This window comes from Streptomyces sp. NBC_01317, from assembly GCF_035961655.1.
Lineage (GTDB): Bacteria > Actinomycetota > Actinomycetes > Streptomycetales > Streptomycetaceae > Streptomyces.
The window spans coordinates 7,023,759-7,079,573 of record NZ_CP108393.1 but is presented as its reverse complement, the minus strand read 5'-3'; the positions used below and the strand labels follow the sequence as shown (position 1 = coordinate 7,079,573).

Sequence of the window (55,815 nt, the reverse complement as noted above, 5' to 3'; positions counted from 1 at the left end):
GGCGCTCCCGAACCCGTCCGGGTTGAACGCGCATTGGACGGCGCAGACGATGGCGGAGGAGTTCGGCCGGCTGCGGGCGGCGGCGGAGTCCCCCTCCCCGATTGCCCCGGACTGAACGCACGCGCCCGGTCCGCCCGTCACGGCGGGTCCGTTTCCGTGGTCGCCGCCAGGAGGCGGAAGGGCTGGTCCTCCGCCTCCCGCGTCACCCCGAGGACGAGCCAGCGGCGCTCCGTCCACCACACCCGCACGTACGCCACCGAGTCGCACAGCTCCCACCAGGGCTCCGGTATCTCCTCGCCCTCGCCGCCCCGGACCCGCAGGCTCCACAGGCTCACGTGGTGCGGGGCGCCGAAGCGGTGGGTCAGGATCTCCGCCAGCGCGCCGCCCTCCGCCTCGCACTGGTCCGCGCCGGAGGGTCCGTCCCCCCGGGACAACTCCGCCAGGTGATACCCCGGCCCGCTCGTCCCGACCCCGGAGGGACCGCGGGTCGCGGGGTACGCATGGGCGCGGAGCAGCTCGACCAGGGCGAGTTGCCGCGCGGTACTCATGGGTCCAGTAAACCCCCGGACACTGACATCTGGCTTCCTGTCAGGCCGCTTCGAGGCGTCGGGCGTCAGGCGTCCCGGCGTCTGACGGCGAGCCATCCGGCCAGTACGGCGGCGGCCGCCCACACCGCGGTCACGGCGAGCCCGGTCCAGGGGCCGATGGCCGCGTCCGGGTACTGGTGCAGGACGATCTGCCCGGCCCGGTCGGGCAGGAGGTCCGCGACGGCCGACTTCATGTCCCCGATCACGAACGACACGACGAGGATGAACGGGATGAGCAGGCTCATCACGAGGACACCGCTGCGGAGCAGGGCGGCGAGACCGGCCGCGAGCACCGCCATCAGCGCCAGGTAGATGCCACTGCCGACGGTGGCGCGCAGCGCGCCGGGATCGCCGAGGCCGATCGCGTACGACCCCATGCCCGTCTGCCCCGCGAAGAAGGTGGCGAAGCCGGTGACCAGTCCGACGGCCAGGGCCGCGCCGGCGACCGTCGCCATCTTGGCCGCGTAGAAGGCGGTACGGCGCGGCACGGCGGTCAGGGAGACGCGCAGCGCGCCGTTGTGGAACTCGGTGGAGAACGCCGTCGCCCCGAACGCGATCGCCGCGATCTGACCGAAATTGATCCCGTAGAAGGAGAAGAGGACGGGGTCGTGGTCGGGCCCGTCTGCCTCGCCCGTCCCGACACCGGCGCTGATGAGCGCCCCGATTCCCGCGCTGACGACGAGGATCGCCAGCAGCGAGCCGAACGTGCCGCGCACGGACCGGATTTTGATCCACTCGGAGCGCAGGATCGCGGTGGACGGCATGGTCAGACCTCCTGGCTGCTGGACGGGCCGTGCGGGCCCTGGGCGGCGAACTCCGCCTCGTCGGTGGTGAGATCGAGGTACGCCTGCTCCAGGGAGCCCCGGTCGTCGCTGAGTTCGAGCACGGGGACGCCTTCCTGGGAGGCGAGCCGTCCGATGTCCTCGGCGCGCGCGCCGTCGACGCTCCAGAGCCCGTCGTCGCCGTGCGCCGCGACGTGTCCCGCACGGGCCAGGGCCTCGCGCAGCCGCTCCGGTTCGGTGCTGCGGAACCGTACGCGCGGGGTGCTGCGGGAGGTGATGAACTCCTCCATCGGCAGGTCGGCGAGGAGCCGGCCCCGGCCGAGGATGACGAGGTGGTCGGCGGTGGCCGCCGTCTCCGCCATCAGATGGCTGGAGACGAGGACGGTCCTGCCCTCCTTCGCGAGGCGGCGGGTCAGCTCCCGGATCCAGATGATGCCTTCCGGGTCCAGGCCGTTGGCCGGTTCGTCCAGCAACAGGACGTCGGGATCGCCGAGGAGCGCGGCGGCGATGCCGAGACGCTGGCGCATGCCGAGCGAGAAGGTCCTGATCCGCTTGCGGGCGACGGCGGCGATGCCGGTCTCCTCCAGCACCTCGTCCACCCGGGCGGGCCGGATGCGGTTGCTCGCCGCGAGCACCCTGAGGTGGTCGCGGGCGGTACGGGCGCCGTGCGCGGCCTGCGCGTCGAGCAACGCGCCGACGTGGCGCAGGGGTTCGTTGAGGTCGGTGAAGCGGCGTCCCCCGACGGTGGCCGTGCCGGACGTGGGCCGGTCGAGGCCGAGGACGAGCCGCATGGTGGTCGATTTGCCGGCCCCGTTGGGGCCGAGGAAGCCGGTGACGTGGCCGGGCCGCACCTGGAAGGTGAGCCGGTCCACCGCGCGGGCCGTGCCGTACTCCTTGGTGAGTTCGTGGACATCGATGCTGGTCATGACTCCACTCTGGCCGCCACGGACGCGCCGGTCCTCCCCCGTGGGTGGAGAGCGTCTCCCCCGCGCGGGGGAACTCCCGGCGCCGGTGCGCTGGCACGATGACACGATGGTCCGATTCCTGCGTCCGCTGTCGCGGCCGGTGACGTACACCCGCTGGCTGCACCTGTTCGTACCGACAGGATTCTGGGCCGTCTGGCTGTTCGTCTTTCCCGAACATCCGGCCCTGCCCCTGCTGTTCCTCGTCCCGATCGGGCTGGTTCCGGCGGTGCGGCTGGCCGAGGGGCTCCAGGCGCAGTGGCTGCTGCTCCCGCACGACGGGAGCGTGCCCGCCGGGTCCGTGTCCCTCGCCTCGTCCACCACGTGGGGCGAGCGGTGGCGGACGGTGTTGTGGCTGGAGGTCCGCGCGCTGCTGTCGGGGGCGATCACGATCACGACGGTGTGGGGCCCGGCCCTCACGATCGAGTTGTTCCACGCCGGTGCGGAAGGCTCCTGGATGGGCCTGCCGTTCCTGTCGGAGGTCACGCCCCAGTGGTGGTTCGCGGTGCTCGCGCCGCTGCCGGCCGCCGGGTTCGTGGTGGGGATCGTGAAGCTCGGGAATCTGGGCGCGGCAGCCGCCCTCCGGCTGCTCGGCCCGTCCCCCGCACAGCGGTTGGCCGCCCTGGAGGAACGTACGGAACGACTCCTGGAACGCACCCGCATCGCCCGCGAGCTGCACGACTCGATCGGGCACGCGCTCACCGTCGCCGTGGTCCAGGCGGGGGCGGCCAGGGCGGCCGGGGACCCGGAGTTCACCGACCGCGCGCTCGGGGTGATCGAGGAGACCGGCCGGGCGGCGCTGGAGGATCTGGAGCGGGTCCTGCTCGTCCTGCGGGAGTCGGGCCGGCCGGCCTCGCAGCGGCCCACGCTGGTCGAGGCGGACCGGCTGCTGGAGTCGGCGCGGGCGTCGGGGGCGGTGGTGGAGGTCACGACGTCGGGGCCGCTGGAGCGGTTGCCGGGGCCGGTGTCCCGGGAGGGGTACCGCATCCTTCAGGAGGCGCTCACCAATGTGCTGCGGCACTCGGGCCCGGTGCCGGTGCGGATCCTCATCGAGGTGACGGACGACAGGCTCGGTATCGAGGTCGCGAACCCTCTCGCCGAGGACGCCTCCGCGTCCTCCCCGGGGAACGGGCTGCGGGGGATACGGGAGAGGGCGGCGCTGCTCGGCGGGGAGGCCAGGACCGGGGCGTACGACGGGGAGTGGCAGGTGAGCGCCCGGCTTCCGCTGAGCGGTCCCGGGGCGGGCTGAGGGGTCATGAAGCGCGGCCTGAGCGGATCGGGAAGGCGGGCTGCGTGGAGCGCGGTCGGGGGCCGATAACCTGACCGGATGCCCATCACTGTGCTGTTGGTCGACGACGAGCCGCTGGTACGCGCGGGCCTGCGCGCCGTCCTGGAGGCGCAGCCCGACATCACCGTGGTGGGGGAGGCGGCCGACGGCGCCGCCGTCGTCCCGCTGGTGCGCCGACTGCGGCCCGATGTGGTCGCGATGGACGTACGGATGCCGCTGCTCGACGGGATCGAGGCCACGCGGGCGGTGCTGCGTACCGTGCGGAACCCGCCCAAGATCGTCGTCGTCACGACCTTCGAGCAGGACGAGTACGTGTACCAGGCGCTCCGGGCGGGCGCCGACGGCTTCCTCCTCAAGCGGGCCCGTCCGGCGGAGATCGTGCACGCCGTGCGCCTGATCGCCGAGGGCGACTCACTGCTCTTCCCGGCCTCCGTACGGGCGCTCGCGGCCGAGTACGGCACCGCGGCCGCGCGCGGCAGCCTGGAGAGCGCGCGGCTCACCGACCGGGAGGCGGAGGTGCTGCGGCAGATGGCGCGGGGGCTGACGAACGCGGAGATCGCCGCGGGGCTGGTGGTGGGGACGGAGACGGTGAAGTCCCATGTGAGCGCGGTGCTGGCGAAGCTGGGGGCGCGGGACAGGACGCAGGCGGTGATCGCGGCGTACGAGTCGGGGTTTGTCGCGCCGGGCTGACACCTGCCCCGGCCGGCCGGTCCTCGCCGACCGGCCGGCCTCCGCTTCCCCGGATCAGCCCTCGGTCTTGGTCAGCCTTCCGTTCGGCGCAGCCGGATCACCGGTATGTCCCGTTCTGTATTCTTCTGGTAGCCCTCGTAGGGCGGGAAGACCTCCACCAGGCCGGGCCACACCCGGGCCTTCTCCTCCGGTGTCAGCGTCTCCGCGTACGCGTGGAAGCGCTCGGCGCCGACCCGGAGGCGTACCGCGGGCTGCGCTTGCAGGTTCAGGTACCAGAGCGGGTGCTCGTCGGCCCCGCCCTTGGACGCCACGAGCAAGTAGTCGTCGCCGTCCTGTCCGTAGATGAGCACGGTCCGGCGCCACTGTCCGCTGCGGCGGCCCCGGTAGTCGAGCAGGAGGCACGGCGCGCCCTGCAAGGTGGTGCCCCGGGTCCCTCCGGACTCCTCGTACTCCGCGGCCTGCTTCGCCACCCAGCCCGTGGGACTGATCACTGTCTCGTCGTCCGCCGCCATGCCGACTCCTAAGGTCCGGGTCCGGATCCACTGCTCCGGGTCTACTGCTCCGGTGCTCTGGATCTGATGAGGTGAACCTGTCCACACTAGGGCGCTCCGTCCGGCGGGAGGCCGCCGCCCCTCGCCGTGCAAGCGACCAGCGAGTAGCATCCGGCAGACGACGCACGAGCTGGGAGGACTTACCGTGGGGCGGCTGACCGGCGGAGACCCTTCGCTTCTGCGGCGGATCAACTCCGCGGTGGTACTGCATTCCCTGCGGGGCGCCGGATCCCTCACCCTCACCGACCTGACCCGGATCACCGGTCTGTCGCGGCCGACGGTCGAGGGCGTCGTGGAGGGCCTCATGGAGGCCGGTCTGGTGGTCGAGTCGGCGCCCGAGGAGGGCGAGACCCGCAAGCAGGGCCGCCCCGCCCGCAAGTTCCGGTTCCGCGCGGAGGCCGGGCATCTGCTGGGCATCGAGATCGGGCCGCACCGCGTGGCCGCGATCCTGTCGGGACTGGACGGCCGGATCATCGGGGCCGGGTCGCGGGAGGTCTCGGAGACCGCCGACGCCGACGAACGCCTGGAGCGCGTGCGGCTGGTGGTGGCGGACGTGCTGCGGCGCGCGGGGGTGGCGCGCAACTCGCTGCGGGCGGTGGGCGTCGGCAGTCCCGGCATCGTGGAGGCCGACGGGACCGTACGGCTCGGCACGGCGCTGCCCGGATGGACGGGACTGGCCCTCGGCGAGCGGCTGGGCCGCTCGTTCCGCTGTCCGGTGCTGGTGGAGAACGACGCCAACGCGGCCGCCGTCGCCGAGCAGTGGAAGGGCGCGGCGACCGACTCCGACGACATCGTCTTCGTACTGGCCGGGCTGAGTCCCGGGGCGGGTTCGCTGATCGGCGGGCGGCTGCACCGCGGGTTCGGCGGGGCGGCCGGGGAGATCGGCGCGCTGCACCTGCTGGGCCGTGACGTGACGCCGGAGAAGCTCCTGTCCACGACGGACGAGCCGCTGCACCCGCTGGACGAGCACGCGGTGGCCAAGGTGTTCGCCCTCGCCAAGGACGGCGATGTGGGCGCGCAGGAGGCCGTGGAGCGCTTCACCCGGCGTCTGGTGCACGACGTGGCGGCGCTGGTGCTGGCGCTCGATCCCGAGCTGGTGGTGATCGGCGGGTGGGCGGCCGGTCTCGACGGCGTCCTGGACCCGCTGCGGGACGAGCTGTCGCGCTTCTGTCTGCGGCCCCCGCGTGTGGCGCTCTCCCTGCTCGGCGAGGCGGCGGTCGCCACGGGGGCGCTGCGGCTGGCGCTCGACCATGTGGAGGAGCAACTGTTCGCGGTGGAGGGAACGGTGACGGCCCGCCGCTGAGCGACGGGCCGTCGTGTGCGCTGTCCGCGTGCGCGTCACTTCCGCGCGTACGATCGCGCCGCACGCGTGTGGCGTACGTGTCCCGTACGGACGTGCCGTACGGGACCGAAGGTGTACGCGTGTGCCTCGTGCCGCGTCCGTCAGGACGCGCGGCGCTCCTCCGGGTGTTCGCTGATCTCCAGGTCGCCGGAGTCCCCGAAGGTCAGCCGGCAGGTGTCCGCGCGGTACGTGGCCACCGAGACGGCCGCCGGACGGCCCTCCACGATGTAACGCGTCGTAACGACCAGCACGGGCGCGCCGGGCAGCCGGTCCAGCTCCTTGGCGTCGTCGGCACGCGCCGAGCCCAACTCCACCGCGCGGTCCTGGGAGTCGAGCGCCAGGCGCTGGAGCTCCCGCAGCACGGCCCGGGCGCGGACGGGTCCCGAAGCGCCGGCGATGGCCGACAGTTCGGGCACCGACGAGGCCGGTACGTAGAGCAGTTCGGCGGCGACGGACTGACCGTGCGTCACCCGGACGCGCCGGACGACGTGCACCTCGTCGTCCGTGGAACTCTCCAGCAGCCGGGCCACAGGACCCGGCGCGGCGGCGACCGCGCAGTCCATGAGCTGCCAGGCGTCCTTCGTGGCGCCCGGCCATTCGTGCTGGGCCGTGGAGACGTCCACGCCCACCCTCGGAGGTGCGACGGTCGTCCCGACCCCCCGGCGGCGCTGGAGCCTGCCTTCCAGCTCCAGCTGTTCGAGCGCCTGCCTCAGCGTCGCGCGCGCGACCCCGAACCGAGCGGCCAGATCTCGCTCGTTGGGCAGGATCTCCCCCACCGCGAAGTCCGAGTCGAGCGCTTCGCCGAGCACAGTCTTCAGGTGCCAGTACTTAGGCTCCGGCACTGTTTCCAGCTGCGTGGTCCCCACCCTGATCCTCCGCAATCGCCGTGTCCCCGGCGGTTTTCCGTGCCCTTGTTTATTAAAGGTTCCTGCACTAACTATTGACCATAGGACGAGTCAATCGGTTGGTCAAGACCAATCCTGCGCCGTAACTCAGCGGAACCGAAATCTACCGCAGGGTGTTCACACGACGTTCGTGCGCTGGTGAGGCGCCCGCAGCACTCGGCCCCGCGTCCGTGACGGACGCGGGGCCGGTGGTCGCTTCGCCCTCCGCAGAGGCAACCCGAACGGTCTCCGGGCTTATTCCGCGATCACTCCGGAGAGTTTGTCGGGGTTCCGCACGATGTAGACGCACGTGATCACGCCGTCGGCGACCTCCAACTGAAGGACGAGATCCAGCTTTCCGCCGGTGTGGGCCAGCACGGCGGGCGCTCCGTTGACCTCCGTGACCCGGAATTCGTACAGCCCGGCGTCCCCCGAGACGGCGGACAGGAATCGGCCAACCTTGTCGGCGCCCTCCACGATCCGCAGCGGCGCCTTCGCCTTCCCGCCGCTGTCGCCGACCAGCCTGACGTCCGGGGCGAGCAGCGTGAGCAGGGCGTCCAGATCGCCGCCGCCGGCCGCCGCGAGGAACTGTTCGGTGAGGGCCCGGCGTTCGGCCTGGTCGACGTCGAACCGGGGCCTGCGCTCGTCCACATGGCGCCGCGCGCGCCCCGCGAGCTGGCGGACCGCCGCCTCGCCCCGGTCGAGCACGGCGGCGATCTCCGCGTACGGGAAACCGAAGGCCTCCCTCAGGACGAACACCGCGCGTTCCAGCGGCGAGAGGGATTCGAGGACGACCAGCACCGCGAACGACACCGATTCGGCCAGCATCGCGCGCTCGGCGGAATCGGGGACGGCCGATCCGAGATCGGTGGTGACCGGCTCCGGCAACCAGGGGCCCACATAGGCCTCCCGGCGTACGTGCGCCTGTCGCAGCCGGTCGATCGCGAGGCGGGTGGTGATCCGTACGAGATAGGCGCGCGGCTCACGGACCTCGGCGCGGTCCTCGGCGGTCCAGCGCAGCCAGGCGTCCTGCACGACGTCCTCGGCGTCGGCGACCCGGCCCAGCATGCGGTAGGCCACCCCCGTCAACAGGGAGCGGTGCGCTTCGAATTGGTCGGTGCTCGTCATGTCGGCTGCCACGTCTCCCATCCCAGCCGACCGCCCGGCACCTGTCCAGGCGGCTCTCCCCGGGGAGGGAGGAGACGAGCAGGCCGCGGTGCGCCTCACACCCTCCGTACGGTGACTCCCGCCTCGGCCAGCGCCTCGGTCTCGTCCTCGGGCGCGGCCCGGTCGGTCACGACCACGTGCAGCGCGGCGGCCGGGGTGACGAAGGCGAGCGCGGTACGGGAGAACTTGGCCGCCTCGGCGACCGCGACCACCCGGCGGGACGAGGCGATCGCCGCGCGCTTGACCGCCGCGTCGTCCAGGTCGTACGCGGTCAGCCCGTCGGCGGCGGTGAGACCGCAGCAGCCGAGGACGGCGGTGTCGAAGCGCAGGGTGGCCAGGGACGCCAGGGTCAGCGGGCCGGTCAGCGCCAGTTCGCCGGGGCGCGGCCGGCCGCCGGGCAGCAACAGGGTCAGCCGGGGCGCGTCCGCGAGCGCGTTGGCCGCGTGCAGGGACAGCGGCATGACGGTCAGGCGGCGGCCGTGCAGGGCGCGGGCCACTTCCAGGCAGGTGGTGCCGCTGTCGACGACGACCGACTCACCGTCCGCGATCAGCCCGGCGACCTCGGCGGCGATGCGCGCCTTGGCCTCCTGGCCGTCCTGCGCCCGCAGCACGAACGGCGGCTCCTCCCCGCGCAGCAGCAGGCTCCTGGCGCCGCCCCGGTAGCGCTCCAGGACACCTTGCTCCGCCAGGACCTCCAGGTCGCGGCGGATGGTCATCTCCGAGGCGCCGGTGAGCCCTGCCAGCTCGGCGACGCTCGACCGGCCGGTCTCCCGTACGGCGTCGGTGATCTTCCTGAGTCGCTCCACACTCGTCACGGTTGAATCAAACACCGATCATGTTCGAAGAGCAAGTTTACGAACATGTGTGATGTTCTGTATGTTCGCGGTATGGAGAGATCACTGCGGGCCGGCCGGCTGGCCACTTTTGCGTACTTCGTCCTCGCCGGCTTCATCATGGGCATGTGGATCGTCCACATCCCGGTGATCGAGCACCGCACCGGCATCAGCCACGCCGTGCTCGGCTGGCTCCTCCTGCTGCTGGGCGCGGGCGCCTTCGGGGGCATGCAGCTCGCCGGCCCGCTCACCGACCGCTTCGGGGCCCGTACGGTCGTCCCGGCCAGTGCGGCGCTGTGCGCGGCCTCGCTGGTCCTGCCGGGCCTGGCCGTCGATGTCTGGACACTGGGCGGGGCGCTCCTGCTGCTCGGCGTCGGCAACGGGTGCCTGGACGTGAGCATGAACGCCCACGCCGTACAGGTCGAGCGCGGCTACGGGCGGCCCATCATGTCCGCCTTCCACGCCTGGTTCTCCATCGGTGGCGTACTCGCCGCGCTCATCGGCGCGTTCACCCTCGGCCGGGGGTGGAGCGCGGGCGCCACGCTGGCGGGAACGGCGCTGTTCTGCCTCGCGGCCGCGGGGGTGGCCGCCGGGGCGCTGCTGCGCCCGGACCCGCCGGCCGCTGTTGACGCATCCGCCGCCGAGGCCTCGACCGGCCCCGCCCGCAAGGCCCGGCGGGCGACGCCCTCGCGCATCTGGATCCTGGCGGTGCTCGCCTTCATGCTGATGCTCTGCGAGGGCGTGGCCAACGACTGGAGCGTGCTCCATGTGAAGGACGTCCTCGGAGCGCCCGCCTCCACCGCCGCACTCGCGTACGGCGCGTTCGCCACGGCCATGACCGCGGGCCGCCTGCTCACCGACCGGGTGGCGGCACGGGTGGGCGCGGTCGCCGTCCTGCGGTACGGGTCGGCGGTCGGCGCGGCCGGTCTGACCCTGGCCGCGTTCGCGCCCGACGTCCCCCTGGCGCTGCTCGGTTGGACCGTCGTCGGCGCCGGTCTGTCCGGCTGCGTCCCGCAGCTCTTCAGCGCGGCGGGGCACGCCGATCCGGACGCGGCCGGGGCCAACGTCTCGCGCGTGGCGGGCCTCGGCTACCTGGGGATGCTCGCCGGTCCCGCCGTGATCGGCCCGCTGACCCACGCGATCCCGCTGAACCTCACCTTCCTCCTCCCCGCGGCCTTCTGCGTGGTCGCCGGCTTCACCGCCCGGATCCTGAAGCCGGAGCCTTCACCCGAGCCCCGACTCGCGGCGGACAGCCGGGAGAAGAAGACCCCCACCTCCCGGCCCACGGCCGGCTGACCCCCTCTCGGCGGCACTCGACGACACCACCGGCCGGTTGTTCATCCGGGGTTCGCGCGGCGGCTGCCACCGGGCGTTAGGCATGGCACGGCAATCGGCACCCGTCTGCCCAGGAGGCGCATCGATGTCGTACCACCCGAACTCCCCCCAGTCCGCGGCCTCGCCCGGCCGCCGCGGCGTGCTGCGCGGCACGCTCGCCGCGTCGGCGGCGCTGGCCCTGCCCACCGCCGGCCTGGTGGCGGGCGCGGCGCCCGCGCAGGCGCGGTCCGGGCGGCCCCGCGCCGCCTGGGGCGTACAGATGGGCGATGTCACGTCGTCGTCCGGACTGGCGTGGGTCCGGTCCGACCGGCCGGCCCGGATGATCGTGGAGACCTCCGCCACCGAGTCGTTCCGGCGCGCCCGCACCTGGCACGGCCCGCTGCTCGGCCCGGGCTCCGACTTCACCGGTACGGTCCCCCTGCGCGGCCTCCCGGCCGGTGAGCAGGTGCACTACCGGGTGACCCTCGCCGACCCGGACGACTACCGCCGTACCGGCGAACCCGTGTACGGCACGTTCCGTACCGCGCCCGCGAGACGCCGGCAGGGTGTGCGCTTCCTGTGGTCGGGCGACATCGCCGGGCAGGGCTGGGGCATCAACCCGGACATCGGCGGCTACCGCGCGTACGACGAGATGCGGCGGCTGGACCCCGACTTCTTCCTGTGCAGCGGCGACACCATCTACGCCGACGGCCCGCTCGAACCGCAGGTGACGCTGCCGGACGGCCGGATCTGGCGGAACGTCACCACCGAGGAGAAGTCGAAGGTCGCGCAGTCGCTCGACGAGTACCGGGGCAACTTCCGCTACAACCTGCTGGACGCCAACGTGCGGCGCTTCAACTCCCAGGTGCCGACGATCGTCCAGTGGGACGACCACGAGGTGCGCAACAACTGGTACCCCGGTCAGATCCTGGACGACGTCCGCTACACGGAGAAGAACGTCGATCTGCTGGCGGCCCGTTCGGCGCGCGCGTTCCGTGAGTACTTCCCGGTGTCGACCCTCCACGAACGCGGGGCCGACCGCCGGGTGCACCGGGTGATCAGCCACGGTCCGCTGCTGGACGTGTTCGTCCTGGACATGCGTTCGTTCCGCAACGCCAACTCTCCCGACCGGCAGGCCGACGACACCACCGGCATCCTCGGCGCGGAGCAGTTGGAGTGGCTCAAGCGGGAGTTGTCGCGTTCGCGTGCGGAGTGGAAGGTGATCGCCGCCGACATGCCGCTCGGACTGGTCGTCCCGGACGGCGCCACCAACTTCGAGGCCGTCGCCCAGGGCGACCCGGGCGCTCCGCTCGGCCGTGAACTCCAGATCGCCGAGCTGCTGCGGTACATCAAGCACCGGCGGATCACGGGCACGCTGTGGCTCACGGCGGACGTCCACTACACCTCGGCGCAGCACTACGCGCCGGAGCGCGCGGCGTTCAAGGACTTCGCGCCGTTCTGGGAGTTCGTCTCGGGGCCGCTGGCGGCAGGCGGATTCCAGGCCAACGCGCTGGACGGTACGTTCGGGCCCGACCGGGTCTTCGTGCGCGCGCCCGACCGGGCGAACGTGTCGCCGATGGAGTCCCCGCAGTACTTCGGCGAGGTCGACATCGACGGTGGGAGCGGCGAGCTGACGGTCCGTCTGCGGGCGGAGGGCGGCACGGTCCTGTTCAGCAAGGTGCTCCGGCCGGGGAAGGTCGGGCAGGAGCGGTAGCCGGCACCGTTCTGCCGCGCGGTGATCAATCGCCCGTCCGGAATCGGGGAGTCCGCTCCGGCCCGGACGGGCGTCCGGGTGATGAGCCGGGCGTCGGCGGTCCCCACACAGGCCCCGGGGGGCGGTGTACACCCGTTCACCGGGGCCTGCACGTTCGCACATTTTCCATCGTTGAAAATGTGCGTGCACGACTGTTGTTATGTGTTTGGGGCTGTGGCTCAATGTTCGACTATGTGCTGCCGCATCCCGCAGGTGCGAGGCACTTCTGTCCCTTCGACGAGGACGACGCCTTGAGACAACAACCATTCCGCCCCCGAACACTGCTCCGAGCACTGGCGTGTACGGTCGCACTTCTGCTGCCCGTCGGCGCCACCCTGGTCCCGGCCGCCGCTGCCGCCCCCGCGCCCGGTGTCGCCCCGGCGACCGCCTCCGCGCCCGCTTTCGCCTCCGACGACCCGGCCACCGATGTGCACGGTCTGAAGGGCGAGTACTTCAGGATGTCCGCGCCGGGGGCTCGCGACTTCGCCGAGCTCGGTGGCGTGGCGCTCGACCCGCAGATCAACTTCCCCGGTCTCACCGGGACGTTCGAGTCCACGACCGGACGCACCGAGAACACCACAGCCCGCTGGACCGGACAGATAACGGCCCCCGCCACCGGTGACTACACCTTCTCCGCGATCGGCGACAACGGGTTCAGGCTCTTCATCGACGGCAGCGTCGTCATCGACCACTGGGTGCCCGACTGGGACGTCGAGCAGCACAGTGAGCCGGTCGCGCTGACCGCCGGCGAGCCGCACGAGTTCCGGCTTGAGATGTTCCAGGACATCGGCGGCGCCAACATGTTCCTCCGCTGGGCGAGCAAGGACCTCAACAAGCAGATCGTGCCGGAAGAGGCGTTCACCCCGCCGGCCGACTTCGAGGTCTACCCCGTCGCGCTGAGCGTCGCCGAGGACGGCACGCGGCTCCAGGCGACCTTCGACGGCACGGTCGAGAACATCGGCGGCGTCAAGGACCACCTCAAGATCGAGGCCGACACCTCGCCGATGCCGGTGAAGTCGGTGGCCAAGGCGTCCAACAACCGCAAGGCCCTGGTCGTCACGCTCGCGGCGCCGATCCAGAAGGGCCAGCAGGTCCGGGTCGCGTACGACGGTGAGGGCGGTCTCCGGGCGGGCGGCGACACCGTCCCCCCGATCAGCCGTACGGCCAAGAACCGGTCCACGCACCGGCTGACGACCACCTGGGGCGACAAGCTCGACCGCGACCACCCGCTGCCCGAGTACCCCCGGCCGCAGCAGGTGCGCGACCGGTGGATGAACCTCAACGGCCCGTGGGAGTTCGCCGGAGCCGCCGAGGGCGAGCAGCCGGTCTTCGGCAAGCGGCTCGGTGAACGCATCGTCGTACCGTTCCCCGTGGAGTCCCAGCTGTCGGGACTTGAGCGGCACGAAGACCACATGTTCTACCGGAAGCTTGTCACGGTGCCGAAGAACTGGTCCGTCGGCAAGGGGCCCGACGGCGGTCAGCGGCTGAAGCTCAACTTCGACGCGGTCGACTACCGGTCCACCGTGTGGGTCAACGGCCGGAAGGTCGCTGAACACACGGGCGGTTACACCGGATTCACCGCCGACATCACGGACGCGGTCAAGGGCAGCGGCCCGCAGGAGATCATCGTCGCGGTGACCGATGTGACGGGACCGAACCAGCCGAAGGGCAAGCAGTCCACGAACCCGGGCGGCATCGTCTACACCCCGTCCTCCGGAATCTGGCAGACCGTGTGGATGGAGCCGGTCGCGCCCGCCGCGGTGGACTCCCTGACGACCACCCCGGACATCGACAAGGGCACCCTCGCGCTGACCGTCAACTCCGCCGGCGCCTCGGCCGGCGCCCGGATCACCGCCGTCGCCCGCGACAAGAAGGGCAAGACCGTCGGCACGGTCACCGGACCGGCGAACCGCGCGCTGACCCTGCCGGTCAGGAACCAGCACCTCTGGTCGCCGGACGACCCGTACCTGTACGACCTCGAAGTGACCCTGGCGGACGGCCGGTCCAAGGACAGTGTCGACAGCTACTTCGGCATGCGTTCCCTCGCCGTCGAGAAGGTCGGCGGCTACCAGAAGCTCGTACTCAACGGGAAGCCGTTCTTCTCGCTGGCCATGCTGGACCAGGGCTTCTGGCCCGACGGTCTGTACACCCAGCCCAGTGACGCGGCGCTCACCTTCGACCTGAAGGCGCAGAAGGACCTCGGCTTCAACGCGGTGCGCAAGCACATCAAGGTGGAGTCGCCCCGCTGGTACTACCACGCGGACAAGCTCGGTCTGCTGGTGTGGCAGGACTTCGTCTCCAGCGACATCAGCACCGACCAGGGCAAGCAGGCCTTCCTCTCCCAGGGCAAGGAGATGATGAAGCAGCTCCACAACTCGCCCTCGATCGGCGGCTGGATCGTCTTCAACGAGGGCTGGGGCGAGTGGGACCGCGTCGAGACCGGAAAGATCACCGAGGCCGTCCAGGCCGACGACCCGTCCCGCGTCGTCAACGCCCACAGCGGTGTCAACTGCTGCTCGTCGAAGGGTGATTCGGGCAAGGGCGACATCATCGACCACCACGACTACCTCAACAACGACGCGCCGTTCCCCGATCACCGCGCCGCGATGGACGGTGAGCACGGGGGCTTCACGCTCCGTACCGCGGGACACATGTGGCCGGGCGCTCCGGCGGCGATCTACAGCGGCGTTGCGGACAAGGACGCTCTCACGGCGAAGTACGTCGACAACACCCGTACGTACTACCTCGCCGCGGCCGGGGCCGAACTGTCCGGTTCCGTCTACACCCAGGTCAGCGATCTGGAGAACGAGCTCAACGGGTTGTGGACGTACGACCGTCGGGAGATCAAGGTCGATCCGAAGAAGGTGCGGCAGATCAATCAGCAGGTCATCGCGGCCGGCGCGGCCGCTGGTGACCGCGACCAGCTGAAGGGCGGCGCCGCCTGGTCGCTGGACGAGAACAAGGGCACGACGGCCGCCGACAGCGGTCCCAACCGGGCACCCCTGACGCTCAACGCGGGCACCACCTGGACGCCGGGCGTCCAGGGCTCCGCGCTCAAGTTCAACGGCCAGGGGCAGTACGCCGAGACCCGCGGACCGGTGGTCGACACCACCCAGGACTACTCGGTGTCGGCCTGGGCCACGCTCGACGCGCTCCCGGGCAATTACGCCACTCTGGTCAGCCAGGACGGCCGGCGGACGGAGAATCCGTTCTATCTCCAGTACGGCCAGGGCGCGTTCGCGTTCAGTACGCCGGGCGGTCACCGGGCTCGGCTGGAGATGAAGCCCGAGACCGGTAAGTGGTACCACCTCGTCGGCGTACGGGAGGGCGACGACCTCAAGCTGTATGTCGACGGCACGCTCGCGGCGACCGCCCCGGCCGGCCCCGCCGACGTCAGCACCGGGCCGCTCTCCGTGGGCCGTGCCAAGTGGGGCGGCGCGAACGGTGACTTCTGGAACGGCTCCATCGACCAGGTGAAGGTGTACGACAGGGTGCTCACCGCGGCGGAGGTGAGCACGCTCCACGACGCCGAACAGCCGTAACGCGCGACGGCCCGGCGGCGACGGAGCAGTCGCCGCCGGGCCGCCCGCCGTGGCCCGCGCGGGGGTCGTGCCGGTTCAGAGCGCGGAGCCCACGGAGCCTCCCCCGCGCAGAAGGTGGCGTCGGCCTCGCCGGCGCGCCGGTGACGAGTTCTCCGCGCTTCACCGGCATGGGCGGGGGCTCGTGCTCCGCCGGCCGTGCGGGCTTCGGGTCGGGTCGGGGGAGACGGGAGGAGGGGGCCGCGGCGAACCGGTTCCCGGCCGGCCCGGTACTTCCGCGCGGGGCTAGGGCAGCTGTCGCCTGCCACGCTCCGGGGGCGCCAACTTCTTTATAACGTTGGAAACTTGACGTCCGCCAGTATGACAGCACGCCGCCCAACGGCTGTCCGGAGATGCCACGGAATCCGGCGCCGACCGTCCGGCCTGCCGGGGTGTCCGGCGCGACGCGCGCCGCCGACACATTTTGGAAACGCATCGACAACTCTCTTGCCGCCTGCGCCGCAGCGCCTATATAACGTTGTAAACCGAGCCGCCGACAGGCAGCGCAAGCTCTCACGGCCGCCATCAGTACAGCTCGCAGCCGGGTCGTGAGGAATGCGACGTCGTCAGCCACCGACGCGGCCGACGACCGTCCGGCCCCGCCCCGGTCCATGCCCTGCCCATGCCCCGACCGCACCCCGACCGGAGTGCCGTCACCCCGCCAAGGAGCGTCCTGCGCATGACTACCCAGCGCCGATCCCGCACTCTCGCCGTCACCTGCCTGCTCGCCGTCACCGCCACGCTGGCCGTCTCCGGCTGTTCCAAGTCGGAAACCACCGACAACGCGGGCGGTGACAGCAGCCAGGGAGCCCAGGCGGTCAAAACCCCCGAGGCCGCATCGGGCAGCGGCTGCTCACTGACGAGCTACGGCGCCCCCGAACTGGACCTCAAGAACGCCGTGGTCGGCTTCTCGCAGTCGGAAAAGGAAGCCAACCCCTTCCGTATCGCCGAGACCCAGTCCATCAAGGACGAGGCCGCCAAGGTCGGTGTCAAGAAGCTCCTCACCACCAACGCCCAGTCGCAGCTCTCCAAGCAGATCAGCGACATCCAGGACATGCTGTCCCAGGGCGCCCAGTTCCTCATCATCGCGCCGCTGAACTCCGACGGCCTGGAGCCGGCGCTCAAGGCGGCCGCGGCCAAGAAGGTGCCTGTCCTCACCATCGACCGCAAGCTCAACTCCACCGCCTGCAAGGACTATGTCGCCTTCCTCGGCTCCGACTTCGTGGAGCAGGGCAAGCGCGCGGCCGACGCGATGATCAAGACGACGGGCGGCAAGGGCAAGGTTGCCATCCTGCTCGGCGCGTCGGGCAACAACGTCACCACCGACCGCACCAAGGGCTTCGTCGACCAGCTCAAGGCGAAGGCACCCGGCCTGGAGATCGTCGCCCAGCAGACCGGTGAGTTCGCCCGCGACAAGGGCCAGCAGGTGATGGAGCAGCTCATCCAGTCCAAGCCCGACATCACCGCCGTCTACGCGGAGAACGACGAGATGGGCCTCGGCGCCGTCACCGCGCTGAAGGCGGCCGGCAAGAAGCCCGGCAAGGACGTCAAGATCGTCTCGGTCGACGGCACCCGCAACGCCGTTCAGGCCCTGGTCAACGGTGAGTACAACGCCGTCATCGAGTCGAACCCGCGCTTCGGGCCGCTGGCCTTCGCCACCGCCCAGAAGTTCTACGCCGGCGAGGAGATCCCGGAGAACGTGATCATCGCCGACCGCGAGTACGACGAGTCCAACGCCGAGGCCTCGCTCGGCGGGGCGTTCTGACCCCTTCGCCGCTCGGCGAAGCACTCCGACTCCTCCGGTTCACAGCCGCCGTGGCGACCACTCGCCACGGCGGCCCCGGGCCCATCCCCTTGGACCAGCGGAAGGCCAAGAAGACCCATGGCACCACCCGAAGCAGCACCTCAGGCGCCGGAGGAGACCGCCCCACCGGCGGCCGGCACCGTCCTCGAAGCCCGTTCGGTGACCAAGCGGTTCCCGGGCGTCGTCGCTCTCGACAACGTCTCCTTCTCCCTGCGCGCCGGGGAGACCCACGCGCTGGTGGGTGAGAACGGGGCCGGCAAGTCCACCCTGATCAAGGTGCTGACCGGCGTGTACAGGCCCGACGAGGGCGACGTACGGGTGGCCGGACAACAGGTGCGGTTCGCCCGGCCGTTCGAAGCGCAACAAGCGGGCATCTCCACGATCTACCAGGAGGTGAACCTCGTCCCGCTGATGAGCGTGGCGCGCAACATCTTCCTCGGCCGCGAGCCCAAGAACCGCTTCGGCCTCGTCGACTTCGGCCGGATGCACCGCGAGACCTCCGAACTGCTCGACGGCTTCGGTGTACGGGTCGACCCCCGCCGCCCCCTGCACACTCTGGGCATCGGCACCCGGCAGATGGTCGCGCTGGCCCGCGCCGTCTCCGTCAAAGCCCAGGTGGTCGTCATGGACGAACCCACCTCCTCCCTGGAACCGCGCGAGGTGGAGACCCTCTTCCGGGTCATCGAGAACCTGCGCGGCCAGGGCATCGCCGTGATCTACGTCAGCCACCGGATGGACGAGCTCTACCGGATCTGCGACCGGGTCACCGTTCTGCGCGACGGCCGCCACATCCACACCGGCGACCTCGCGGACCTGAACCGGATGCAGCTCGTGTCGATGATGCTCGGCCGCGACATGGCGGAGATCCGGCGCGGCGGCCTGACCAACCTCGCCACCGGGGGGCATGACGCGGCACGCACCCCCGTACTCACCGCGACCGGCCTCACCCGCCGTCACCAGCTTCAGGACGTCTCCCTGTCGCTGTACGGCGGAGAGGTGCTCGGCCTCGGCGGCCTGCTCGGCTCCGGACGCAGCGAGACGGCCAAGGCCCTGGCCGGCGCGCTGAGCCTGGACGGAGGCGAACTCACCGTCGGTGGCCGCACCCTGCGCAGGCTCACCCCGGCGGGCGCGATCCGCGCGGGCATCAGCCTGCTCCCCGAGGACCGCAAGGCCGAGGGAATCATCCCCGGCCTCTCCGTCCGCGAGAACATCGTGCTCGCCGCCATGCCCCGCCTCTCCCGCGCCGGAGTGGTCTCGCGGCGCAAGCAGGACCGCATCGTCGAGATCTTCATGAAGCGGCTGCGGATCAAGGCGGCAGGACCCGAACAGAAGGTCGGTGAACTCTCCGGCGGCAACCAGCAGAAGGTCCTGCTGGCCCGCTGGCTCTGCCTGGAACCCAAGGTCCTCCTGCTCGACGAACCGACGCGCGGCATCGACGTCGGCGCCAAGGCCGAGGTCCAGAGCCTCATCAACGAACTCGCGGGCGAGGGCCTGGCCGTCCTGCTCATCTCCTCCGACATCGAGGAACTCATCGAGGGCGCCGACCGGATCGTGGTGCTGCGCGGCGGAGCCGTCGCGGGCGAACTGTCCGGCGACAGCGTGGGCGAGAGCCACCTGCTCGAAGTCCTCGCCGACCACTCGCCGGACCCCGAAGGAAAGGCCCCGGCCGCACAGGAGGATCCGCGATGACCCAGGCAACGCTCACCCCCGCACGCCCCCTGGCCCGGCTGCGCGACCCCGGCTGGTACCAGGAGTACGGCGTGTACGCGGCCGTGGCCGTGCTGCTGCTCTTCAACGCCCTGTTCACCGAGCACTTCATGACCGCCGGCAATCTGCGCACGCAGCTCGTCCAGGTCGCCCCGATCGTCATCGTGGCGCTGGGCATGGCCCTGGTCATCGGCACCGAGGGCATCGACCTGTCGGTCGGCTCGACCATGGCACTCGCCGCCGCCCTGCTGCCGCTCTACCTCGGGTACGGACTCGTGCCCGCGCTCGCCGTGTCCCTGCTGGCCGGAGCGGTCGTCGGAGCCGTCAACGGCACCCTGGTCTCGCTGATCGGGCTACAACCCATCGTCGCCACGCTCGCCCTCTTCGTCGGCGGCCGGGGCATCGCCCTGGTCATGGCCGACGGCCAGCTGAAGCAGATCGTCAACCCCGACATCCTCGCGCTCGGCACCGACTCCTTCCTCGGTGTCCCGCTCGTCGTGCTGATCGCCGCGGTGCTCGCCGGCGCCGTCGCCTTCCTGGTGCGGCGCACCACCTTCGGCCGTCAGATCGTCGCCGTCGGAGGCAACCGGCCGGCCGCCGCGCTCGCCGGACTGCCCGTCAAGCGCGTACTGATCGGCGTGTACGTGCTCTGCGGGGTGCTGGCCGCCCTCGCGGGCATCCTCGCCACAGCCAGGCTCACCGCCAGCGACCCCTCCTCGCTCGGCACCCTCATGGAACTCTCCGCCATCACGGCGGTCGTCGTCGGCGGCACCCCGCTGAACGGCGGCTCCATCCGGGTCCTGGGCACCGTCGCGGGCGCCCTGCTGATGCAACTGCTGCGCGCCACCCTCGTCAAGCACGACCTGCCCGACTCCACCGCACAGATCGCCCAGGCGGCCATCATCATCGCCGCCGTCTACGTCGCCCGGGAGCGTCGGTCCCGATGAACGAAACCACACCCGCTCTCCGCGCGTCCGCCCGAGCGCCGAAGAAGACCCCCGCACCGGCCGACGGCGACACGCCCCGAAAGGTGCCCGCCGCCGGGACGACCCTGACGCGGCGTCTCGCCGAGCTCGTGCAGCGCCAGGGCGTGCTCGCCGTGCTGCTCGCGGTCGTACTCGTCGCCTCGTTCGTCTATCCGACGTTCGCCACCCTGGACAACGCCCGCGGTGTGACCGTGCAAGCGTCGTTCCTCGCGGTGGTCGCCCTCGGTATGACCCTGGTCATCATCACCGGCGGCATCGACCTGTCGGTGGGATCGGTGTTCGCACTGGGCGGTGTCCTCGCCGCCTGGGCCTCGCAGTGGGGCTTCCTCACCGCGCTGCTGGTGCCCCTCGTGGTGTGCGGGGCCATCGGTCTGCTGAACGGCTTCCTCATCGCCCGCGCCGGAATGGCTCCCTTCATCGTCACGCTCGCCACGCTGCTCGCGGCCCGCGGTCTGCTCCTCGCCTTCACCGACGAAGGCGCCACCACCTACCTGGTCCCCAAGGACTCCGCCTTCGCCGAGCTCGGGCAGGGCAGCGTCTGGGGCTTCGGCCACCCGATCCTGATCGCGCTGGTGTTGTTCGGGGCCGGCGGACTGCTCCTCCAGCGCACCTCGTTCGGACAGACGCTCTTCGCTGTCGGCGGCAGCGCCGACGCCGCCACCCTGATGGGCCTCCCGGTCGCCCGTACCAAGATCCTGGTATATACACTCAGCGGACTGCTGGCGGGACTCGCCGGTGCGCTGAACGCGGCCAGGCTGACCTCCGGTGTCACCATCGTCGGTGTGGGCATGGAGCTGGACGCGATCTCCGCCGTCGTCATCGGCGGCACCCTCCTCGTCGGGGGCGCCGGATCGGTCAGCGGCACGCTCTGGGGCGTCCTGCTGCTGGCCGTCATCCAGAACCTGATCAATCAGATCGGCTCGCTCAACTCCTCGTACCAGTCGGTGGTCAGCGGCGGCTTTCTTATCGTTGTCGTCGTGGCACAGCGCTATCTGGCGCGCAGCCGCAGAACCACGTGAAGGGAGCCGGATCCCGGGTGGCCGTCCGGCCGCCGGGCTCCGGCCAGTCCCGGGCCCCGGACTCACCGGGGCCGGATCTTCCGGTCGAATCAAGGAGTGTCGTGGGCGTCAGCCTCAAGGACGTTGCGCAACGGGCGGGCGTGTCCATCAAGACCGTGTCGAACGTGGTCAACAACTATCAGCATGTCACCCCCAAGATGCGTGCCAAGGTGCAGCAGGCCATCGACGAACTCGGCTACCGGCCCAACCTCACCGCGCGGCATCTGCGCAAGGGGCGCACCGGGATCATCGCCCTGGCCGTACCGGAGTTCGGCAACCCGTACTTCGCCGAGCTCGCCGGCGCGGTCGTCGACGCGGCGGCGCGGCACGACTACACCGTGCTGGTCGACCACACCGCCGGACTGCGCGAGAAGGAACTCCTGGTCAGCCAGGGCTTCCGGTCACATGTGATCGACGGACTCATCCTCAGCCCGATCCATCTGGAGACCGAGGACCTGATGGCGCGCACCGAGACCGCGCCCCTGGTCCTGCTGGGCGAGCGGGAGTACGAAGCCCCGTACGACCACATCGCCATCGACAACGTGGGGGCGTCCCGCGAGGCCGTACGGCACCTCCTCGACCACGGCCACCGCCGGATCGCCTTCCTCGGCTCACGTACCGGCCGCGAACGCCAGCCGGCCCATCTGCGCCTGCGGGGCTGGCGCGAGGAACTCCGGTCCGCGGGCATCGAGCCCGACGAGAGTCTGGTGATCGTCACCGACGGCTACGGACGTGAGGACGGCGCCGCCGCCATGGCGGCGCTCCTCGACCGCGGGGAGCGGCCGGACGCCGTCTTCGCGTACAACGACCTCATCGCCATCGGCGCGATGCGCACCCTCACGGAACGCGGTCTGCGCATCCCCGGCGACATCGCCGTCGTCGGCTTCGACGACATCGAGGAGAGCCGGTACGGAGCCACCACGCTCACCACCATCGCCCCCGACAAGGAAGCCATCGCCCGGCTCGCCGTCGACAGTCTCGTCGAACGGCTCTCGGGAAAGCCGGTACCCGAACCACGCAGGCCCCGCCCCGGCTACCGCCTGATCGTCCGCGAATCGACCGGGCCCCGGAACGCGCCGCAGGTCCCGTCCGGCGGGGGGAAGCGAGCGGGCGGACCGCCGCACTGAACCCCGGACACCCCGCGTTCCTCCCGGCCACCCGCTCGTCGCAAGGATCCCTGATGCCCAGCCCCACCGCGCACAGCAAGCCGTTCGGCACCGCCCCCGGGCGGGCGGAGGTCGATATCTGGACGCTCGACTCCGGCTCCGGCGTCCGGGCCGAGATCCTCACCTACGGCGGCATCCTGCACCGGCTCATGGTGCCCGACACCACGGGAGCCACCGCGTCGGTCGTCCGCTCGCTCGCCTCCCTCGACGGCTACACGGGCAGAAACCCCTACTTCGGTGCCCTCATCGGCCGTTACGCGAACCGCATCGCCCACGGCCGCTTCACCCTGGACGGTGCCGCGCACCGCATTCCCGCCAACGACCGGGGCCACGCTCTGCACGGCGGCCCCGACGGCTTCCACACCAGAGTGTGGGAGGCGACCGCTCACAGCACCGACGACACCGCCGCGCTCCGGCTGACCCTGCACAGCCCCGACGGCGACATGGGATTCCCCGGCGCGCTCGACGTCACCGTGACGTACACCCTCGACGCCGAAGGCACCCTCGCGCTCGACTACTCCGCGACCACCGACCGCCCCACGGTCGTGAACCTCACCCATCACGCGTACTTCGACCTGACCGACGAGGGCGACATCCTCGGCCACACCCTTGAGGTGGACGCCGACACGTATCTGCCCGTCGACGGGGACGGCATCCCCCGGGGCCCCGCCGTCGATGTCCGGGACACCCCCTTCGACCTCAGCGTTCCGCACACGCTGGGGGACCGGATCGGCCTGCCCGACGAGCAGCTCCGTACGGCGGGCGGCTTCGACCACTGCTGGGTCCTGCGGGACCCGGGACCCGGCCACGCGGGCGGCCTCCGCCGGGCCGCCCGTCTCACGGCCCCTCGCGAGACCAGGGTCATGGAGGTGTGGACCACGGAACCCGGCATCCAGGTCTACACCGCCAACCAGCTCGACGGCTCCCTCACCGATCCGGCCGGCCGGCGTCACGAACGCCATGGCGCCATCTGTCTGGAGACCCAGCACCTGCCCGACTCACCCAACCGCCCCGACCACCCCAGCACGGTGCTGCGGCCGGGCGAAGTGGCGCGCAGCAGAACCGAGTTGCGGTTCCCCCACCTCAACGGGCGGCGGACGTTCTGATGCGCCGCTGATCGAGCGCGGGTCCGACGTAGGGCCGGCTGCGCGGCCTGAGGACCGCGAAACCCCCGGCACGGAGGCGGACGGCGGACAGGTGGCCGGACCCCAACTGGGCCGGGACATAGGGATGCTGGCGATATCGGGTACGGTCGAGCTGAACCGTCCGGCCGACCCGGCGCGTACCGCAGCCACCGGTGCGGTGACCGGGGCCGCCACCGGTGCGACGGCCGGGGTCGGCGCAGAAGCGGATCCGGGGATACCGGCTCTGGAGGCGGTCGCCGCCCGGGTGGATCGTCACGGCTGACGGCACGGGCGGCGCGCCTGCTGACCGCTTTGCGTCAGTGAAGCGACCACTCTCAGCCAAAATTGGTAAAGATAGTCCAAAAGGGAACAGATCCATCCTTAACCCATCAGTCACAAACCGTTCGTGATCACGCAACACCGTTCGGCCACAGTGAGGCCATGACCGATGTGACTTCCGCGAAGAGTGCCCGCCGCCCCCACCACTGGCGACGGGATCTGGTCGAGCTGGCCGCCCTGTTCACCGCAGTGGCCGTCGCCGACGCCGTGGCCAATTCGATCGCGCACGGACCGGACGGCGCTTCCCTGCTGATCGCCTCGGCGGTCGTCCTGCTCGCCACGGCCACGTTCCACACGTGGTGGGCACGCAAGCACAGCCACGCACCCCCGGAGGTGGTCACCGGCGCCGGGGTGACCGCCCCGGCGGCGGACTTCGGCGTGCCGGCCGAGACGGTGCTCTGGCGGATGCGGACCACCGTCCGGGACGAGCCGGGCAGCCTGGCCGCCCTGTGCGTCGCGTTCGCGACGCGGCGCGTGGACATCCTCACCCTCCAGACCCACCCGCTCTCCGAGGGGACGGTGGACGAGTTCCTGCTGCGCGCCCCCGCCACGCTCCAGGCGAGGGACCTCACCCGCGAGGTCGCCGCCGCGGGCGGCAGCGGCACCTGGATCGAGCGCGCGGACGCGCACGACCTCGTGGACACCCCGACCCGGGTGCTCGGCCTCGCCACCCGTACCGCCCTGGACTCGGCCGAACTACCGCTGGCACTGCGCCAGTTGCTGGGCCGCTGCACGATCCACTCCCGGCCGGCCGAATCGGCCGGCGGACGGCGGAGCGGGGAGGGCGCACCGGTCGAGGGCGCGCTCGACGAGACGTCGATGGTGCTGCGCGACCCGAGCGGCGGGTCCATCACGGTCGAGCGGCCCTATCTGCCGTTCACCCCGACCGAGTTCGCGCGGGCCCGCGCGCTGGTCGAGCTGGACGCCCGGCTCGGTCCGCGCATGCCGGTGGGCCAGCACATCCTCACCCTCCCCGAGGGCGAGGAGATCACGGTACGGCGTGCCGACCAGGACGACCTCGAAGCCGCCCTGGCGATGCACGCCCGCTGCTCCGCCCGTACGCTCGGCCTGCGTTACCACGGCCCGGCGGCCGACGCGGACCGCTATCTGGACCACCTGCTCAGCCCGCGCTTCGGACGCACCCTGGCGGTCGAGACCTCCTCGGGGAACCTGGTCGCCCTCGGCCATCTGCTCTGGGACGGCGACGAGACGGAGGTCGCGCTGATCGTCGAGGACGCCTGGCAGCGGCGCGGTATCGGTGCCGAACTGCTCGCCCGGCTGGTCGAGTTGGCCACGGAGGCGCACAGCGGGACCGTATACGCCGTCACCCAGTCGTCCCACACCGCGATGGTCGCGGCGATGCGGAGCCTCGGCCTGCCGCTCGACTACCAGATCGAGGAGGGCACCCTGGTCATCACGGCCCGGCTGGAGCCGAAGGCGGCCCGGCCGCTTCCGCCGCACGGGGATTCCGGCCTGTTCGAACCGGACCGCTCCGAGCGCCGTCCGTAGCACCCCGAGCGGCCGGTCGCACGTGGACGGGCGGACCTTCGGGGCGGGCGCCCGCCCCGGCCGGAAGCCCCTCCGGACAGCCCCGCGCCGCTCCGATCCGGCCGAACCGTGCCGTGGGCCGGAGGCCCTGCCGCCGGGGCAGGCCGGGCCGCACCGCACGGGAACGGCGGACCGCCGATGCCACCCCGGTCGCCGCCCGTGCCGGCCACCGTCGGCCACCGACGTCGGCCGGGACAGAACCCTGACGTGACGGATGTGGCCGACTCGGGGAGGATGTCGGCATGTCAGACACAGCAGGCAGCGTGCTGCCCCGTCAGGTCGCCGACGCCTACGTCGACGAGCTCATCGCACTCGACCCGATCACCGGCACCTATCTCGGCGTCGCGGAGAGTTCCCGTCGTCTCCCCGACTTCTCCCCCGCCGGACAGCAGGCGCTCGCCGATCTGGCGCGCACGACCCTCGCCCGGCTCGACGCGGCCGAGCGGTCCCCGGGCGCGGACAGCGAGGCCGAGCGGCGCTGCGGGCGGCTGCTGCGCGAGCGCCTCACGGCCGAACTCGCCGTCCACGAAGCCCAGGAGGGGCTGCGCGCGGTCAGCAACATCCACTCGCCCGCGCACTCCGTCCGTGGCGTCTTCACCGTGACCCCGACCGCGACGGACGAGGACTGGGCGGCGGTCGCCGACCGGCTGCGCGCGGTGCCGGACGCGCTGGAGGGGTACCGCGCCTCGCTGGCCCTCGGCCTGGAGCGCGGTCTGCCGGCCGGCCCGCGTCCCACCGCGACCTTCGTCGGCCAGCTGACGGAGTGGGCGGGCGGCGGGCGCGGCTGGTTCGACGAGTTCGCCTCCTCGGGCCCGGAGACCCTCCGCAAGGAGCTGGACGAGGCCGCCGCCCTGGCGACCGACGCGGTGGCGGGGCTGCGGGACTGGATGACCGAGGTGTACGCCCCCGCCGTCGCGGGCACGCCCGACACCGTGGGCCGGGAGCGGTACGCCCGCTGGTCGCGCTACTTCAACGGGACGGACCTCGATCTCGACGAGGCGTACGCGTACGGCTGGTCCGAGTACCACCGGCTGCTCGCCGAGATGCGGACCGAGGCCGGGAAGATCCTCCCCGGCGCGAGCCCCTGGGAGGCGCTCGCCCACCTCGACGAGCACGGCACGCACATCGAAGGGGTGGAGGAGGTCAGGGACTGGCTCCAGGGCCTGATGGACGAGGCGATCGCGGCGCTGGACGGCACCCACTTCGAACTCGCCGAGCGGGTACGGAAGGTGGAGTCCCGGATCGCCCCGCCGGGCGGCGCCGCCGCGCCGTACTACACGGGCCCCTCCGAGGACTTCTCGCGGCCGGGCATCACGTGGCTGCCCACGATGGGCGAGACGCGCTTCCCGGTCTACGACCTGGTCTCGACCTGGTACCACGAGGGGGTGCCGGGACACCACCTCCAGATCGCGCAGGCGACCCATGTGGCGGACCAGCTCTCGCGCTACCAGGCGTCGGTCGGCATGGTCAGCGCCAACGCCGAGGGGTGGGCGCTGTACGCGGAACGCCTCATGGACGAGCTGGGCTTCCTGCCGGACGCGGAGCGCCGGATCGGCTACCTGGACGCGCAGATGATGCGGGCCTGCCGGGTGATCGTGGACATCGGCATGCACCTGGAACTGGAGATCCCGGCGGAGTCGCCGTTCCACCCGGGTGAGCGCTGGACGCCGGAGCTGGCGCAGGAGTTCTTCGGCAACCACAGCGGCCGTCCCGCCGACTTCGTGGAGAGCGAGCTGACCCGCTACCTGTCGATGCCGGGCCAGGCGATCGGCTACAAGCTGGGCGAGCGCGCCTGGCTGCTGGGCCGGGAGAACGCGCGCAAGCGGCACGGCGACGCGTTCGACGCGAAGGCGTGGCACATGGCGGCCCTGTCGCAGGGCCCGCTGGGCCTGGACGACCTGGTGGACGAGCTGTCGAAGCTCTGACGGGACCGACCCGAAGGCGGGGCCGTGCCGGTCGGGCACGGCCCCGTACCGAAGCCCGCACCACTCACGTGCGCGCACGGAGGAACTGATGACCGCCTCGCTGCTCTACTGCGCGGACCCGCTGCGGGCGGGCCGGGTCGATCCGGTGTTCGCCGAGGAGGCCACGCGGGCCGGGGCGTACGGCGTGACGCGGGCCCTGCTCGACCATGACGCGCTGCTCGCCGGGGACTTGGCCCGCGCCCTGGCCCGGGTGGAGCGGGGCTCGGGGCCGTACTGGTACCGGGGCTGGATGATGCCGGCGATGGTGTACGCGACGCTGGAGCGAGCGCTGGCCGAGCGAGGATGCACCTTGCTGACGGGCGCCGCGGACTTCCGCCGCGGCCACGAACTGCCGGGCTGGTACGAGGAGTTCGCAGCGCTGACTCCCCCCAGCCGCTGGTTGCCCCGCCCTCCGGGCACCCCTCCGACCCAGGCAGAACTGGCTACGCTCGCCGCCCCGCTGGGGCCCGGCCCGGGCATCGTGAAGGACTACGTCAAGTCCCGTAAGCACGAGTGGGACGAGGCGTGCTTCGTCCCCGAACTGACCGACACCGCAAGGCTGTCGGCCGTGGTGAACCGCTTCTTCACCCTCCAGGACGACACGCTCGCGGGGGGCGTGGTGCTGCGCGCGTACGAGCCGTTCGTGGCGGGCGGCGAGGCACGGGTGTGGTGGGTGGACGGCATACCGGCCCTCACCACGGCCCACCCGGACACCCCGGACCGGCGCCCGGTCCCGGAGACGGACGAGGTGGGAGCGGCTGTACGGGCGCTGGGCTCCCGCTTCGTCACAACGGACCTGGCGCTCCGGGAGGACGGCGTGTGGCGGGTGGTGGAGGTGGGCGACGGCCAGGTGAGCGGCCTCCCGCCAGAAACCGACGCGACACCGCTGTTCGCCGCGCTGGCAACGGCGGGCGACCTCCGGTCCGGCGGGTGAGGGGCGCGACCGAGTCCGGCAACCCGGTGCCCGGCCCGACCGGCAGGCGAGACGCCGAAGCCCGGCCCGGCGACCGGGATGTTCCCACCGGATCCGGCAGATGAAGCGACAGCTCGCCGGCCCGGCGGGTGACGTGCCCGGGCCCGTTCCGCCAGGGGGACGCCCCCGCCGCCCGGCGGGCGGACGCGGGACTGTGGTCCGGCCGGTGAGACGGCGGCGCCCCGGTCCGGCAACGGGGAGCCCGGCTCCGGGGCGGTGCGCCGGACGGCCGGGGGTCGTCAGCGGTGCGCGCCGCCCTCCGAGTTGATCACCTGGCCGGTGATCCAGCACGCCTCGTCGGTGGCCAGCCAGGCGATCAGCCGGGCCGGGTCGTCGGGCATGCCCCACCGGCCGGCCGGGAACCGCGCCGCGATCGCGTCGTACGCGTCCCCCGTCAGGTAGCCGGTGTCGACCGGCCCGGGGTTGATGGCGTTCACCGTCACCGCGAGGTCCGCGAGGGAGGTGGCCAGCGTGCGGGTCGCGGAGGCGAGCGCGCCCTTGGCCAGGCTGTAGGCGATCTCCTCCGGCATGCCGTCGCCGAGGTCCTGGCCCGAGGTCATGAGGACGATCCGGCCGCCCAGGGTACGGGCGGGCAGCGCGGCCCGCAGCCGGGCGTACGCCTGGACCAGCAGGATCACCGACCGGGTGTTCACCGCCCAGTGGGCGTCGAGCACGGCCGCGTCGACCGCGTCGAGGGGGCCGTCCGAGCCGCTCAGGGCGTGGTTGGCGACGAGGATGTCGAGCCGCCCGCCGAGCGCCTCGGCCGCTTCGGCGAGGAGCAGGCCGGGCGCGTCCGGGACGGCCAGGTCGCCGGGCCCGTGCACCACCCGCGCGTCCGGATCCCCGCACGCCTCCCGCACGGAGGCGGCCACGGCTTCGGGCCCTTCGGGATCGGCGCCCCAGGGCTGCGCGGCGTCGTGCGGCACGTGGTGGTGGAGGTAGACACCGGCCCCGTACGCGGCGAGTCGCCGGGCGACGGCATGCCCGATCCCGCCCCGCCGGCTGGCCCCGGTGACCAGAGCGGTACGCCCGCGCAGGGGCAGGGGGTCGCGGCGGAGGTCTTCGACGGTGGGGGGTGCGAGTGCCGGCATGGCACCCCATGCTGTCCGCCGACGGTCCACCCCGCCACCGGGTTTTCCCCGCGGGGTCCGCCTCACCCGGCACGGCCCCAGCCGCGCCCGAGGACGTACCGTTCCCGCGTCCCCGCCCGTCGCCGGTCCGCTGAACTCCCCCCGTACGCGTCAGCAGCCGCAGTCCTCCGCGCCGACCGCCGCCGTCAGGGGGTCGGCGGCACGCCGCTCGGTGCCCTCCCAGGTCTCGACCTCGAAGCCCTCCCTGATCCAGTACTCGATGCCGCCGAGCATCTCCTTCACCCGGTAGCCCAGCCCGGCCAGGGCCAGCGCGGCGCGCGTACCGCCGTTGCAGCCGGGGCCCCAGCAGTACGTGACCACCGGGACGGCCTTGTCGAGAAGCCGTTCCGCGTCCTCCGCGATGCGGGCGGTCGGCAGGTGGAGGGCGCCGGGGACATGTCCCTGGTCCCAGGACGCGGTGGAGCGGGAGTCCAGAAGGACGAAGCCGGGGTCGCCGCCCGCCCCCAGCGCCGCCGCCACGTCGGAGACATCGGCGTGGAAGGCGAGGCTCGCGCCGAAGTACGCGGCCGCCTCGGCGGGGGACGCGGGCGGCACCCGCAGCACCGCGTGGGGAGCCACCGGAGCCACCCCTCCCGGCTGTGCGTCGGCAAGGAGCGGGAACGGGTGCGTGTGTGTAGTGGTCATGCACAGAAATTTACGGTCGCCCGACCCGCGTTTGAAGGCGCTATCCCCGGCACTCCGCTTGAATCGCCGCCGTTTCCTCTGCTATCCCTGGCCCATGACCACGTATTCCCCGGACAGCACCGACTGGCGCATTCTGGACGTCCTCCAGCGCGACGGCAGGGCCAGCTTCGCCGAGCTGGCGCGCGCCGTCTCCATGTCCCCGAGCGCCGTCACCGAGCGCGTACGGCGGCTGGAAGAGGCCGGCGTGATCGCGGGCTACACCGCGGTCGTCGACCGCGAGCGCCTCGGGCTGCCGATCCTCGCCTACGTCCGGCTGCGCTACCCGAACGGCAACTACAAGCCCTTCCACGACCTGTTGGAGCGGACCTCCGAGATCCTGGAGGCCCACCACGTGACCGGCGACGACTGCTTCGTCCTCAAGGTCGCCGCCCGCTCGATGTCCCACCTCGAAGAGATCACCGGCCGGATCGGCACCCTCGGCTCCGTGACCACCAGCGTGGTCTACTCCTCCCCGCTGCCCCGCCGCGCCCTCGGTCGCTGAGCGCCTTCGCGTCAGTCGCTGAGCGCCGCCGCGTCCACGCCCCGCTGCCGGACCGCCGACCCGTCCCGCTCCTTGACGATCTCCAACTGCGTGGGAATGCGGCGCCGCAGGTCCGCGACATGGCTGACGATCCCGACACTCCGGTCCCGCTCGCGCAGCGAGTCCAGCACGTCCAGGACCTCGTCCAGCGTCTGGTCGTCCAGGCTGCCGAAGCCCTCGTCGATGAAGAGCGTGTCCAGCCGTACGCCCCCGGCCTCGTCCGTCACGACGTCCGCCAGGCCCAGCGCGAGCGCGAGCGACGCGAAGAACGTCTCGCCGCCCGACAGCGTCGCCGTGTCCCGCGCGCTGCCGGTCCACGCGTCCACGACCTGGAGCCCCAGGCCGGAGCGCCGCTGCCCGCCGGCCCTCGCGTCGGTGTGGACCAGCGTGTAGCGCCCGCCGGACATACGCCGGAGCCGTACGGTCGCGGCGGCCGCGACCTGTTCGAGGCGGGCGGCCAGGACGTACGACTCCAGGCGCATCCTGCGCTCGTTGTCGGTCGAGGTGCCCGCCGTGAGCGCGGCGAGGCGGGCCACCCGGCCGTACTCCTCGCGCACCGGGCCGAGACCGCGCACCTCGGTCTCGGCCTGCCGGGAGAGCCGGCCCAGCTCCGAGCGGCGGTCGCGGGCGGTCGTACGGACGGACGACGCGCCGCGCAGGGCCCGCTCGGCGGTGTCGTGCGCGGCCTGGGCGGCGTCCGGCCGGGCGGGCGGCCGGTCGGCGGCGGCCCGGGCGTCCGGCTCCGCGAGCCGGTCGGCGACCGCCGCCGCCTCGGCCTGCCAGATGTCGATACGGCGCTGGAGCGCGCGCCGGTCCGGCTCGGGGAGGAGCGCGTTCGCGGCGGCGCGCGGGGTGTCGAAGCCGGCCCGGAACGCCGCGTCGGCCAGCCGGTCGTCGGCCTCCTTGAGCTGCGCCGCCGTGGTGTCGACCGCCCGGACGGCGTCGGCGGCCTCGGCGAGCCAGCGGGCCCGGCTCTCCAGTTGGGCCACCCGGTCGGCGACGCTGTCGGCGTCCCCGCGCGCCCGGCGCAACTGGTCTTCCAGCCCGAGCTGTTCGCTTTCGAGGGCCTCGCGTCGCGACGTGCGCGTGGCGACGCCGCGCTCGGCCTCGTGCCGCGCGGCGAGCCGGCGTTCGTACTCGCGTCCGGCCCGGTCGAGCGCCTCGCGGGCCGTGTGGGTGCTCGCGGCGACGCGGTGCGCGTCCACGTGCTCGTGGTCCAACCGGCTCACCAGCTCGGCCAGTTCGGCGACGGTGGCGGTGCCGGCCGCCTCACGGGCCGCCGCGCGTTCCTCCCGCAGCTCCGCGTACCGCCGTTCCGCCGCCGCCCGTTCGGCGTCCGCGCGGTCGTACAGCTCCCGGAGCGCGTCCTCGTCGGCCGGGTTCACCTGATCGTCGGAGGCCCGCGCCGGGGCGGGGTGCCCGGCGGAACCGCAGACGGCGCACGGCTCCCCGTCGACCAGCCGCGCGGCCAGCTCCGCCGCGATGCCCTCCAGGCGGCGCTCCCGGATCCGCAGCCATGCCTCGTGGGCCGTGTTGGCCTCCTCGCGGGCGGAGTTCAGCCGGCGGTCGGCCGTGTCGGCGGTCGCTTCGAGGGTGTCGCGCCGCCGGGCCGCGGTGAGCCGCCGCCGGGCCGGTTCGAGTTGGCCCGCCAGCTGTTCGGCGCGGGTGGCCGCCTCCTGAGCGGCCTCGATACGGTCCTGGAGGGTGCGGCGGGAGGTGTCCCAGCCGGCCAGCCAGCTCTCCGCGTCCCGGAGAATCTCCTCGTCGGCCCGTGCCTCCCGCTCCAGCCCGGCCCGCTCGGCCGTGATCTGCGCGCTGCGCCGCTCCGCCTGCCGGGCCGCGTCCAGGGCGCCCAGTTCCTGGCGCATGGACCGTTCCAGGGCGGCCAGTTGCTCGGCGCCCGCCTCGGTGAGGTCGTCGGGGAGGAGTCCGCGCGTACGGTCGTACTCGTAGGACGCGGCGCGGTGCGCGCGGTCGGCGTCCTCCCGCAGGGCGAGGGCCGGCGCGACCCGTTCGGCCTTGAGGCCGCGCTCCAGCAGGGTCCCGGCCTCGTCGCGCTCGGGGCGGCGGGCCTCCAGCTCCTCGGCGCGCCGACGCGCCGACGCGAACCGCTCCTGGAGACGGGTCAGTTCACGCTCATCGTCCAGCGCGCGCCGGGCCGCCGCCTGCCGGCTCTCCGCCGCCGCGAGGGCCGACTCGGCGATGTCGGCGCGTTCGTACGCGAGGGAGCGGGCGACGGCCGCCCATTCCAGTACGGCCGGGGCGAGTTCGGGGTCGCCCGGCTGGTGCCCCGGCAGCGGGGGCACCCCGCCGCCCGCCGCCTGGGCGATGCGCTGCGCGATCCCGGTCAGCCGTTCGTCACCCGCGCGTACCTGCTGCTCGGCGGCGCGGCGCAGTTCGGCGAGGCGTTCCTCGACGGCGGCGAAGCGCCGCGTGTCGAAGAGCCTCCCGAGCAGTTTGCCGCGCGCTTCGGCGTCGGCCCGCAGGAAGCGCGCGAAGTCCCCCTGGGGCAGCAGCACGACCTGGCAGAACTGCTCGCGGCTCATGCCGAGCAGCTGGCTGATCTCCTCGCCGATCTCCTGGTGGGAGCGGCTCAGCGCGCGCCAGTCGCCGCTCTCCGGGTCGTACTCGCGCAGCCAGCTCTGCGCCTTCTCGGTGGTGAAGCCGGCACCCCGCTTCTTGGGGCGCAGCTGCGCGGGCTGCCGGGTGATCTCCAACCGCCGTCCGCCCACGGTCAGTTCGAGCAGGATCTCGGTGTGCGTCCCGGCCACGGCGTGGTCGCTGCGCAGGGACGCCCCCGGGCTCTGCCGGGCGCCCGGCACGGCGCCGTACAGCGCGTAGCAGACCGCGTCGAGCACGGACGTCTTGCCCGCGCCGGTGGGCCCGTGGAGCAGGAAGATGCCAGCGGTGGAGAGCGCGTCGAAGTCGACGGACTGGGTCCCGCCGAAGGGGCCGAAGGCGGTGAGGGTGAGGCGGTGCAGTCTCATGGGGTCACCTCGCGGACGGTCGCGTCGACCCGTACGTCGTCGAAGGCGTCGCGCAGCACGGTACGTTCCCGCGCGTCCGCCCCGGAACCGCCGCGGACGTGCGCCACGAAGTCCTCCGCGATCTGCTGGTCGGTACGGCCCGCGAGGCGCCGCGCGTACGAGGCGAGCGGGTCGTCGTCGGTGCGTTCGGGGTCGAAGACCAGGCTGAGCGTGTGCGGGAAGCGGGCGGTGAGCCGGGCCATGGGCTCGGACGGGCGGACCGTGTCGGTCAGGGTCGCCTCGACCCACGCGTCCTCGTGCGGCGTGAGGGTCTCGTCCGCCAGCAGGTCGTCGAGCCGGCCCCGGATGCGGGCGAGGGCGCGCGGTACGGGGCAGTCGATCCGCTCCGCCTCGATCCCGCCCCCGGGGCCGAGGTCGACCAGCCACATGGTCTTGCGGTGGGTGGCCTCCGAGAAGGAGTACGCGAGCGGCGAACCCGCGTACCGTACGCGCTCGGTGAGGCGCTGGGAGCCGTGCAGGTGGCCGAGGGCGACGTAGTCGACGCCGTCGAAGACCCCGGCGGGCACGACCGCGACCCCGCCGACGGTGATGTCGCGTTCGCTCTCGCTGGGCGCGCCTCCGGCGACGAAGGCGTGGGCGAGGACCACGGAGCGGGTGCCGGCCGGGCGTGCGGCCAGGTCGGCCCGTACCCGCTCCATGGCGGCGGTGAGCACGGTCTCGTGATCGGCCTTGGGTGCCTTGAACTCGTCCCGTACCAGAGCCGGTTCGAGGTACGGCAGGCCGTAGAAGGCGACGTCGCCGTGGGTGTCGGTGAGCACGACGGGGGTGGCGCAGTGGGCCGGGTCGGTCCGCAGGTGGATCCCCGCGCGCCCGAGGAGTCCCGCGCCGACGCCGAGCCGGCGGGCCGAGTCGTGGTTCCCGGAGATCATGACGGTCGGTACGTCCGCGTCGGCCAGCCGGTGCAGGGCCCGGTCGAAGAGGTCCACCGCGCCCAGCGGCGGTACCGCGCGGTCGTAGACGTCGCCCGCGACCACCACCGCGTCGACCGCGTGGGTCCGTACCGTCGTCACGAGATGGTCGAGGAACGCGGCCTGCGCGTCGAGCAGGCCCACGCGGTGGAACGACCGCCCCAGATGCCAGTCCGACGTATGGAGAATCCTCAAGAGACGGCTCCGGCCTGCATATTTCCCTTTCCCCCACCCCTCGCGGCGCCCGGTCCGGCACCCACCACGCCGGTCACGCCACCCGTCGGCGACCACGCTAGCGCCGCCCGCAACCCGTTTCCCAGCGGCCCCAGTCTCCCACCGGAGACCCGCCCGGCGGGTCATCCCCGGTCACCCCGAGGTCATCTCCGTGAACCCCGCCGGAAACAACAGACAAAATCGGTGACACTTGCGACAAATTCCGTCACCGCAAATCAATCTCCGATCGGATCAGCACCAAGATCGAGCAGCCGGTGGCGCATGGGCGCCGTGACGAGGCCCGGCGGCGGACGCCGCACTACGCTGGCCGCGCTGATGAACCGTGTCCCGGCCCCCGGCGACCAGACCCAGAGGAGTTGGCCACGGATGGGTTCCCTCACCGATCCCCCCGACACGTGCCAGGTGGTCAGGGCGACGGGTGAACTCGACCTGACGACCGTCCCCCGCTTCGCGCACGAGCTGCGGACCGTACGGGACGTGCCGCGACCGCCCCGGCTGGTGGTGGACCTGACCGCCGTGTCCTTCATGGACGGCAGCGCCCTCGACCCGCTCTGCGCGGCCTGGGACGACTGCCGGCACCGCGGCGGCTGGGCCAGGGTCGTCTACACACGCCGCAGCGTCGGGATCGTGTTCCGCGCGGCCCGGCTCGCGGAACTGTTCCCCCAGTACCTGAGCGTCCAGGACGCCCGGCGTGGCCACGTCGCGGACGCCCCGCCGCCCCGGGAACAGGGCGCGCCCTCCGGTGGGAGCGCGTAAGGTCACCGGGAGTCGCCGGGCGCCGCGCCCAGGACACCGGCCACAGCGATCAGGACGGACACCGTGATCAGCGACGGCATGGCCGAAGTCCTGCGGACCCTGGGCCTCGGCGGGGACAAGGACCTGGCGGCCGTCTGCGTACAGGCCCTCGGGGTCGACGGGGTCGCCGTGTCCCTCCTCCTGGACGACGGCCCGCTGGTCGAGCCCTTGTGGTGCTACCCCGGGAGCAGCGCCCGTTTCGAGGAGCTCCAGTTCACCTTCGGGGAAGGCCCGGGACCCGAGGCGGTCCGTACGGGTGTGGTCGTCCTGGAGCCCGATCTGGCGCGCGTACGACCCGAGCGGTGGCCGGCCCTGCTGCCGGCCGCGCTGGCCACCCCGGTGCGGGGCGTCTTCTGCTTCCCCCTCGGCATAGGCGCCATCCGTTTGGGTGTCATGACCGTCGTGCGCCATGACAACCGCGGGTTGTCGCGCCAGCAGATCGCGGACGCGCTGGCGCTCACGGCGGCGCTGACCACGGCTTTCCTGGACGACCAGGACACACGGGTCAGGGGCGACCGGCAGGCGGTGTCCCCGTCGTCGGAGGTACACCGTGCGGTGGTCCACCAGGCGACCGGCATGATCAGTGTGCAGCTGGGGGTGGAGCTGGCGGAGGCGCTCGTCCGGCTGCGCGCCTTCGCGTACGGCAGTGAGCGGACGCTGAGCGAGGTCGCGTCGGATGTGGTAGCCAGAAAGCTTCGATTCGAGGACCATAAGAACGGGCCGCGTTCGCCCGACGGTGGAAAGAGATGATCGGCATGGCCCGCGAACAACGCCTGGCGGAGATCTTTGTGGAGGTCGCCGACTCCCTGATCGACGACTTCGACGTCATCGATCTGCTCCAGCGGCTGTCCACCCGCTGCATCGAACTGCTCGACGTCGACGCGGCGGGCATCATGCTGGCGGACGTGCACGGCGAGTTGCAGATCATGGCCGCGTCCGACGAGCACGCCCGGCTGCTCGAACTGTTCGCCGTGCAGCACGACCAGGGTCCGTGCGTGGAGTGCTACGCCACGGGTGTGGCGAGCCCCAACATCGACCTGACGGACGACGCGGCCGCCGAGAAGTGGCCGCGCTTCACCGCACAGGCGCGCGCGACGGGGTACGTGACCACCCACGCGCTGCCCCTGCGGCTGCGGGACCGCGTGGTCGGCGCGCTGAACCTCTTCCAGAACGAGCCGCACCCGCTCGGCGAAGGGCAACTGGCCCTCGCGCAGGCGCTCGCGGACGTCGCGACGATCGCCATCCTCCAGCAGCGCACGCTGGAGCAGTCGCACGTGGAGACGAGCCAGCTCCAGGCGGCACTGACCAGCAGGGTGCTGATCGAGCAGGTGAAGGGGATCCTCGCCGAGCGCTGGGGTGCGTCCGTGGACGAGTCCTTCGAGGCCTTCCGCGCCTACGCCCGCGCGCACCGGCTGCGGCTGGCGGACTTCGCGGCCGAGATCATCACCGGCGGCTTCGACACCACACTGATCCCGGCGCCGGCGCCGAGCCTCTGATTCAGCCGAGCCTCTGAGCCGGCCCAGCCTCTGAGTCACCGGGAGCGCCGCGGCGCACGCGGGGCCGGGCGCCGTCCGAGGGCCCTCATCCGTCCCCGTACGCCTCTCCGCCCAGTTCCAGCACGGCCGTCCCCGCCGTGGTGTCCGCGAGCCAGGCCCGGAACGTGTCGACCTCCCCGTCCGGCAGCCTGATCCCGATGGTCACCGCCTCCGCGTACCGCACCTCGCGGACCGCGCGCCCGGTGGCCCGCAGATCGTTCTCCAGCTTGCCGGCGCGCTGGTGGTCGACGGTGACGGCGGCGAGCCGGAAGCGCCGCCGGGTCCGGAAGCCGACCACGTCCAGCGCCTCGCCGACCGCTCCCCCGTACGCCCTGATCAGCCCGCCCGCGCCCAGCTTGACCCCGCCGTAGTAGCGGGTGACGACCACGACGACGTACCGCATCTCGCGGCGCAGCAGCATGTCGAGCATCGGCACCCCGGCGGTCCCGCCCGGCTCCCCGTCGTCGCTCGCCTTCTGTACGGAGGCGTCGGCGCCGATCACGTAAGCGAAGCAGTGGTGACTCGCCGCCGGGTGCTCCTTGCGGATCCCCGCCACGAACTCCTGCGCCTCGCGCTCGTCGGCGACGGGCGCGAGGGCGCACAGAAAACGCGACCGGTTGACCTCGGTCTCGTGCACGCCCGCACGGGCGACGGTCCGGTACTGCTCCTGCATCACCCCACCCTATGCGGGGCCGCCGGCCTGCGGACCCGCCGGAATACGCGGGAATGACCGGGGCGGGCCACCCGTTGTCCCGGACATGTACGCAGACGAGAAGACCATCCGCCGGATACTCACCTCGACCGGGGACACCTGGGCGGTCGTGGGCCTGTCCACCAACACCTCGCGGGCGGCCTACGGGGTCGCGGCCGTGCTCCAGCGCTTCGGGAAGCGGGTGGTACCGGTGCATCCCAAGGCCGAGACGGTTCACGGCGAACAGGGGTACGCCTCGCTGGCGGACATCCCCTTCCCCGTCGACGTCGTGGACGTCTTCGTCAACAGCGAGCAGGCCGGCGCGGTCGCGGACGACGCCGTGGCCATCGGGGCGAAGGCCGTCTGGTTCCAGCTCGGGGTGATCGACGAGCAGGCGTACGACCGGACCCGCGACGCCGGTCTGGCGATGGTCATGGACCGCTGCCCCGCCATCGAGATCCCGCGTCTCGGCTGAGCCGAGGGCGACGGTCCCGACGAGGAGGGTACGGAGGTCGGACGGCCGGGTCGTACCGGCCGGGCCTCCCCCGCCTCAGATACCCAGTGCCTCCAGCACCACCGCGCCCGGCAGGTCCGCGAAGGCCTTGCCGGGCACGATGAGCTTGCCCCGGCGGCGGCCGCTGCCGATGAGGACCCATTCCGTGTCCAGCACGGCGGAGTCCACGAAAAGCGGCCAGTCGGCGGGCAGTCCGATCGGGGTGATGCCGCCGTACTCCATGCCCGTCTCGCCCACGGCCGTGTCCATCGGGGCGAACGACGCCTTGCGCGCGCCCAGTTGTCTGCGTACGACACCGTTGACGTCGACCCGGGTACGGGAGAGGACGACGCAGGCGGCGAGGGTCGTCCCGCCCGCGCGTTTGCCCGCCACCACGACGCAGTTGGCCGACTGGTCCAGCAGCTCGGCGCCGTGGTGCTCGACGAAGACGGCCGTGTCCGCGATCGCCGGATCGGTGTCCACGAACACCAACTGGTCGGCGGGGACGGCGCCCTGCCAGGCGCGTACGGCCCGGGCGACCGGTTCGGTGAGCAGGTCGAGGCAGTCCGGGGCGGGTCGGGCGTCGGTGAAGTTTCCGATGGGTGCGCGCATGGACGTCACGCTAACGCACGGCAGGTGCACGACCGACGGGTGTGAGCCGTCAACCGCACCGGTCACCGGTCACCCATCACAGGTCACCCGTCAGCCGTCAGCCGTCAGCCGTCAGCCGTCAGGGTCCAACTCCGACAGCGCCAGCAGCTGTTCCGGCGTGATCCCCTCCGGGATCGGTACCGGCGCCGGGGTGCGCAGCGGCGGCTGCCAGCCCCGCTCCGGGTCCCAGCTCCGTACGATCCGGGCCGGGGCCCCCGCCACCACCGCGTGGTCCGGCACCTCGCCCCGTACCACCGCCCCCGCGGCCACGACCACGTTCCTGCCGAGCCGCGCGCCCGGCAGGATGACCGCGCCCGTACCGAGCCAGCAACCGGACCCGATCTCGACGGGCTCGACCCTGGGCCACTGCTTCCCGACGGGCGTCCCCGGATCGTCGTAGCTGTGGTTGGTCGACGTGATGTAGACGTACGGACCGCAGTACGTGTCCGAGCCGATGGTCACCGTGGTGTCGGCGATGACATGGCTGCCCCGCCCGAGCACCACCCCGTCGCCCAGCGTCAGGACCGTCGCGGGCCCGAGGTCCAGGCCGGGCATCATCCCGGCGGTCAGCGTGACCTGCTCACCTATGACGCAATGGTCGCCCAGCTCGATCCACGCCTCGCCGAACACCGTGCCCTGCGGGAACGCCAGCCGCGTGCCGGCGCCGATCCTGGCGAAGCGCAGCCGCCCAGGATGCTCGGCGGTGACGGCGCCGGTGTCCTGGATCCAGCGCCAGCCGCGCTGGACGGCGCGCGACGCGAGAGCGCGGCGCCAGGCGGCCAGCGAGGAGAGGACGTTTCCGTTCTTCGGCACGCACTCACCGTAGAGGGGAGCGGACAGGACGAGCCGGGCGCGGACCTGTGATCTTCCCCCCAGGCCCAGGCGGAACCGGTCCGTCCGCTGTCACACCGTCCCCTCCCCTGTCCCGGCACCCCCTCCCGTATCACGGCGCCCCGCCCGTCAGGAGCACTTCCGCGCTAACTCCCCCGTAGGGCTGGCACCGGCCTTTCGCGGGCCTCGGGACGCGACGCCGTGGCTAGCATGAGCGCCACTCTCTGTCTCCCCCCACACACTCCAAGTACCGAGGGACCGCGGAATGTCAGTGCCTGTCACCCCCAGCCCGCACCGCATACGCCCCGCACGATCGCTGTCGTTGACCGTCCCCCTGGCCGTGCTGGTGGTCGCCGGCGCCGCCGCGGTCGCGGTGGCCGCGGCGGCTCCCGGGCCGGCCCGCGCCTGGGTGACGGCCACCGCCGCCGGAGCCTGGGCCTGCGTGGCGGTCACCGTCGTCGCCGCCGTCGTGCTGGTACGCCAGGGCCGCCGGGGCGCGGTCACGGCGGACGGCGAGGTCAGGACCGCGCAGACCCAACTGGCCCAGCTCGGCGGCGAATCGGCGCATCTGCTGAACGTCTCGCTGCCCTCGGTGGTCAAGCGCCTGCGGGACGGCGCGAGCGCCGAGGCCGCGACCGCCTCCACCACCGCGCCGTCGGACCCGCAACTGCGCCGGCTGCTGGACGTGTTCGCCGCCGAGGTCGCCGCGTCGGAACAGCGCGCGGCCGACTCGCGCGCGGAGTGCGCGAAGGCCGTCGGGCAGCTCGCCCGGGCCGCGGACGACCTCGATCTCCTGATGACGAGGACGATCCCCGAGGCGCTCGGCGGGCTGCGTTCCGGCGGCTCGGCGGACACCGTGCTCGGCGGTCTCGAACCCCCCACGGATCCGCGGCTGCGGATCCTGGTGGACTCGATCGTCCGCGAGTTCGCCACCAGTGAGCGGCGGGGCGCTGCCGCGCAGGCGGCCAGCGCCAAGGCGCTGAGCCGCGTGCAGGCCAAGGCCGTGAGCATGCTCGCCGATCTGCGCGAGATGCAGGACAAGTACGGCGAAGAGGTGTTCGGCGACCTGCTGAGGCTCGACCACAACACCTCCCAACTCGGGCTGCTCACCGACCGGCTGGCCCTGCTGATGGGCGGCCGTGCCAGCCGTGCCTGGAACAAGCCGATCCCGATGGAGTCCATCCTGCGCGGCGCGGTGGGCCGTATCGCCGCCTATCAGCGGGTACGGCTGCACTGCTCCAGCACCGCCGCGATCGCCGGGTTCGCCGCCGAGGGCGTGATGCACCTTCTCGCCGAACTGATGGACAACGCGGCGAACTTCTCCCCGCCCATCGACGAGGTACACGTCTACGTGGAGGAGCGCACGGCGGGGATCGTGGTGACCATCGAGGACAGTGGCCTCAAGATGGCGGACGCGGCGATGCGCCGGGCCGAGGAGTCCGTGTCGGGCCGGATGAACGACCTGGCGGTGCTCCAGGGGACCCGGCTCGGGCTCGCGGTCGTGGGGCGGCTGGCCGCCAAGTACCACCTGAGCGTCAACTACCGGCCGTCCTCGCGCGGCGGTACGGGCGTGGTCGTCCTCTTCCCGCCGCAACTGCTCGCCCAGCAGCGGTCTGTGCTTCCGGAGCAGGCCGTACGGACGGAGCAGGACGCGTTCCCGGAACAGGCTGTGCGACCCGAGCAGGCCGTACGACCCGAGCAGGCCGTACGACCGGAGCGGACGGCGTTCCCGGAGCAGACCGTACGCCCCGAACGCGCCGACACACCGTCGCCCGCTCCCGCCGCGCCGGGCGACGGCCCCCGCGTGGCGACGCCCAACGGGCTGCCGGTACGGCCTCCGGGACGCACGATGGCCGCCGCCGACCGGGGCCGCCCGGAGCCCGAACCGGAAACCGGCGCGCCCCGCACAGGCCGCGACGCCGGCTCCCAGTTCGGCGCGTTCCATCGCGCCCGTCATGGCCACCGCCCGCCGGACGACACGCCCTAGCGACCACCCGCGCACAAGCCTCCAAGCCCCCCAAGTCCCCCACCCGGAACGCGAGATCAGGATCATGCAGACCACTGACAACAGTCTGACCTGGCTCCTGGAGAGCCTGCTGGAACGCACCCCCGGCACCCGCCACGCCCTGGTCCTCTCCCGCGACGGGCTCAAACTCTGCTGGAGCCGCTTCCTCACGGTCGACCAGGCCGACCAGCTCGCCGCGATCTGCTCCGGCATCCAGGCGCTCGCCCAGGGCGCCTCGGTGGAGTTCGGCAACGGCAGCGGAGGCGTACGGCACTCGATGACCGAGTTCCACGGCGGGCTGCTGTTCGTCGTGGAGGCCGGTGAGGGGGCCCACCTCGCGGTCGTCGCCGAGGACGGCGCCGACCCGGGCGTGGTGGGCCACCGGATGACCGAGCTGGTCGAACAGATCGGTGAGCACCTGCGGGCCGAGCCGCGCACACCCGACCGGGAGAGTTCCCCGTCATGATCCGCAAGCCCGTCGACACCGGGGACCCCCACCGGCTGTACACCGTCACCGGTGGCCGCAGCCGGGTCGACGACGACACGTTCGACCTGGTCACCCTGATCGTCGCCGAGTGCGAACCCACCCCGGGCATGCAGTCGGAGCACGCCAGGATCCTCGGTCTGTGCCGTCATCCCACCGCGGTCGTGGAGATCTCCGCCGAGGTGGGACTGCCCGTGACGGTGGTACGGATCCTGCTCGGCGATCTCCTCGCGACGGGCCGTATCACCGCCCGCCGCCCCCGCGCCGGGCGGTCGGTCACCACACCGCCCGACTCCGCCTTTCTCAAGGAGGTGCTCCATGGACTCCATGCTCTCTGAACTGCCGGGCCGTACACCCCTGGCCGACGGGGCGGAGACCGGTCTCAAGATCGTGGTGGTGGGCGGGTTCGGGGTCGGCAAGACCACGCTCGTACGGTCGGTCAGCGAGATCCGTCCGCTCAACACCGAGGAGGTCATGACACAGGCGGGTGCCGGTGTGGACGACCCGGCCGGGCTGACCACCAAGACGACCACCACTGTGGCCTTCGACTTCGGCCGGATCAGTCTCAACGACCGCATGGTGCTCTACCTGTTCGGGGCGCCGGGCCAGGAGCGGTTCTGGTTCCTGTGGGACCGGCTGTTCTCCGGCACCCTCGGCGCGGTGGTCCTGGTCGACACCCGGCGCATGAGCGAATCGTGGTACGCCATCGACCGGCTCGAACACCACAGGACCCCGTTCGTGGTCGCGGTCAACCGGTTCGACGACGACGTCTCCGCGTTCTCCCTGGACGAGATCCGGCAGGCGCTGTCGCTGGCGGACCACGTGCCGCTGATCGACTGCGACGCACGGGTGCGCTCCTCCGGCAAGAACGTCCTGATCACCCTCGTGGACCACCTCTACGAACTGGCCATGGCACGGGAGTTGACCCCATGACCGAACCCACGACGGATCCCCTGGCGGACCACCTGCCCGGACCGGCGGAGCCCACCGAGCCCGGCGGCGCGCCTCCGCCGGGCTGTCCCGCGCACCCGGGCGCGGTGTCGTTGAGCGGTCTGGAGTTCCAGCAGACCCCGTCCGAGCTGTACCGCGCCCTGCGCCGCCGGCACGGCACGGTCGCGCCCGTCCTCCTCGACGGCGACATCCCCGCCTGGCTGGTGCTCGGTTACTCCGAGGTCTCGTACGTCACCGGCCACGACGAGCTGTTCGCCCGCGACTCGCGCCGCTGGAACCAGTGGGACGCCATCCCCGCCGACTGGCCGCTGATGCCGTACGTCGGCCACCAGCCGTCGGTGCTCTTCACGGAGGGTACGGAACACCAGCGCAGGGCCGGTGTGATCACCGAGGCGCTGGAGGCGATCGACCAGTTCGAACTCGCCCAACTGTGCCGGGAGATCGCCGAGGCGCTCATCGACGGGTTCGCGGGCGGCGGTCAGGCCGAGCTGATGACGTCGTACGCGCACGCGCTGCCGATGCGTGCCGTGGTCCGGCTGTGCGGGATGCCGGGCGGCAGCGTGGACACCGACGATCTCGTACGGGACCTGCGGGTCTCCCTGGACGCGGCGGAGGACGACGACCCGGTGGCCGCGTACCTGCGGGTGCAGGCGCGGATCGAGCAGCTGGTCAAGGACAAGCGGGCCAGCCCCGGTTCGGACATCACGTCCCGGATGCTGACCCATCCGGCGGGCCTCACCGACGCCGAGATCGTCCAGGACCTGATCACGGTCATCGCCGCCGCGCAGCAGCCGACGGCCAACTGGATCTGCAACACGCTGCGTCTGCTGCTGACCGACGACCGGTTCGCGCTGAACGTGTCGGGCGGCCGGATCGGGGTGGGGCAGGCGCTGAACGAGGTCCTCTGGCTGGACACACCGACGCAGAATTTCATCGGCCGATGGGCCGTGCGGGACACCCAGTTGGGCGGCCGGCAGATCAAGGCGGGCGACTGTCTGGTCCTGGGACTGGCGGCGGCCAACACGGATCCGCTGATCTGGCCGGGCGGCGCGGTCGGCGCGGAGAACTCCGCGCACCTGTCGTTCAGCAACGGCGAGCACCGCTGCCCCTATCCGGCGCCGCTGCTGGCCGATGTCATCGCCAGGACCGCGATCGAGACGCTGCTGGAGCGGCTGCCCGACGTGGTGCTGTCGGTGGAACCGCACGAGCTGCGCTGGCGGCCCTCGATCTGGATGCGCGGTCTGATGTCGCTGCCGGTTCAGTTCACGCCCGCGGCGCGCTGAGGCCGGGCGGCCCAGGGGCAGGGCCGGGACGTCGGCTCCCGCACGCCCGGCCCGGGACAGCGGTTCCCGGACCGGTCGTACGGCCGGATGTCACGCGGGAGCGGCGGGGGTGAACACCACCGGCAGGGACCTGGGTCCCCGGGTGAACACACCCTGCTCCACCGGGTCGAAGCCGTCGGCGAGACGGACGTCCGGCATGGCGTCGAGCAGTTGGCCGACGCCGGACTCGATCTCCGCCTTGGCCAGCAGGGCGCCGACGCAGAAGTGCCTGCCGAGCGCGAACGCCAGGTGATCGGCGGCGGCGGAGAACGCGGTGGTCGTGGTCAGGTCGTCCCGGAAGATGTCGAAGGTGTCGGGCTCCGCGTAGCGGGAGCTGTCCCGGTTGGCCGCGCCGATCAGACAGGTGACCGTGGCGCCGGACGGTATCGTGCCGCCGCTCACCTCGACGTCCACGGCGGTCTGCCGCATGATCATGTGGACCGGCGGGGTGAACCGGAGCGTCTCCGCGAAGGCCCGCGGGATCAGGCTCCTGTCCTCCCGTACGGCCGCGAGCTGTTCGGGGTGGAGCAGCAGGTTCGCGAAGAGCGAGGCGATCGCCTTGTCGGTGGTCTCACCGCCGGCGGCGAGCAGGAGACTACAGAAGGATTTGATGTCCTCGTCACTCATCCGTACGCCGTCGACCTCGGCGGCGCAGAGGGTGGAGAGGAGGTCGTCGCCCAGGTTGTCCCGCCGGGCATGGATGATCGGGATCATGTACTCGGCGAACTCGACCCGGGTCCGCTCCCCGTCCGCCGTGACCCGGGGGTCGCCGGAGAGGTTGCCGAGGAAGGCGATGACGGCGGTGTACCAGGTGTGGAAGCGCGCGTGGTCGGACTTGTCCAAGCCCAGCATGTCCACGATGACGTTGATGGGGAAGCGGGTGGCGAAGGCCTCCACCAGGTCGACGGTACCGGTGTGCCGGAAGGTGTCGATCAGCTCGCGGGCGTTGCGGTCGATGACCGGCAGGAACTTCCGCTGGAGGTCGTCGCCGCGGAAGGCGGGAGCGACGAGCGCCCGGCGTACGGCGTGCTCCCGCCCGCTGAGCTGGAGGATCGTCTTTCCGTGCACGGGCGCGATCTGCCAGTCGTAGTTGTCGGTGGTGAACACCGACTCCCGGTCCTTGAAGGCCCGTTCCACGTCGTCGTACCGCGAGATGATCCAGCTGCGGGTGGCCTCGTGCCAGATGAGGGGCGCGTGTTCGCGCATGGCGCGGTAGGCCGGATAGGGATCGGCGGCGAACTCGGCGGAGAGAATGTCGGGGATCTGCTGTGCGGTGGCCATGGAGCTCCCTCGGATCGACCCACACGATCGGAACATCCCTGCCCGCACAGTTTATTGATGATCCATCAGAAGAGACACCCCCGAGGGCGGCCCGACCTGGTGTCGAAAGGCCGGCGAGGGTCGCCTACGGTTCGTACGAATACCGGAGGCGAGACGGGGAGAGACGGCATGACGCACGAGGCATTGGTCACGGGGCTGGCGGGCAAGGACCCCCGGATCGATCCGGGCGCCTTCCTCGCGCCGACCTGTGTGGTGGTGGGCGAGGTGACCGTGGCGGCGGGCGCCAGCGTCTGGTACCACACGGTGCTGCGGGCCGACTGCGGCCCGATCCTGCTCGGCACGGACTGCAACATCCAGGACAACTGCACGCTGCACTCGGACCCGGGCTCCCCGCTGTCCGTCGGCGCGCGGGTGTCGGTGGGCCACAACGCGGTGCTGCACGGGTGTGTCGTCGAGGACGACGTACTGATCGGCATGGGCGCGACGGTCCTGAACGGCGCGCACATCGGCGCGGGCTCCCTGATCGCGGCGCAGGCGCTCGTACCCCAGGGAATGCGGGTGCCACCGGGCTCAATGGTCGCGGGGGTACCGGCGAAGGTGCGCCGACAGCTGACGGAGGAGGAAAAGGAGGGCATCAAACTGAACGCGGCGGTCTACCTGGCCCTCACGAAAACGCACCGGGAAGCACACGGCATCTCAAGCCCGTCCGGCGATTGAGGACACCCCATCCCGGCGGACGGCCCCGCCTACTCCCCGGCCCGCACCGACTCCGGCGCACCCGACTCCACCGCGGCCGCGCCCGACGCGGCCGCCGCGGACTTCTTCGCCCGGTTCCGCAACACCAGCATCGACCCCACCCCGATCAACACCGCCAAAGCCAACCCCACCCAGGAGAACCGCTTGAGCCACGGCTCGGCCACCACACCCACCGTGTAGATGACCGCCGTCGTCCCCCCGGCCCACACGATCCCGCCGAACACGTTCGCGATCAGGAACTTCCAGTACGGCATGTGCAGGACCCCCGCCAGCGGCCCCGCGAAGATCCGCAGCAGCGCCACAAAACGGCCGAAGAAGACCGCCCACATGCCCCACTTCTCGAAGGACCGCTCCGCCATGGAGATCTGGGCCTCGCCGAAGTGCTTGGGGAACCTGCCGCCCAGCCACGCGAGCAGCGGCCTGCCGCCACGGCGCCCGATGGCGTAACCGATCGAGTCCCCGATGATCGCGCCGGCCGAGGCACACGCACCGAGGATGTACGGATTGATGTCACCGTGCTGGGACGCCAGCAGCGCCGCACTGACAAGGACGATCTCACCGGGCAGCGGGATGCCGAGGCTTTCCAGCCCGATCACCAGCCCCACCAGGAGATAGATGCTGACCGCGGGCACGGTCTCGAGCCACTCCTGGACGTGCAACGCCGGTTCCTCCCGTATACCCGTAAACCTGCTGCGGCTGTACGGCGGGAAGCCTACCTGGTGACCGGGGACAGTCAGGCGTTCGGTCGCAGCGTCCAGACGACGGTCATCTCGGCGGTCACCGCGCCGTCCGCGCGGGTGAGGTCCACGGTGACGGGAAACTCGGGCCGCTCCCCCGCGTCCAGCTGCGCGACGACGTCCGCCACCGGGCGGCCGAGCGACGCGGTCGCCGTGACGACCCCCATGGCGAGCTTCCGATAGCTGATCGCCGCGTTGACGGCGAGCGGTACGGCACGGTGGAGCTGGTCGCCGAACGCGGCGATCACGATCGCGCCGCTCGCGGACTCGGCCAGCGTGAACATCGCTCCGGCGTGCGGTCCGCCGACGTGGTTGTGGTATTCGGGGCGGTCGGGCAGCCGGACCACGGCCCGCTCGGGAGTCGTCTCGACGAATTCCAGCTCCAGGGTCCTGGCCATGGGCACGGTGGCGGTGAGCAGTTCACCGACGGACATCTGATCAGCGCTCATGCGACAAGATGTTACTCATGAGTAGTGCGGCTTGGCCATACCCTGACGGGGCGGCCGTGGCGGCCGGGGTACGGCCCCTCTATCGTTACTCGCCATGTGGCCAGGACAGCAGCCGCCCGGGGGCGAGCAGAACCCGCAGGACCAGAATCCCAATCCGTACCAGCAGCCGGGGTACCAGCAACCGGGATACGCGCAGCCGAATCCGTATCAGCAGCCCGGCTACCCGCAGCAACCCGGTTACCAGCAGCAGCCCGGATATCCGGCCGCCCCGAACCCGTACCAGCAGCCGACCGTGCCGCAGTACGCGGTGCCCGGGCCGCCGGGACCGGGCGGCCCGGGTCCGTCGGGCGGCGGAAGGAAGACGACGGTGGTCGCGATCGTCGCGGCCCTGGCCGTGGTCGTGGCGGCGGGCGTCACCGGATTTCTCGTGCTCGGCGGGAGCGACGACAGCGCGAAGGACACCAAGGGCGACGACCAGAAGCCTTCGGTGTCCGCGAAGCCGAGCACGTCGAGCCCCGCGGCCAATCCCCGCGACGGGGCCGCCGCGGCCAAGCCGCAGATCACGGGCTGGAAGGTCGTCAGCAACCCCAAGTACGGGACGCTGTTCGACGTTCCGGCGGACTGGGAGGTGGAGAAGCCCACCGTCGCCACGTTCTTCGAGGACGAGAAGAAGGGGGACGGCTCGCCCATCTTCTCCTTCTCCGCCCCCGCCTTCTACAAGTCCAAGTGGTGCTCGCAGGACGCCGACCGGAACGGCGAGACCGAGGACAGCAGCCTGGTCGGGACGGGCACCAAGGGCGCCAGGGGCGCGAAGGACACGCCGTCGTCGGCGGAGATCCAGGCGAGCAACCTGGTCTGGGCCGCCTACGCCCAGAAGGAGCCGGAGGCGAAGCTCAAGACCATCCTGAAGACCAGCAAGGGCGCGCCGTTCACCACCACGTCCGGGCTGGAGGGCAGTTACTCGATCTCGACCACCACGGGCGTCACCAAGAAGACCAAGTGCGAGACCGACGGCAAGGCGATCGCCTTCTCGTTCGTCAACACACAGGGTGAGTACGCGACATGGGTGGCGTTCGCCGCCAAGGGGGTGACGGACGAGGTGCCGGACGAGACCTTGAAGAAGATCATGGGCACGGTACGGCTGGCGGGCGCCTCCTGACCGGCCCGCGGGATCGCGGGACACCACGTTTTCGCGGGGCGGCCGATACACGGGGCGGCCGGATAGTCGGTTGGCACAGGGGCCGCCCGCGGGGATAGTCCTGGGGTGAGTGCATCCGCAGGCGCCCCGGGCCGCCGAACCCGCCCCTCGCGTCGCCCCGACTGGGCCGGCCGCAACTACTCCCTGCTGACGGCCGCCGCGATCGTCACCAATCTGGGCAGCCAAGGGGCCCTGATCGCCTCGGCGTTCGCGGTGCTCCAGATGGGGGGCGACGGCGGGGACGTCGGGCTCGTGGCCGCCGCGCGGACCGTACCGCTCGTGCTGTTCCTGCTGGTGGGCGGCGCGCTGGCCGACCGGTTGCCACGGCATCGGGTGATGGTCGCCGCCAACACCCTCAACTGCGTGTCGCAGGGCACCTTCGCCCTCCTGGTGCTCGTGGGCGAACCACGCCTGTGGCAGATGATGCTCCTGTCCGCCCTCGGCGGGACCGGGCACGCCTTCTTCTCCCCGGCGTCCGAGGGCATGCTGCTGTCCAGCGTCAGCGGCGAACAGGCCGGCCGTGCCTTCGCCCTCTACCGGATGGCCATGCACGGCGCCGGGATCGGCGGCGCGGCCCTGGGCGGGGCGCTGATCGCGGCGTTCGGCCCCGGCTGGGTCCTCGCCGTGGACGCGGCCGCGTTCCTGGTGGCCGCCTCGCTCCGGGCCTTTCTCGACGTCAGCCACATCCCGGTGCGGAAGCCGGGCGGCGGCATGATCTCCGATCTGCGGGAAGGCTGGCGGGAGTTCACCGGGCGCCCCTGGCTCTGGTCGATCGTCGTGCAGTTCGCGGTGGTCAACGCGGTGGTGGTGGCGGCCGAGGCGGTGTACGGACCGCTGGTCGCCGAGGAGGAGTTGGGCGGCGCGGGGCCCTGGGGCCTGGCGCTCGCCGCCTTCGGCGCCGGGACCGTCGTCGGCGCTCTGGTGATGATGCGCTGGCGCCCCCGGCGGCTGCTGCTCGCGGGCACGCTCTGCGTCTTCCCGCTGGCCCTCCCGTCGGCGGCGCTCGCGGTACCGCTGCCGGTCCTGCCGTTGGCGGCGGTGCTGTTCCTGACGGGCGCGTCCATCGAGGTGTTCGGCGTCTCGTGGATGACGGCGCTGCACCAGGAGATCCCGGAGGACAAGCTCTCCCGGGTCGCCGCCTACGACTGGCTGGGCTCGATCGGCATGGTGCCGTTGGCCGCGGCGCTCACGGGCCCGGCGGAGGAGGCGTTCGGTCGTGACACGGCGCTGTGGGGCTGCTCGGCGCTGGTGGTCCTGCTGACAGCGGCGGTGCTGACGGTCCCGGACGTACGGCGCCTGAGCCGCCGTACGACAAAGGTCACGAAGTCCCCCACTCCCCCCACACCCACCCCATCCCCGTCATCCCCGTCATCCCCGTCATCCCCCTCCGCCGATGCTGAAGGCACCGTCGGGCGGACGGGGTGAGGGAACGGCGCCGGCGTCCCGTACCGCCGTGGCGTCCCTGATGAATTTCACCAGGGACGACCCGTGCTCAACGCGGGCCGGGAAGGCGTCGGAGGCGGTACGCCGGGCGAGCGCCGCCGTGTCGATGGCGGAGTGCGAGGCGACGAGCACGGCGTTGCCGAACCGGCGGCCGCGCAGGACGCCGGGCTCCGCGATCAGCGCCAGCTCCTCGAAGACCTGGGCGAAGGTGGCCAGTTGGGAGCGGAGGAAGTCGAAGGGCGCGCCGTCGGCGAGGTTGGCGATGTAGATCCCGTCGGTACGGAGGACCCGTTCGGCCTCGCGGGCGTACTCGACGGAGGTGAGGTGCGCGGGAATCCGCGAGCCGCCGAAGACGTCGGCGACGATGAGGTCGGCGGAGCGGTCCGCCGCCTGCCGGAGCCAGCGGCGGGCGTCCGCGTGGTGCACGGAGATGCCCACGCCGACCGGTATCGGCAGCCGCTCGGCCACCAGCGCCAGCAGCCCGGCGTCGGCCTCCACGACGTGCTGGGGCGAGTGCGGCCGGGTGACGGCCACATAGCGGGGCAGCGTGAGCCCACCACCGCCGAGATGCACCACGGCGAGCGGCTCGGCGTGGGGCGCAACGGAGTCGACGACATGGGCGAGACGACGTGTGTACTCGAACTCCAGATGGGTGGGCTCGTCAAGATCGACGTACGACTGGGGCGCCCCGTCAACGGTCAACAACCAGGCCCGCTCCCGATCGACATCGGGCATCAGCTTGGCAGTCCCATGATCCACAACCCGCACAACGGGAATCGACTCGCTCACCCCCCTATTGTGCGCGCCCCCACTGATCTCCAGCCCGTCCGGCGCTTGAGGACACCCTTCAAGCCCGTCCGGCGCTTGAGGACAACACGTCCAGCCGGACGCCCGGCTCAACGCGATCGCCCCACCCACACCGCACCGACAACCCCCGCCACCCCCACCGCCTGAGCCAACCCCGCCCGCGCAGCGCCCGCCCGCCGCCCCGGATCCAGCACGTTGTGCCCGATCGCCTTCTTCGCCGCCGCCCCCGGCGTGATCACCTCCACCCGCGCACCCCCCGCCACCAGCGCCTCCGCCTGGCTCTGCGGCCCCGCGATCACCCCGCTCCCGGACCCCACGGGCGCGATCACGACCACCCGGTCGTACCCGGCGGCAAGCTGCGCGTTGGCGGGCGAGTGCATCCCGCCGTCGATCCACTTCCGCCCCTCGATGGTCACCGGCGGCCACACCCCCGGCACCGCACAGCTCGCGGCGACCGCGTCCACCACCGGCACCCCGCTCTCCCGGTCGAACACCCGAAGCTCCCCGGTGAGCGCGTCCACGGCGGTGACGGCGAACGCCCGCTCCGGCCAGGTGTCGACCAGGATCCGCGAGGCGATCACGGCCCGGCGTTCCGCCTCGGGCTCCGTCGCGGCGGCCAGCGCGTACCGGCCGATCTTCTGCCCGTACGCCTCCGGGGTACGGGAGACGAGCATCGCCCGCGCGTACCGGAACAGGACCGCCGCCCCCAGCCGCGCCGGCCGTTCGTCCCCGGGCGGAGTCAGCTGCCGCTCGTACAGCGCCTCGACGTCATGCGTCCCGGCGGCGAGCTGCGCGCCGACCACCGAGCCGGCCGACGTGCCGATGATCAGATCGGCGGTGGTCAGGTCCGTGCCGGCGACGCGGAGACCGTGCAGGACACCGATCGTCCAGGCGACGCCGGTGACGCCACCGCCGCCGAGGACCAGGGCCGTACGCGTCATGATTGCCGCCTCTCCCGCACCGGACCCACCACCGGGCCCAGAAGGAAGTGTCGCGCACGAACACAAAAGCCGTCCCCCGACGTACGGCGGACCGGTCTCCGTCGTACACCGGCCCCCGCCGGCCGCCGAGCCCGGCTCCCGTACCCACACAGAAGCCGGGCCCACCGCCTCCACCAGCGAAAACGCGCCCGCGCGCCACCCCTACAGCAGCGACGTCACCGTCCCCGCCCCGACCGTCCGGCCGCCCTCCCGGATCGCGAAGCCGAGCCCCGGCTCCAGCGGGATGTCACGGCCCAGCTCCACGGTCATGGTGACCGTGTCGCCGGGGCGCGCGACGCCGGCGTCGCCCAGGTCCACGTCGCCGACCACGTCGGCCGTACGGATGTAGAACTGCGGCCGGTACCCGGTGGACACCGGAGTCGTACGGCCGCCCTCCCGCGCGGAGAGCACGTACACCCGCGCGGTGAAGCGCCGGCTCGGCGCCACCGTGTCCGGCGCCGCCACCACGTGCCCGCGGCGGATCGCGTCGCGTGGCATCCCGCGCAGGAGCAGCGCGACGTTGTCCCCGGCCTCGGCGGACTCCATCGGCTTGCCGAAGGTCTCCAGGCCCGTGACGGTACTGGCCTGCGGCCCCAGGTCGGCGCCCAGGACCTCCACCTTGTCGCCCACGCGCACGGTGCCGCGCTCGATCGCGCCGGTCACGACCGTTCCGCGCCCGGTGATGGTGAGGACGTTCTCCACCGGAAGCAGGAACGGCGCGTCCGTGTACCTGACAGGAATCGGCACGTACGTGTCGACCGCGTCGAGCAGCGCCTCGATCGACCCCGTCCAGCGCGGGTCGCCCTCCAGCGCGCGCAGCCCCGACACCCGGACGACGGGCGTCGTGTCCCCGCCGTACCCCTGCGAGGTGAGCAGTTCGCGCACCTCCAGCTCGACCAGGTCCGTCAGCTCGTCGTCGCCCGCGTCGGCCTTGTTGAGGGCGACGACGATGTGGTCGACGCCGACCTGGCGGGCGAGCAGGACGTGCTCGGCGGTCTGCGGCATGATCCCGTCGAGCGCGGAGACGACGAGGATCGCCCCGTCCAGCTGCGCAGCCCCGGTGACCATGTTCTTGATGTAGTCGGCGTGACCCGGCATGTCCACGTGCGCGTAGTGGCGGGTGTCGGTCTCGTACTCGACGTGCGCGATGTTGATGGTGATCCCCCGGGCCGCCTCCTCCGGCGCCCGGTCGATCCGGTCGAAGGGTACGTAGGTGGTGCCGCTGCCCCCGCCGGTCCCGCGCTCGCTGAGGACTTTGGTGATGGCGGCGGTGAGGGTGGTCTTGCCGTGGTCGACGTGGCCCATGGTGCCGATGTTCAGATGCGGCTTGGTGCGGACGTATGCCGTCTTGGACATGATGGTCCGGTCCCTTCAAGGAACTCGAAGCGTGAGAGGGACCCCCTGGACGTGCCGACCCTCCCCCTGCGGGGTCCGCCGGACGATCCGGGAAGGGTCAGCTTCGGGCGCCGTCGACGGGCGCCGCGGCGGCGACAGCGGCTGCTGCCGCCGCGTCAGCCGCGAGGAACGCGGCAGCCTTCGGCGCGTCCGCGACTGCGGACGGCGCTGCGAGGAAGGCGTACCGGAACATGTCTCGATGGTCGTCCACGGCGGCCGTCACGTCGAATGGTTTTACACGCGGGCAGGGCGCTCGGCAGCAGCGACAAGCGTGTCCGACTGCTCACATCACACCCCTCTCCCGTCCCCGGTGCGGCGATCACACACGTTCGTCGGCTAGTCTCCCCGGATGCTCGACACCGCCACCCGGCCTGCGCCGGGCATCGCTGTCCGCTGCTCCAGGGCGTTGCGCTCGCCCTGGTCGCGGTTCGCTCTCCTTGTGGCGGTGCTGGGCGCCGCCGGGTCGCTCGTGCTGGTATACGAACCGCAGAGACTCCTGTCGGAGGGCTGGCCGGCCCGGCTCACCGGGAGCGCGGCCGTGGTGCTGTTCGCGGTGGCGTACGGCGTGTGCGCGGTGGCGTTCGTCCCCCGCCCGCTGCTGAATCTCGCGGCAGGGGCGCTGTTCGGTACGGCACTCGGGCTGCCGGCGGCGCTCGCGGGGACGGTCCTGGGCGCGGGACTGGCATTCGGTCTCGGCCGTTTTCTCGGCCAGGACGCACTGCGGCCGCTGCTGCGGGGGCGCTGGATGGAGGCGGCGGACGGCCAGTTGAGCCGGCACGGCTTCCGGTCGATGCTGGCGGTACGTCTCTTCCCGGGCGTCCCGTTCGCGGCGGCGAACTACTGCGCCGCGATCTCCCGCATGGGGTGGATCCCGTTCCTGCTGGCGACGGGGATCGGCTCGATCCCGAACACGGCGGCATACGTGGTGGCAGGCAGCCGCGCCTCCTCCCCGACGTCGCCGATGTTCCTGGTGGCGATGGGCTTCATCGTACTGACGGGCGTGGCGGCAGCATTCGTGGCCTGGCGCAAACGCGACGCACTCCGGGGCAAAGACGCCTGACGGCGAGTCACGTACGAACCAACTACGCCCCCCTTCAGAGCACCCGGGCCACATCCAACCCGCCCTCACCATCCGCACGGGCCACATACATCCACCTTCCAGCCCCGCGCGAGCCAAATCCAGCCCGTCCGGCGCTTGAGGACACCCTCCAAGCCCGTCCGGCGCTTGAGGACACCTTTCAAAGCCCGTCCGGCGCTTGAGGACGCCCACACCCCCACCCGCGCGAACCCACCCGTCCAGCCACCTCCAGCCCGTCCGGCGATTGAGGACGCCCACCCCCGACCCGCGCCCACCCCACCCCGCCCGGCCAACCCAGCCCGTCCGGCGTTTGAGGACACCCTCCAAGCCCGTCCGGCGCTTGAGGACAAAGCATGGCCCCCGGCCCGGCCGCGCAACCCCCAACCCCCCGTCACAACCCCCCGCGCCCACCCCAAAGATCCCCACCCACCGGCACCACCAAGAACCGCGACACCTCCGCGCCCGAAACCCCGGACAACTCCCCAGGCACCCACCGCGGAGCCCTGTCCTTGTCGATGACCTGCGCCCGAATCCCCTCCACCAGATCAGCCGTGCCGAGCGCCGCACACGACGCCCGGTACTCCCGCTCCAGCACCCGCTCCAACGTCGGCAGCGCCCGCGCCGCCCGCAACGACGCCAGCGTCGCCTTGAGCGCGGTGGGCGACCGCGTCAGGATCGTCTCGGCCGCCTCCTTCGCCGCGGGATGCCCGTGCCCGTACAGCCGGTCGACGATCTCCTCGACCGTGTCGGCCGCGTAACACCCGTCGATCCACGCCCGATCGCCCGCGAGCCGCCCCTCGGGCGCCACCCCGGCGTACCGCGCCACCACGTCCCGGACGACGCCCTCCCCCTCCCCGATCGTGTCCCCCAGAGCACCCCGCAGCGCACCCAACCGGTCCGACGGCACAAAATGGTCCGCGAGCCCGCACAACATCGCGTCCGCCGCCCCCACCACCGCCCCCGTGAGGGCCAGATGCGTACCGACCTCC

The 55,815-nt window shown here is 72.1% G+C and carries 53 protein-coding genes (2 of these 53 running past the window's edge); 31 read left to right on the top strand and 22 right to left on the bottom strand.

What is annotated here, in order from left to right:
• Positions 1-115, top strand: the end of a protein-coding gene (gene mug / locus OG349_RS30915; RefSeq protein ID WP_327237712.1) for a G/U mismatch-specific DNA glycosylase. It extends 443 nt beyond the left edge of the window; 115 of the gene's 558 nt are visible here — the last part of the coding sequence; its start codon lies beyond the left edge, outside the window; the stop codon is at positions 113-115.
• A 22-nt stretch (positions 116-137) separates the two neighbouring features.
• On the opposite strand, the gene OG349_RS30910 is transcribed toward mug, so the two are convergent.
• The 3 genes from OG349_RS30910 to OG349_RS30900 form a co-directional block, all read right to left on the bottom strand.
• On the bottom strand, positions 138-548 hold the full coding sequence (locus OG349_RS30910) for a hypothetical protein (protein ID WP_327237711.1): 411 nt from the start codon (positions 546-548) through the stop codon (positions 138-140).
• A gap of 65 nt (positions 549-613) precedes the next feature.
• On the bottom strand, positions 614-1,351 hold the full coding sequence (locus OG349_RS30905; RefSeq protein ID WP_327237710.1) for an ABC transporter permease: 738 nt from the start codon (positions 1,349-1,351) through the stop codon (positions 614-616).
• A gap of 2 nt (positions 1,352-1,353) precedes the next feature.
• Positions 1,354-2,295 (bottom strand): ABC transporter ATP-binding protein, encoded by a 942-nt coding sequence (locus OG349_RS30900; protein WP_327237709.1) that lies wholly within the window; start codon positions 2,293-2,295, stop codon positions 1,354-1,356.
• Positions 2,296-2,401: 106 nt separating this feature from the next.
• On the opposite strand from OG349_RS30900, the gene OG349_RS30895 reads away from it, so the two are divergent.
• Together OG349_RS30895 and OG349_RS30890 are read left to right on the top strand one after the other, a co-directional pair.
• Positions 2,402-3,580 (top strand): sensor histidine kinase, encoded by a 1,179-nt coding sequence (locus tag OG349_RS30895; protein ID WP_327237708.1) that lies wholly within the window; start codon positions 2,402-2,404, stop codon positions 3,578-3,580.
• Positions 3,581-3,658: 78 nt separating this feature from the next.
• Complete coding sequence (locus OG349_RS30890; protein WP_327237707.1) at positions 3,659-4,309, top strand: response regulator transcription factor; 651 nt, start codon at positions 3,659-3,661, stop codon at positions 4,307-4,309.
• Between the two features lie 71 nt (positions 4,310-4,380).
• Here OG349_RS30890 and OG349_RS30885 read toward each other — a convergent pair whose 3' ends face one another.
• Complete coding sequence (locus tag OG349_RS30885) at positions 4,381-4,821, bottom strand: nitroreductase family deazaflavin-dependent oxidoreductase (RefSeq protein WP_327237706.1); 441 nt, start codon at positions 4,819-4,821, stop codon at positions 4,381-4,383.
• Between the two features lie 184 nt (positions 4,822-5,005).
• On the opposite strand from OG349_RS30885, the gene OG349_RS30880 reads away from it, so the two are divergent.
• On the top strand, positions 5,006-6,163 hold the full coding sequence (locus tag OG349_RS30880; RefSeq protein WP_327237705.1) for an ROK family transcriptional regulator: 1,158 nt from the start codon (positions 5,006-5,008) through the stop codon (positions 6,161-6,163).
• A 140-nt stretch (positions 6,164-6,303) separates the two neighbouring features.
• Here the strand turns inward: OG349_RS30880 and OG349_RS30875 are convergent, their stop codons facing one another.
• From OG349_RS30875 to OG349_RS30865, 3 genes are all read right to left on the bottom strand, one after another.
• Positions 6,304-7,068, bottom strand: a complete 765-nt coding sequence (locus OG349_RS30875) for a GntR family transcriptional regulator (RefSeq protein WP_327237704.1) — start codon at positions 7,066-7,068, stop codon at positions 6,304-6,306.
• Between the two features lie 273 nt (positions 7,069-7,341).
• The gene (gene sigJ / locus OG349_RS30870; protein WP_442806436.1) at positions 7,342-8,214 is read right to left on the bottom strand and encodes an RNA polymerase sigma factor SigJ; all 873 of its coding nucleotides are present in this window, start codon (positions 8,212-8,214) and stop codon (positions 7,342-7,344) included.
• A gap of 95 nt (positions 8,215-8,309) precedes the next feature.
• Positions 8,310-9,068 carry a DeoR/GlpR family DNA-binding transcription regulator gene (locus OG349_RS30865; protein WP_327237702.1) on the bottom strand — a complete coding sequence of 253 codons (759 nt, stop codon included), beginning with the start codon at positions 9,066-9,068 and terminating at the stop codon, positions 8,310-8,312.
• Between the two features lie 72 nt (positions 9,069-9,140).
• Here OG349_RS30865 and OG349_RS30860 point away from each other — a divergent pair, with 72 nt between their 5' ends.
• The 13 genes from OG349_RS30860 to OG349_RS30800 all read left to right on the top strand — a co-directional run bounded on the left by OG349_RS30860 (position 9,141) and on the right by OG349_RS30800 (position 28,361).
• Positions 9,141-10,382 carry an MFS transporter gene (locus OG349_RS30860; protein ID WP_327237701.1) on the top strand — a complete coding sequence of 414 codons (1,242 nt, stop codon included), beginning with the start codon at positions 9,141-9,143 and terminating at the stop codon, positions 10,380-10,382.
• 124 nt (positions 10,383-10,506) lie between these two features.
• Positions 10,507-12,114 (top strand): alkaline phosphatase D family protein, encoded by a 1,608-nt coding sequence (locus OG349_RS30855; protein ID WP_327237700.1) that lies wholly within the window; start codon positions 10,507-10,509, stop codon positions 12,112-12,114.
• A gap of 221 nt (positions 12,115-12,335) precedes the next feature.
• Positions 12,336-15,695 (top strand): LamG-like jellyroll fold domain-containing protein, encoded by a 3,360-nt coding sequence (locus OG349_RS30850; RefSeq protein WP_327237699.1) that lies wholly within the window; start codon positions 12,336-12,338, stop codon positions 15,693-15,695.
• A gap of 715 nt (positions 15,696-16,410) precedes the next feature.
• The gene (locus OG349_RS30845) at positions 16,411-17,496 is read left to right on the top strand and encodes an ABC transporter substrate-binding protein (RefSeq protein ID WP_327237698.1); all 1,086 of its coding nucleotides are present in this window, start codon (positions 16,411-16,413) and stop codon (positions 17,494-17,496) included.
• Positions 17,497-17,613: 117 nt separating this feature from the next.
• On the top strand, positions 17,614-19,224 hold the full coding sequence (locus OG349_RS30840) for a sugar ABC transporter ATP-binding protein (RefSeq protein WP_327237697.1): 1,611 nt from the start codon (positions 17,614-17,616) through the stop codon (positions 19,222-19,224).
• Entirely contained in the window at positions 19,221-20,189 is a 969-nt protein-coding gene (locus OG349_RS30835) for an ABC transporter permease (RefSeq protein WP_327237696.1), read from the top strand. Before OG349_RS30840 ends, OG349_RS30835 begins: the two co-directional genes overlap by 4 nt.
• Positions 20,186-21,247, top strand: a complete 1,062-nt coding sequence (locus OG349_RS30830) for an ABC transporter permease (protein WP_327237695.1) — start codon at positions 20,186-20,188, stop codon at positions 21,245-21,247. Before OG349_RS30835 ends, OG349_RS30830 begins: the two co-directional genes overlap by 4 nt.
• A 101-nt stretch (positions 21,248-21,348) precedes the next feature.
• Complete coding sequence (locus OG349_RS30825; RefSeq protein ID WP_327237694.1) at positions 21,349-22,413, top strand: LacI family DNA-binding transcriptional regulator; 1,065 nt, start codon at positions 21,349-21,351, stop codon at positions 22,411-22,413.
• A gap of 53 nt (positions 22,414-22,466) precedes the next feature.
• Positions 22,467-23,558 carry an aldose epimerase family protein gene (locus tag OG349_RS30820; RefSeq protein ID WP_327237693.1) on the top strand — a complete coding sequence of 364 codons (1,092 nt, stop codon included), beginning with the start codon at positions 22,467-22,469 and terminating at the stop codon, positions 23,556-23,558.
• A gap of 124 nt (positions 23,559-23,682) precedes the next feature.
• Entirely contained in the window at positions 23,683-23,859 is a 177-nt protein-coding gene (locus tag OG349_RS30815) for a hypothetical protein (RefSeq protein WP_327237692.1), read from the top strand.
• Positions 23,860-24,017: 158 nt separating this feature from the next.
• Positions 24,018-25,424, top strand: coding sequence for a GNAT family N-acetyltransferase (locus tag OG349_RS30810; RefSeq protein WP_327237691.1), 1,407 nt, complete (start codon positions 24,018-24,020; stop codon positions 25,422-25,424).
• Positions 25,425-25,705: 281 nt separating this feature from the next.
• Positions 25,706-27,388 carry a DUF885 domain-containing protein gene (locus tag OG349_RS30805; RefSeq protein WP_327237690.1) on the top strand — a complete coding sequence of 561 codons (1,683 nt, stop codon included), beginning with the start codon at positions 25,706-25,708 and terminating at the stop codon, positions 27,386-27,388.
• Between the two features lie 88 nt (positions 27,389-27,476).
• Positions 27,477-28,361, top strand: a complete 885-nt coding sequence (locus tag OG349_RS30800) for an ATP-grasp domain-containing protein (protein WP_327237689.1) — start codon at positions 27,477-27,479, stop codon at positions 28,359-28,361.
• A gap of 278 nt (positions 28,362-28,639) precedes the next feature.
• On the opposite strand, the gene OG349_RS30795 is transcribed toward OG349_RS30800, so the two are convergent.
• Complete coding sequence (locus OG349_RS30795; RefSeq protein WP_327237688.1) at positions 28,640-29,491, bottom strand: SDR family oxidoreductase; 852 nt, start codon at positions 29,489-29,491, stop codon at positions 28,640-28,642.
• A gap of 150 nt (positions 29,492-29,641) precedes the next feature.
• Positions 29,642-30,175: a rhodanese-like domain-containing protein gene (locus OG349_RS30790; protein ID WP_327237687.1), complete on the bottom strand. Its 534-nt coding sequence runs from the start codon at positions 30,173-30,175 to the stop codon at positions 29,642-29,644.
• A gap of 94 nt (positions 30,176-30,269) precedes the next feature.
• Between OG349_RS30790 and OG349_RS30785 the strand changes: the two genes are divergently transcribed.
• The gene (locus tag OG349_RS30785; RefSeq protein ID WP_327237686.1) at positions 30,270-30,716 is read left to right on the top strand and encodes an Lrp/AsnC family transcriptional regulator; all 447 of its coding nucleotides are present in this window, start codon (positions 30,270-30,272) and stop codon (positions 30,714-30,716) included.
• Between the two features lie 11 nt (positions 30,717-30,727).
• Here the strand turns inward: OG349_RS30785 and OG349_RS30780 are convergent, their stop codons facing one another.
• Complete coding sequence (locus OG349_RS30780; protein ID WP_327237685.1) at positions 30,728-33,742, bottom strand: SMC family ATPase; 3,015 nt, start codon at positions 33,740-33,742, stop codon at positions 30,728-30,730.
• Positions 33,739-34,905, bottom strand: a complete 1,167-nt coding sequence (locus tag OG349_RS30775) for an exonuclease SbcCD subunit D (RefSeq protein WP_327237684.1) — start codon at positions 34,903-34,905, stop codon at positions 33,739-33,741. Before OG349_RS30775 ends, OG349_RS30780 begins: the two co-directional genes overlap by 4 nt.
• A gap of 405 nt (positions 34,906-35,310) precedes the next feature.
• Between OG349_RS30775 and OG349_RS30770 the strand changes: the two genes are divergently transcribed.
• The 3 genes from OG349_RS30770 to OG349_RS30760 all read left to right on the top strand — a co-directional run bounded on the left by OG349_RS30770 (position 35,311) and on the right by OG349_RS30760 (position 37,235).
• Positions 35,311-35,700, top strand: a complete 390-nt coding sequence (locus OG349_RS30770) for an STAS domain-containing protein (RefSeq protein WP_327237683.1) — start codon at positions 35,311-35,313, stop codon at positions 35,698-35,700.
• A 63-nt stretch (positions 35,701-35,763) separates the two neighbouring features.
• A complete protein-coding gene (locus OG349_RS30765; protein ID WP_327237682.1) occupies positions 35,764-36,489 on the top strand; it encodes an ANTAR domain-containing protein in 726 nt (241 codons plus the stop codon).
• Positions 36,486-37,235 (top strand): ANTAR domain-containing protein, encoded by a 750-nt coding sequence (locus OG349_RS30760; RefSeq protein WP_442806337.1) that lies wholly within the window; start codon positions 36,486-36,488, stop codon positions 37,233-37,235. The genes OG349_RS30765 and OG349_RS30760 overlap by 4 nt, the downstream gene beginning before the upstream one ends.
• A gap of 85 nt (positions 37,236-37,320) precedes the next feature.
• Here the strand turns inward: OG349_RS30760 and OG349_RS30755 are convergent, their stop codons facing one another.
• Positions 37,321-37,947, bottom strand: a complete 627-nt coding sequence (locus tag OG349_RS30755; protein ID WP_327237680.1) for a YigZ family protein — start codon at positions 37,945-37,947, stop codon at positions 37,321-37,323.
• 85 nt (positions 37,948-38,032) lie between these two features.
• Between OG349_RS30755 and OG349_RS30750 the strand changes: the two genes are divergently transcribed.
• Positions 38,033-38,440: a CoA-binding protein gene (locus tag OG349_RS30750; RefSeq protein ID WP_161309843.1), complete on the top strand. Its 408-nt coding sequence runs from the start codon at positions 38,033-38,035 to the stop codon at positions 38,438-38,440.
• Between the two features lie 75 nt (positions 38,441-38,515).
• On the opposite strand, the gene OG349_RS30745 is transcribed toward OG349_RS30750, so the two are convergent.
• The gene (locus OG349_RS30745; protein WP_327237679.1) at positions 38,516-39,070 is read right to left on the bottom strand and encodes a YbaK/EbsC family protein; all 555 of its coding nucleotides are present in this window, start codon (positions 39,068-39,070) and stop codon (positions 38,516-38,518) included.
• 111 nt (positions 39,071-39,181) lie between these two features.
• Positions 39,182-39,922, bottom strand: a complete 741-nt coding sequence (locus OG349_RS30740) for an acyltransferase (RefSeq protein ID WP_327237678.1) — start codon at positions 39,920-39,922, stop codon at positions 39,182-39,184.
• 283 nt (positions 39,923-40,205) lie between these two features.
• Here OG349_RS30740 and OG349_RS30735 point away from each other — a divergent pair, with 283 nt between their 5' ends.
• From OG349_RS30735 to OG349_RS30715, 5 genes are all read left to right on the top strand, one after another.
• Entirely contained in the window at positions 40,206-41,927 is a 1,722-nt protein-coding gene (locus OG349_RS30735; protein ID WP_327237677.1) for a sensor histidine kinase, read from the top strand.
• 64 nt (positions 41,928-41,991) lie between these two features.
• Positions 41,992-42,411 (top strand): roadblock/LC7 domain-containing protein, encoded by a 420-nt coding sequence (locus OG349_RS30730; protein ID WP_327237676.1) that lies wholly within the window; start codon positions 41,992-41,994, stop codon positions 42,409-42,411.
• Positions 42,408-42,767, top strand: a complete 360-nt coding sequence (locus tag OG349_RS30725) for a DUF742 domain-containing protein (protein WP_327237675.1) — start codon at positions 42,408-42,410, stop codon at positions 42,765-42,767. The genes OG349_RS30730 and OG349_RS30725 overlap by 4 nt, the downstream gene beginning before the upstream one ends.
• Positions 42,748-43,362 carry a GTP-binding protein gene (locus OG349_RS30720; RefSeq protein ID WP_327237674.1) on the top strand — a complete coding sequence of 205 codons (615 nt, stop codon included), beginning with the start codon at positions 42,748-42,750 and terminating at the stop codon, positions 43,360-43,362. Before OG349_RS30725 ends, OG349_RS30720 begins: the two co-directional genes overlap by 20 nt.
• Positions 43,359-44,663, top strand: coding sequence for a cytochrome P450 (locus tag OG349_RS30715; protein ID WP_327237673.1), 1,305 nt, complete (start codon positions 43,359-43,361; stop codon positions 44,661-44,663). Before OG349_RS30720 ends, OG349_RS30715 begins: the two co-directional genes overlap by 4 nt.
• Before the next feature lie 90 nt (positions 44,664-44,753).
• On the opposite strand, the gene OG349_RS30710 is transcribed toward OG349_RS30715, so the two are convergent.
• Positions 44,754-45,983, bottom strand: coding sequence for a cytochrome P450 (locus OG349_RS30710; protein ID WP_327237672.1), 1,230 nt, complete (start codon positions 45,981-45,983; stop codon positions 44,754-44,756).
• Between the two features lie 168 nt (positions 45,984-46,151).
• Between OG349_RS30710 and OG349_RS30705 the strand changes: the two genes are divergently transcribed.
• The gene (locus OG349_RS30705; protein ID WP_327237671.1) at positions 46,152-46,700 is read left to right on the top strand and encodes a gamma carbonic anhydrase family protein; all 549 of its coding nucleotides are present in this window, start codon (positions 46,152-46,154) and stop codon (positions 46,698-46,700) included.
• A 29-nt stretch (positions 46,701-46,729) separates the two neighbouring features.
• Here OG349_RS30705 and OG349_RS30700 read toward each other — a convergent pair whose 3' ends face one another.
• Both OG349_RS30700 and OG349_RS30695 read right to left on the bottom strand, forming a co-directional pair.
• Entirely contained in the window at positions 46,730-47,398 is a 669-nt protein-coding gene (locus OG349_RS30700) for a DedA family protein (protein WP_327237670.1), read from the bottom strand.
• A 74-nt stretch (positions 47,399-47,472) separates the two neighbouring features.
• Positions 47,473-47,910, bottom strand: coding sequence for a DUF4442 domain-containing protein (locus OG349_RS30695; protein WP_327238791.1), 438 nt, complete (start codon positions 47,908-47,910; stop codon positions 47,473-47,475).
• A 109-nt stretch (positions 47,911-48,019) separates the two neighbouring features.
• On the opposite strand from OG349_RS30695, the gene OG349_RS30690 reads away from it, so the two are divergent.
• Together OG349_RS30690 and OG349_RS30685 are read left to right on the top strand one after the other, a co-directional pair.
• A complete protein-coding gene (locus tag OG349_RS30690; RefSeq protein ID WP_327237669.1) occupies positions 48,020-49,084 on the top strand; it encodes a hypothetical protein in 1,065 nt (354 codons plus the stop codon).
• A gap of 105 nt (positions 49,085-49,189) precedes the next feature.
• On the top strand, positions 49,190-50,548 hold the full coding sequence (locus tag OG349_RS30685; protein ID WP_327237668.1) for an MFS transporter: 1,359 nt from the start codon (positions 49,190-49,192) through the stop codon (positions 50,546-50,548).
• Here the strand turns inward: OG349_RS30685 and OG349_RS30680 are convergent.
• The 4 genes from OG349_RS30680 to OG349_RS30665 all read right to left on the bottom strand — a co-directional run bounded on the left by OG349_RS30680 (position 50,501) and on the right by OG349_RS30665 (position 53,941).
• On the bottom strand, positions 50,501-51,355 hold the full coding sequence (locus OG349_RS30680; protein ID WP_327237667.1) for a spermidine synthase: 855 nt from the start codon (positions 51,353-51,355) through the stop codon (positions 50,501-50,503). The genes OG349_RS30685 and OG349_RS30680 overlap by 48 nt on opposite strands.
• 107 nt (positions 51,356-51,462) lie before the next feature.
• Positions 51,463-52,314, bottom strand: a complete 852-nt coding sequence (locus OG349_RS30675) for a patatin-like phospholipase family protein (protein WP_327237666.1) — start codon at positions 52,312-52,314, stop codon at positions 51,463-51,465.
• 201 nt (positions 52,315-52,515) lie between these two features.
• Positions 52,516-53,709, bottom strand: a complete 1,194-nt coding sequence (tuf, locus tag OG349_RS30670; protein ID WP_327237665.1) for an elongation factor Tu — start codon at positions 53,707-53,709, stop codon at positions 52,516-52,518.
• 97 nt (positions 53,710-53,806) lie between these two features.
• Positions 53,807-53,941, bottom strand: a complete 135-nt coding sequence (locus OG349_RS30665; protein ID WP_272925702.1) for a hypothetical protein — start codon at positions 53,939-53,941, stop codon at positions 53,807-53,809.
• A gap of 156 nt (positions 53,942-54,097) precedes the next feature.
• On the opposite strand from OG349_RS30665, the gene OG349_RS30660 reads away from it, so the two are divergent.
• Positions 54,098-54,808, top strand: coding sequence for a TVP38/TMEM64 family protein (locus OG349_RS30660; protein WP_327237664.1), 711 nt, complete (start codon positions 54,098-54,100; stop codon positions 54,806-54,808).
• A gap of 409 nt (positions 54,809-55,217) precedes the next feature.
• Here OG349_RS30660 and OG349_RS30655 read toward each other — a convergent pair whose 3' ends face one another.
• Positions 55,218-55,815, bottom strand: partial view of an enoyl-CoA hydratase/isomerase family protein gene (locus OG349_RS30655; protein ID WP_327237663.1) — the 3' portion only. Its footprint extends 470 nt past the window's final position; 598 of the gene's 1,068 nt are visible here — the last part of the coding sequence; the start codon falls outside the window, past its right edge; its stop codon occupies positions 55,218-55,220.

Bases quoted from the DNA above. Each gene is read 5' to 3' on its own strand.
- OG349_RS30910 (WP_327237711.1), bottom strand. From the start codon at position 548: ATGAGTACCGCGCGGCAACTCGCCCTGGTCGAGCTGCTCCGCGCCCAT.
- OG349_RS30905 (WP_327237710.1), bottom strand. From the start codon at position 1,351: ATGCCGTCCACCGCGATCCTGCGCTCCGAGTGGATCAAAATCCGGTCC.
- OG349_RS30900 (WP_327237709.1), bottom strand. From the start codon at position 2,295: ATGACCAGCATCGATGTCCACGAACTCACCAAGGAGTACGGCACGGCC.
- OG349_RS30895 (WP_327237708.1), top strand. From the start codon at position 2,402: ATGGTCCGATTCCTGCGTCCGCTGTCGCGGCCGGTGACGTACACCCGC.
- OG349_RS30890 (WP_327237707.1), top strand. From the start codon at position 3,659: ATGCCCATCACTGTGCTGTTGGTCGACGACGAGCCGCTGGTACGCGCG.
- OG349_RS30885 (WP_327237706.1), bottom strand. From the start codon at position 4,821: ATGGCGGCGGACGACGAGACAGTGATCAGTCCCACGGGCTGGGTGGCG.
- sigJ (WP_442806436.1), bottom strand. From the start codon at position 8,214: ATGACGAGCACCGACCAATTCGAAGCGCACCGCTCCCTGTTGACGGGG.
- OG349_RS30860 (WP_327237701.1), top strand. From the start codon at position 9,141: ATGGAGAGATCACTGCGGGCCGGCCGGCTGGCCACTTTTGCGTACTTC.
- OG349_RS30855 (WP_327237700.1), top strand. From the start codon at position 10,507: ATGTCGTACCACCCGAACTCCCCCCAGTCCGCGGCCTCGCCCGGCCGC.
- OG349_RS30850 (WP_327237699.1), top strand. From the start codon at position 12,336: ATGTTCGACTATGTGCTGCCGCATCCCGCAGGTGCGAGGCACTTCTGT.
- OG349_RS30845 (WP_327237698.1), top strand. From the start codon at position 16,411: ATGACTACCCAGCGCCGATCCCGCACTCTCGCCGTCACCTGCCTGCTC.
- OG349_RS30840 (WP_327237697.1), top strand. From the start codon at position 17,614: ATGGCACCACCCGAAGCAGCACCTCAGGCGCCGGAGGAGACCGCCCCA.
- OG349_RS30835 (WP_327237696.1), top strand. From the start codon at position 19,221: ATGACCCAGGCAACGCTCACCCCCGCACGCCCCCTGGCCCGGCTGCGC.
- OG349_RS30830 (WP_327237695.1), top strand. From the start codon at position 20,186: ATGAACGAAACCACACCCGCTCTCCGCGCGTCCGCCCGAGCGCCGAAG.
- OG349_RS30820 (WP_327237693.1), top strand. From the start codon at position 22,467: ATGCCCAGCCCCACCGCGCACAGCAAGCCGTTCGGCACCGCCCCCGGG.
- OG349_RS30815 (WP_327237692.1), top strand. From the start codon at position 23,683: ATGCTGGCGATATCGGGTACGGTCGAGCTGAACCGTCCGGCCGACCCG.
- OG349_RS30810 (WP_327237691.1), top strand. From the start codon at position 24,018: ATGACCGATGTGACTTCCGCGAAGAGTGCCCGCCGCCCCCACCACTGG.
- OG349_RS30805 (WP_327237690.1), top strand. From the start codon at position 25,706: ATGTCAGACACAGCAGGCAGCGTGCTGCCCCGTCAGGTCGCCGACGCC.
- OG349_RS30800 (WP_327237689.1), top strand. From the start codon at position 27,477: ATGACCGCCTCGCTGCTCTACTGCGCGGACCCGCTGCGGGCGGGCCGG.
- OG349_RS30795 (WP_327237688.1), bottom strand. From the start codon at position 29,491: ATGCCGGCACTCGCACCCCCCACCGTCGAAGACCTCCGCCGCGACCCC.
- OG349_RS30790 (WP_327237687.1), bottom strand. From the start codon at position 30,175: ATGACCACTACACACACGCACCCGTTCCCGCTCCTTGCCGACGCACAG.
- OG349_RS30785 (WP_327237686.1), top strand. From the start codon at position 30,270: ATGACCACGTATTCCCCGGACAGCACCGACTGGCGCATTCTGGACGTC.
- OG349_RS30780 (WP_327237685.1), bottom strand. From the start codon at position 33,742: ATGAGACTGCACCGCCTCACCCTCACCGCCTTCGGCCCCTTCGGCGGG.
- OG349_RS30770 (WP_327237683.1), top strand. From the start codon at position 35,311: ATGGGTTCCCTCACCGATCCCCCCGACACGTGCCAGGTGGTCAGGGCG.
- OG349_RS30760 (WP_442806337.1), top strand. From the start codon at position 36,486: ATGATCGGCATGGCCCGCGAACAACGCCTGGCGGAGATCTTTGTGGAG.
- OG349_RS30755 (WP_327237680.1), bottom strand. From the start codon at position 37,947: ATGCAGGAGCAGTACCGGACCGTCGCCCGTGCGGGCGTGCACGAGACC.
- OG349_RS30750 (WP_161309843.1), top strand. From the start codon at position 38,033: ATGTACGCAGACGAGAAGACCATCCGCCGGATACTCACCTCGACCGGG.
- OG349_RS30745 (WP_327237679.1), bottom strand. From the start codon at position 39,070: ATGCGCGCACCCATCGGAAACTTCACCGACGCCCGACCCGCCCCGGAC.
- OG349_RS30735 (WP_327237677.1), top strand. From the start codon at position 40,206: ATGTCAGTGCCTGTCACCCCCAGCCCGCACCGCATACGCCCCGCACGA.
- OG349_RS30730 (WP_327237676.1), top strand. From the start codon at position 41,992: ATGCAGACCACTGACAACAGTCTGACCTGGCTCCTGGAGAGCCTGCTG.
- OG349_RS30725 (WP_327237675.1), top strand. From the start codon at position 42,408: ATGATCCGCAAGCCCGTCGACACCGGGGACCCCCACCGGCTGTACACC.
- OG349_RS30720 (WP_327237674.1), top strand. From the start codon at position 42,748: ATGGACTCCATGCTCTCTGAACTGCCGGGCCGTACACCCCTGGCCGAC.
- OG349_RS30715 (WP_327237673.1), top strand. From the start codon at position 43,359: ATGACCGAACCCACGACGGATCCCCTGGCGGACCACCTGCCCGGACCG.
- OG349_RS30710 (WP_327237672.1), bottom strand. From the start codon at position 45,983: ATGGCCACCGCACAGCAGATCCCCGACATTCTCTCCGCCGAGTTCGCC.
- OG349_RS30705 (WP_327237671.1), top strand. From the start codon at position 46,152: ATGACGCACGAGGCATTGGTCACGGGGCTGGCGGGCAAGGACCCCCGG.
- OG349_RS30695 (WP_327238791.1), bottom strand. From the start codon at position 47,910: ATGTCCGTCGGTGAACTGCTCACCGCCACCGTGCCCATGGCCAGGACC.
- OG349_RS30690 (WP_327237669.1), top strand. From the start codon at position 48,020: ATGTGGCCAGGACAGCAGCCGCCCGGGGGCGAGCAGAACCCGCAGGAC.
- OG349_RS30675 (WP_327237666.1), bottom strand. From the start codon at position 52,314: ATGACGCGTACGGCCCTGGTCCTCGGCGGCGGTGGCGTCACCGGCGTC.
- tuf (WP_327237665.1), bottom strand. From the start codon at position 53,709: ATGTCCAAGACGGCATACGTCCGCACCAAGCCGCATCTGAACATCGGC.
- OG349_RS30665 (WP_272925702.1), bottom strand. From the start codon at position 53,941: ATGTTCCGGTACGCCTTCCTCGCAGCGCCGTCCGCAGTCGCGGACGCG.
- OG349_RS30660 (WP_327237664.1), top strand. From the start codon at position 54,098: ATGCTCGACACCGCCACCCGGCCTGCGCCGGGCATCGCTGTCCGCTGC.